This is a genomic window from Qipengyuania citrea (assembly GCF_024171405.1).
Lineage (GTDB): Bacteria > Pseudomonadota > Alphaproteobacteria > Sphingomonadales > Sphingomonadaceae > Qipengyuania > Qipengyuania profunda.
Map to the genome: position 1 here is coordinate 1,237,944 of NZ_JALJZT010000002.1, position 56,381 is coordinate 1,294,324.

Here is a 56,381-nt window from a genome sequence, read left to right on the forward strand (position 1 = left end):
ACACCGGCATGCCGATGGGCGGGATGGCGATGGGCGATATGGACCATGGCCACCACGGGCTCACCTTCGGCCAGAGCATGACCCATTCGACCCAGGGTTTTGGCGATACGCTGGTTTCGGTGAGCTACCGCCTCGCCCACACGACGGGGCTCAAGGCGCATGCGACGCTGGGCGTCTGGGCCCCGACGGGCAAGGTCGACCGCAAGAACGCCGACGGCACTTTCGCGCACTACATGATGCAGTCGGGCAGCGGGACGTGGGACATCGAGCCCGTAGTGACCGTAACCGGCCAATCCGGAATGATCGGTTATGGCGCACAGGCAAGCTATCGCTGGCGCACCAAGGATGCGAACGAAAGCGGCTTTGCCTTCGGCGACAAGGCGCAGGCCAGCGGCTGGGTCAGCTATCTGTTCGATAGCGGCTTCAGCCTGACCAGCCGTCTAACGTGGGAGCACAAGGGGCAGATTCTCGGCCATTACAACGGCCCGCACAACCATCGCACCCCGTCGGACATCCCGGCCAATTACGGCGGCGACACGGTGCTGGCCGGCTTCGGGGCGAATATCGCGCTGCCCGTGGGCGGGCGTCATCGTCCGCAGGTCGGGATGGAAATCGGTGTGCCGCTCTACCAGGACCTCAACGGCATCCAATTGCCCGAGGATTGGCGAGCTTCACTCTCGCTGAGCCAGACCTTCTAAAACGAAAAAGCCCCGCCCGGTCGATCCGGGCGGGGCTTTTCAGCTCGTCGAAACAGGCGCTTACTTGACCAGTTCGACCTGTTCGAAATCGAGTTCGACCGGCGTCGCACGACCGAAGATCGAGACCGAGACCTTGACCTTCTGCTTGTCGAAATCGAGTTCCTCGACAAGGCCGTTGAAGCTGGCGAAGGGGCCGTCGAGCACCTTGACCTGGTCGCCGATTTCGTAATCGACGCTGATTTCCTTCTTCGGTGCCGAACGCGCTTCCTCGACTCCGCCGAAATAGCGCGCCGCTTCCTTTTCGGAGATCGGCTGCGGCTTGTTGTTGTTGCCGAGGAAGCCGGTCACCTTGGGCGTGTTCTTGACCAGGTGATAGACATCGTCGGTCATGTTCAGCTTGGCCAGCACGTAGCCGGGCATGAACTTGCGTTCGATCTGCACCTTCTTGCCGCGCTTGATCTCGGTGACGGTCTCGGTCGGAACCTCGACCTCCTCGACGCCCTCGGACAGGCCAAGGCGTTCGGCCTCGGCGATGATCGCGTCGCGGACCTTGTTCTCGAAGCCGGAATAGGCGTGGATGATGTACCAGCGTGCCATGTGTTCTCGTTACCCTGTCGAAATGCGGATCAGGCGAGCGTCAGCAGCCAGCGCACCACGGCACTGAACAGCGAATCGACGCCGAGGAAGAAAAGCGAGAGAATGACCATCATGATGAACACGAAGATAGCGGTGCGCACCGTTTCCTCGCGCGTCGGCCATACGACCTTGCGCCCTTCGGCCTGCACCTGCCGGAGGAATTCCGCCGGACTGGTCTTCTTCTCGTCTGCCATGCTCACGTCTCTCGCGTAAAAATCGTGCCGCCTTCCGTCACGTCCCTTTCAGGTAGGGTCTTTCGCCGCCCCGGTTCAAGACCGGGAGGGGCTTTTATCGATCCCAATGTCGGAAGACGGCGCTGCATCTAGTCCCGCGCGGCGCAAAAGGCAAGCCGGGGACGCGCCCCATTCTCCCCCTTTGCAAGCGACCGCAGCGCGACTAGCTTGCGCGCTTTCCAATTCCGGGACGCATGAGGGGAATTATCGACATGGCAACAGGCCAGGCGCCGAGTCTGGGCGAGCGGTTGATCCAGCCGGTCACCAACATATCCGATTTCATCTGGGGCGGGACGTGGAACGGCGAGGCGGTAATCCCCTTCCCGCCGCTGGCGATCATCCTGCTGGGGGTTGGCCTGTGGTTCATGGTCGGGCTGCGCTTTTATCCGATCGTCCGGCTGGGCAGCGCAATCAAGGGCCTGTTCGCCGGACGCAAGGGCACCGGCGCAGGCGAGATTTCCCCTTTTGCCGCGCTCTCGACCGCGCTGTCCGGCCAGGTCGGCACCGGTAACCTCGCGGGCGTCGCCACGGCGATCGCGCTGGGCGGGCCGGGCGCGATTTTCTGGATGTGGGTCACTGCCCTGTTCGGCATGGCGCTGGCCTTCGCCGAAGGTTCGCTGGCGATCCGCTACCGCGAGAAGACCAGCGACGGCGTCTATCGCGGCGGCCCGATGAGTTACATCATGATGGGTCTCGGCCCCCGGTTCACCTGGCTCGCGGTGGTCTTCTGCCTCGGCACGCTGTTCAGCGCGCTAGTGACCGGCAATTCGATCCAAGCCAATGCGATGGCCGACGGGATGAACGAATTGTTCGGCCTGCCCGAATGGCTGGGCGGCCTGGTAACGGCGGGACTGGTCTTCATCGTCATCATCGGCGGCATCAAGTCGATCGGCAAGGTCGCCGAAAGCGTGGTCCCCTTCATGGCGGCGACCTATATCGTCATGGCGGTAGTCGCGCTGATCCTCAATTTCAGCGATCTGGGCGAGACCTTCGGCCTGATCTTCAACGGTGCCTTCAACCCGCAGAGCGCGGTTGGCGGGTTTACCGGCGCAGCGATCATCATGGCAATCCGCGCAGGCGTTGCGCGCGGCCTGTTCTCGAACGAGGCGGGTCAGGGTTCGACCCCGATCGCCCACGCGGTGGCGCAGACCAACGATCCCGAACAGCAGGGCCGCATGGCCATGCTCGGCACCTTCATCGACACGGTGGTGATCTGCACCATGACCGCGCTGGTGATCCTGACCGTGCGCGGCGATTTCACCGCAGGCGGCGAAGCGGTGGCGCATGCCTGGCAATCGGACCGGGTCGGCTTCGAGATGACGAGCGGTGCCTTCGCGGCGGCATTCCCGATCGAGATCGCCGCGATCCCGATCGGTACGCTGATCGCCTCGATCGCCTTGATCCTGTTCGTCTTCACCACGCTGCTGACGTGGAGCTATTACGGCGAGCGGGCGATCACCTTCCTCTACGACCGGGTGAAGGGATCGACGCGCGAAGGCGAACGGAAGCTGCACATGGCCTGGCGCGTGCTGTGGTGCGTGGTGATCTTCATCGGTGCCGCGCAACCGAGCGAACTGGTCTGGCGCCTCGGCGACATCTCCAATGCGGCGATGGCCCTGCCCAACCTGTTGGCATTGGCGCTGCTCAGCGGCGTGGTGTTCAAACTGGCGCGCGGCCAGCGCGATGCCGGGCCGACGCACACCGCCAAGACGCCGGAAGAGCCCGAAGAATACTAAGCGGCGCTCTAGCGGCACAGAACAGGGGCCGGGGGTCGACATGACCTCCGGCCCCTTTCCTTATGGCAGATGGGCACCCGGTGACGCCCGGACCGGCGCAGGAGCGACGCGGCTACTTTGCCGGCTCGCCCGACTTGCCGCCGCGGCTCCAGACCAGCGCCAGCAGCGCCAGCGCCGCCAGCGGCATCAGATTGACCCCGAGCGGAAAAGCCAGCGCGCGCGTGGCGTAGGGCGCAAGATAGAGCAGTAAGAGGCCCAGCTTCTCATAGGGGCGAAAGCCGCGCTCGAGACCCTGCACGACCAGCCACAGCGTCGGGAAGATCAGGAAGGGCAGGTCGTAATTGAACAGATAGGGCGATGCGAGCGCGGTCGCCGCCAGGACCGCTGCGCCCGTTGCCCGCACGTCGCCGCCAAAGCGCCGCCATGCGCCAAGCGCGACCGCCACGCCAAGCAGGCCGGACACCGCGCCCGCCGCTACTCCCGCGCCATCGCCCCACAGCAATCGCCCCTGCGAGTAGAATGTCGTCATCCGCAGCAGGAAGTCGGGATTGATCCCTTCCATCAGCAAGCCGCTTGCGCGCCAGCTGGTGGTGTAGGCGGCAGTGGTCTCGCTGCCGAAGACGAGCCACGAGGCCGCGCCCAGCATCAGCGCGGTGACGCCAGCCGCGCAGAAGGCGCGCCATTTGCCGGCAGCGGCAAACCAGAACGGCGCAAGCAGCGCGAGATGGGGTTTGATCACCAGCGCGCCAATGGCTGCCCCGGAGAGGATCGGCCGCCGCGCCAGGTGCTGCGCCGCCAGCACCAGCATCGCCCCGGTCAGCAGGCCGGTCTGCGCATGGCCTGCGGCGATCAGCGCACCCGGGTAGGCGATCACCAGCGGCCACAGCCGCGGGAAGGCACGGATGCTCGCCCAGGCCCACAGGCCCCAGGTGACCGCTACCCACGCGATCCAGGCGAGCGCAAACGGCAGCATGCCGAACGGCGCGGCGATGAAGAGAAAGGGCGGCGGATTGACGAAAGCGAACCAGCCTTCGCTGCCGGTGCCGGTCTGTACCCGCTCCTGCTCGGCAAGGTCGTAGGCCGCCGCGGGCGCGCCTTCGGCGGTCACCTGGCCCGCACCCCAGAAGGCAAGGAAATCCGTCCCGGCGGGGCCCATCGCCTTGAGATAGGAATTGGCCAGCAGCGCCAGGCTGGCGAGCGCCAGCAGCAGCGCATAGCCGCGCACCCGCTCGCGGGTCAGCCAGTCCGCCCGGCGCAGCCAGTCCATCGCCGCTTACCCCTCCATCGCGTCAGTTCGCAGCCGAGGTAGCGCGCCGAGCGAGAGGGAGCCAGTTCGGGCGGGAGCCAATCCCCCGCCCGAACCGTGGTTCAGCTTGCCTTCGATGCGATCCAGCGGTCGATCTTGGCTTCGAGCACCGGCATCGGCAGGCTGCCCGTATCGAGGACTTCGGCGTGGAATTCGCGAATGTCGAAGTTCTCGCCCAGCTGCTCTTCGGCCTTCTCGCGCAGTTCCTGGATCTTGAGCGCGCCGACCTTGTAGGCGAGCGCCTGCGTCGGGATGGCGATGTAACGTTCGACCTCTGCGACCACTTCGGTGCGGGTCATGCCCGAATTGGCGAGCATGAAATCGATCGCCTGCTCGCGGCTCCAGCCCTTGGCGTGGAGGCCCGTATCGACCACCAGCCGCATCGCGCGCAGCTGTTCGTCCTGCAGCGTGCCATAGCGGTTCCACGGATCGTCGAAGAAGCCCATTTCGTAGCCCAGCGTCTCCGAATAGAGCGCCCAGCCTTCGACATAGGCGGTGTTGCCGCCAAAGCGCATGAATGCGGGCAGCGCCTCGTTCTCGCGCGCGAGGCTGATCTGGAAGTGATGCCCCGGCGCACCTTCATGCAGGTAGAGCGTCACATTGCCCGTGGTGAGGCGGCTGGGCAGGTCATAGGCGTTGAAATAGAACGTGCCGGGGCGCGACCCATCGGGCGCACCCGACTGGTAGGAACCGCCCGCCTGGAACTGCTCGATCGAGGGATCGTAGGGCTTGATCTCGAGCGGGGTCTTGGGAACCAGCGAGAAATATTCGCCGATCTTGGCATCGACTTCCTTGCCGATGTCGTAATAGCTCTGCGTCAGTGCCTCGCGGCTTTCCGGCTTGAACTGCTCGTCGGTGCGGACGTAGTCGAAGAACTCGCCGAGCGTGCCGGTGAAGCCGACCTCCTGCTTGATCTCTTCCAGACCCTGCTTGATCCGTGCGACTTCGCTGAGTCCGAGATCGTGGAGGTAGTCGGCGGTAAGCGGCAGCGTGGTCGTGTTCTCGATCATCTGCGCATAGAGCTTGTCCCCGCCCTTCATCTGGCTGAGGCCCACGCTGTCGCGCGCTACCGCCAGATATTCGTCGCGCAGGAAATCGCGCATTGAGGCATCGGCCGCGTAAAGTTCGGCGGTCTTTTCGGCATAGGCCTCGGTCAGCCGGGCCTTGTCCGCGTCGGAGAAGTCTTCGGGGAAGTTCTTCACCGGCTTCATGTACTGCGATTCCTCGATCGGGATCGCCAGCAGCGTGTCGAGCTGCTTGATCACGAGGCCGATGGTGAGCTTGGTCTCGACCACGCCGCTTTCCATGCCTTCGCGGAACTTGCCGATCGCGCGCTCGGAGATCTCGATATAGTCGTCGTGGCGCGAGAGGTTGTCTTCGTAATTCGCCAGCGTCTTGAACTGCGCCGCGGAATCGCCGCTCGCGAAATTGGGATAGAAGGTGTGGAAGCCGGTGAAATGGTTGACCGGGCGCACTTCGGTCAGCGCGCGGATTTCATCGGTCTGCCCGCGCAGCGCCGATCCCTGGTTATATTTGAACACATCGTAGGCGAGCTGGTCGGTGTCGCTCAGCTTGCTGCGATCGATCAGCGCCAGCTTGGCAAGATTGAGCTGCGTGTCGAGGCGGTTGGCATAGAAGGACGAATCGGTCAGGAAATCGCCCAGCCGGTCGGCATTGCGATCGTCGCCGCGGAACAGCCGGCCCAGCGGATTGAGTTCGAGGCTGCGCGCATCGGATTCGGCGAACAAAGCGACCAGCTTGTCGTGCTCGGTCGCTTCGGCGGCGGTTCCGGTCTCGGCATGGTGATCGCGCGCGAAGGCCGGATTGGCGGCCAGCGCGAGCGAAAGAGCGGCACCCGAAGCGAGTGCGTGGCGGACGAGTTTCATGGTAATTCCCCTGCTACCTGTATTACTTTGTTAAAACACGCTTCCGCGCCCGCACGCAAGCGCGCGGTGCGACGAACGCGTGACAGTGTTCGACCAGCGCCATGCGGAGCGGTGCCGCGCGCAGTGCCGGGTTCGATCAGTCGATGATCCGCCCGCGAACCATCACCCAGCCGACATTTTCAAGCGTGGCGGTATCGTCCAGCGGGTTGCCGTCGACCGCGATGAGGTCCGCCGAATAGCCCGGCGCGAGCCGGCCGATCTGGCCTTCCATTCCCAGCACCTTGGCGGCATTGGTCGTCGCGGCGGCAAAGGCATCGCGGTGGCTCATGCCCTGTTCGACCATCAGCGCGAATTCGCCCGCATTGCGGCCATGGCCGAACACGCCCGCATCGGTGCCGAAGGCGATCGGCACACCCCAGCGCAGCGCCTTGCCCATGAACACGCGCGCAGTATCGGCAACGTCGCGGATCTTGGCTTCGACCACCGGCGTATAGACGCCCTGGCCCAGCCGTTCGGTGACCCCCTTGAACGCCATCAGCGTGGGCACCAGCACGGTGCCATTCGCTTTCATCGCGCGTGCGGCGGCTTCATCGAGATAGGTGCCGTGTTCGATCGAATCGATGCCAGCGCGGCTGGCCGCCTCGATTCCGCGGGCGCCATGCGCATGCGCCATGACCTTGAGACCGAGCGAATGCGCGGTATCGGCGATGCTCTTCATCTCGGGATCGGTGAAATGCGCTTCGAGCCCGCGGCCCTGCTGGCTCAGCACGCCGCCCGTGGCGGTGATCTTGATGATATCCGCACCGTTCTGGCTGGCGAGGCGGACCTTCTCGGCGCATTCGACCGCGCCGGTGCAGGTGAACCCGCTGTCGAGCAGTTCGTTGACCTCGGGGCGAAAGCCGCTGACATCGCCGTGCCCGCCCACGATCGCGAGCGAGGGGCCCGCGGCGATGATGCGCGGTCCGTCGATGAAGCCTTCTGCGGTTCCGCGCCGGAGCGAAAACGCGCTGGCGGGGCCGCTGCCCGCTTCGCGTACCGTGGTGAACCCGGCAAGCGCGGTCAGCCGCGCGTTCTTGGCGCCGACGACGACATCCCATTCATCGGGTTCGACCGCGCCCTTCCAGAAATCGCCGCCCGGATCGCCGGTCAGATGGACATGCAGGTCGATCATGCCGGGGGCGATCGTCTTGGTCTTGAGATCGACCGTCTTCGCATCGGCGGGGCCGGGCGCGAAACCATCGGTGATCGAGACGATCCGCCCGTCGGTCACGGTAATGGTGGACGCCCCGCGCGGCGCGCTGTCGGCATCGACGATCACCGCGCCCGCATGGATCACGGTGGTATCGGCCAGGGCGGGTGTAGCGACCAGCGCTCCGGCGAGCGCGAGCAGTGCGGCAGTTCTCATTCTCTATCCCCTTGGTTTCGCAAGGGGATGCCTGCACGGCCCGCGCGTATCAAGCCATATCAGAAAGTATAGCCGATCCCGAGGGCGCCCATCCACTGATCGGCACTGCCGCGGATCGCGGTGAACGGCGTGCGCTTGGAATCGCCCAGCTGGCGCGAATAGCCGCCCAGCGCGATGAGCGCGAGACCGCCATTGGTCAGGTCGCCATCGAGATCGATGCCGGTCAACAGGTTCACGCCGACGCTATTCCAGCCGCCATCGGCCTGGAAGGCAGGCAGCGCGCCGCCCGCCGGGACCGAATAGTAATAGTCGGCATAATCGTCGTCGACATAGGTGCCGCTGACCGACAGCGAAACCGCCGCGCCGCGGCTGACCGGGGTGAAGTAGGTGACGCTCGGATTGACGGTCATGCCGTCATGCGCCCCGGCAACATCCCACAGCGTATCGATGTTGAAGCTGAGGCTGTCGTAGGGGTTGAGCACGCCCGGCAGGCTGACGCCGATCGTGGGGCCGACTTCGAAGGCAGTGTCGAGTTCGCCATAGGACAGCACGACCTCGTCCTCGATCTGCGAGGCCCGGTTGCGGTTCAGCTTGGCCGCCACGCCTGCGGAAATCTTGGCGCCGTCGCTATCGTCATTGACGAAATCGAGCGCTGCGCCGCCGGGACGCGGACTGATGCGGACGCCGCCGATCTTGCCCTGGATGATCGGGATTGCCGACACGACATAATCGTCCGACCCGTCGTAGCTGGGCGAATAAACGGCTCCGGCGCCGATCGAGATCCAGGTGTCGTCGTAAACGACATCTTCGCCGCCCTCGGGCAGTGCCTCGACATTCTGGGCCAGGGCAGGTGTTGCGCAGATGAGCGCAAGCGAACCGGTTGCGGCGAACAGTGACTTCATGATGGATCCCTCGATAAATCTATTTGTCGTCCAACTATCGTCACAATGCCACGTTCCCGTCGCTTGTACCAAACCGTTTGCCGCATGTGCGCTTCACCCCTAAGTCCTGCGTCAATGAGCGGGCGCATGATCGATCTGGCTATCGTCGGCGGCGGGCTGGCTGGCGGGCTGGCCGCGCTGGCGGTTCACCGCGCACATCCGCACATGCGCATCACCCTGTTCGAAGCGAAAGACGCGCTTGGCGGCAACCACCGCTGGAGCTGGTTCACCAGCGATCTCGATGCCGACGGTACCGCGCTGCTTGCTGCGTTTCGCAAGACCGAATGGGATGCGGGCTATACGGTCCGCTTCCCCGGCCATGAACGCCGCCTGTCATCAACCTATCGCTCGCTTGCCAGCCACGATTTCGACGCCGCGCTGCACCGCGAACTGCCGCAGGAGGCGGTCCGCACGCAGGCCAGCGTCACCCGGCTTGCCCCCGATGGCATCACGCTGGAGGATGGCGAGCACGTCCCCGCGCGGGTGGTGGTCGATTGCCGCGACTTCGAACCTTCGCCGCATCTGCGCGGCGGCTGGCAGGTGTTCATGGGTCGCCACCTGCGCACCGCCACGCCGCATGATGTCGCCCGGCCGATCGTGATGGATGCCCGCGTCCGGCAACACGGCGCCTACCGCTTCGTCTACACCCTCCCGCTGGGGGCAGAAGAGCTGTTCGTCGAGGATACTTATTACGCCGATGATCCCGTGCTCGATCGCAATGCGCTGTCGGGCCGGATCGACCGCTATTGCGAAGCCGCGGGCTGGCACGGCGATATCCTCGGCGGCGAAACCGGCGTGCTGCCGGTCATTACCGGGGGCGATTTGTCCGCCTATCGCCGTGATCTCGGCCCGCCCGGCGTGGTGCGCGCGGGCGCGCGCGGTGGCTTCGTCCATCCGCTGACCAGTTACACCCTGCCCTTCGCCGTCGCCAATGCGCTGGTGCTGGCGCGCGAGGCGCGGCTGCCCGGCGAGCAGCTTGCCGCATTGTTCGACAAGCGCGCGCGCGATCACTGGCGCGCGATGCGCTTTTACCGCAGCCTCGGCCGGATGCTGTTCAATGCGGCGCGGCCCGAGGAACGCTATCGCGTATTCGAACGCTTCTATCGCCTGCGCGAACCGCTGGTCGAACGTTTCTATGCCGGACGCACGACCCGCCTCGACAAGCTGCGCATCCTCTCGGGCAAACCGCCCGTATCTGTCTTCGCTGCCATCCGGGCGCTGCTTGGCAAGGGCAGGCCGCTCGTCCATGAAAGATCGCCATGACCCCCGACACCGCCACCCCCTCTTCCATCAACGATCCCGCCGAACCGCGCGAGCCTGCCCTCACCGGCCGCACGGCCTGCGTCATCGGCGCGGGCTTCGGCGGGCTGGCGCTGGCGATCCGGCTGCAATCGGCCGGAATCCGGACCACCGTGGTCGAAGCGCGCGACCAGCCCGGCGGGCGCGCCTACTTCTGGGAACGCGAAGGATTCACCTTCGACGCGGGCCCGACGGTCATCACCGATCCCGACTGCCTCAAGGAATTATGGGCGCTGTCGGGCCACGACATTGCCGAGGATGTCGAGCTGATGCCGGTGACGCCGTTCTACCGGCTGACCTGGCCCGACGGGACGCAGTTCGACTATTCGAACGATGAAGAACAGCTGTTCCGCGAAATCGCGCAGCTCAACCCGTCCGATGTCGCAGGCTACCAGCGCTTCCTCGAATATTCCGCCGCGGTTTACGAAGAGGGCTACGTCAAGCTGGGCCATGTGCCGTTCCTCGACTTCAAATCGATGCTCAAGGCGGCGCCCGCGCTGGCCAAGCAGCAGGCCTGGCGCAGCGTCTATTCGATGGTTTCGAGCTTCGTCGACAATGAAAAGCTGCGCGAGGCGCTGAGCTTCCACACGCTGCTGGTGGGCGGCAACCCGATGAAGACCAGCAGCATCTATGCGCTGATCCACAAGCTCGAAATGGATGGCGGCGTGTGGTGGGCCAAGGGCGGCACCAATCGCCTGATTGCGGGCATGGTGCGCCATTTCGAACGGCTCGGCGGGACCGTGCGGATGCATGATCCGGTGGTCCACATCCACACGCTGGGCAAGCAGGTCAGCGAAGTCGAGACGCACTCGGGCTGGCGCGAGCGCTTCGATGCCGTGGCCAGCAACGCCGATATCATGCACAGCTACAAGGACCTGCTCGCCGGGTCCAAGCGCGGCGCGGATTACGCCCGCAGCCTGTCGCGCAAGAGCTACAGCCCGAGCCTGTTCGTGGTCCATTTCGGGATCGAGGGAAGCTGGCCCGGCATCCCGCACCACATGATCCTGTTCGGACCACGCTATAAGGGCCTGCTCGAGGATATTTACGACCACGGCGTGCTGCCGCAGGACTTCTCGATCTACCTGCACCACCCGACGGTGACCGATCCGACCATGGCGCCCGAGGGGATGAGCACGTTCTACGCGTTGGTCCCGGTCGCGCATATGGGCAAGCTGGCGGTCGACTGGGAGGAAATGGGCCCGCTGCTCGAGAAGCGCATACTCGATGAACTCGAACGGCGGCTGATACCCGATCTCCAGTCGCGGATCGTCACCAAGTTCCATTATGCGCCGCGCGATTTCGCGATGGACCTGAACGCGCATATGGGCAGCGCCTTCAGCCTCGAGCCGGTGCTGACGCAGAGCGCCTATTTCCGCGGGCACAATCGCGACGATGTGCTGGACAATTTCTACCTCGTCGGGGCAGGGACTCATCCCGGCGCCGGGATTCCCGGCGTGGTGGGCAGCGCCAAGGCGACTGCCGGACTGATGCTGGAGGACCTGGCGGAATGAGCCGCAGACTGAACCGTATTGCCGTCTATTGCGGCTCCGCCTCGCCCGACGACCCGCGCTATATCCAGCTGGCCTACGACGTGGGCCGCGGACTGGCCGAACGCGGCATCGGTGTGGTCTATGGCGGCGGACGCCTCGGCCTGATGGGCGCGACCGCGCGCGGCGCGCTGGAAGCCGGCGGCGAAGTGATCGGCGTAATCCCCGATGCGCTGGCCAATAGCGAAGTCGCCAATCACGATTGCACCGAGCTCTACACCGTTGGCGGCATGCACGAGCGCAAGCAGCGGTTCACCGACCTCAGCGACGGCTTCGTCACCATCCCCGGCGGGGTCGGCACGATGGACGAATTATGGGAGGCGATGAGCTGGGCGCAATTGGGCTATCACGACAATCCGGTCGGCCTGCTCAACGCCTTCGGCTTTTACGACGAACTGATCGCCTTCAACAGCAAGATGGCGCAGGTCGGTTTCGTGCGGCCGGTGCATCAGAATATCCTGGTGCACGATACCGCGCTGGCGGGGCTGATCGACAAGATGGCGTCATACGAACCGCATACACCGATCTTCCAGATGAAGGCCGACGACCTCTGAGCAAGCCGCGCACCCTCGTCCAGTCGCGCTATCTGCGTGCCACCCCGGCCCGCGCCGGGGGTGGCCGCGACCGCGCGGTGCTGGTCGACAAATCGCTCGAGTCGATCGAGCAGGGCTCGCACAGCTTCGCCGCAGCCTCGAAGCTGTTCGACCGGGCCACGCGCGAGCGCAGCTGGCTGCTCTATGCCTGGTGCCGCCGCTGCGACGATATTGCCGACAATCAGGACAAGGGCGGCCCACTGGGCGACCAGGGCAATCTGAAAGACGCCGAGGACCGGGTGCAGGCGCTGCGCATCCTCACCAAGCGCGCCTTCGAGGAACAGCCGACCGCCGATGCCGCTTTCGACGCCTTCGGCCTCGTCGCCGACGAATGCGGGCTGACGCTGGCCGAGGCGAACGACGTGATCGCCGGTTTTGCGCTCGACGCCGCGCGTTGGAGCCCGACGACCGAAGCCGACATGCTGCGCTATTGCTATCACGTCGCGGGCGCGGTGGGGATCATGATGGCCCGGATCATGGGTGTGCACCCGGACGATGGCGAAACGCTCGACCGCGCCTGCGACCTCGGCCTCGCTTTCCAGATGGCCAATATCGCGCGCGATATCGTCGAGGATGCCGAAGCCGGTCGCTGTTACCTGCCGCGCACCTGGCTCGATACGATGGGATGGCAGGCGGGCGAACACGCGCTGCCTGAAAACCGTTTCAAGCTCGCCAGCCTGATGCCGCGCCTGATCGCGCTGATGGAAAAGCACGAGGCGGCGGCCAAGCTGGGTGCGAAGCGCCTGCGCTTCCGCCAGCGCTGGGCGGTGCTGGCCGCGGCACGGATCTATGGCTCGATCGGGCGCAAGGTCCTCGATCGCGGGCAGCTGGCCTGGGACACGCGAACCCGGGTGAACGGGCTGGAGAAGGTGTGGCATATGTTCGCCGCCTTCTTCGAGGCGATCTGGAACCGTCCGGCCCAGCCGCAAGAGCCGATCATCTGGTCGCGCCACGATTTCAAGCCGGTGGCCGGCTGGTAGGCGCCCGCGGTTTGAATTCGGTGCAGCCCGCGATGGCTCCGTGAATTCAGCCGACACTCGGGGACGGCAGATCGCTGCGCCAAGCCCTCGCAATGACCCCGGAAATGGGTTAGCGGCAGCGCCATGATCCAAAAGCTCCTTATCGCCAATCGCGGCGAGATTGCCTGCCGCATCATCCGCACCGCGCGCGCCATGGGCGTGGCCACGGTCGCGGTCTATTCGGACGCCGACGCCAGGGCGCTGCATGTGCGGCAAGCCGACGAGGCGGTGCATATCGGTCCCTCGCCTGCGGCCGAAAGCTATCTCGTCGGCGACAAGATCATCGCTGCGGCGAAGCAGACCGGCGCGGACGCGATCCACCCGGGTTACGGCTTCCTGTCCGAAAACGCCGGTTTTGCGCAGGCCGTGATCGACGCGGGGCTGATCTGGGTCGGCCCCAAGCCGTCGAGCATCGAGGCGATGGGGCTCAAGGATGCCGCCAAGACGCTGATGATGGAAGCCGGCGTGCCGGTAACGCCCGGCTATCTCGGCACCGACCAGTCGGCCGAACGGCTGAAGAAGGAAGCCGACGCCATCGGCTATCCCGTGCTAATCAAGGCGGTCGCGGGCGGCGGCGGCAAGGGTATGCGCAAGGTCGACAAGGCCGAAGACTTCGAAGCGGACCTGCAAAGTTGCCGCCGCGAGGCGAAGGCCAGCTTTTCCAACGATGAAGTGCTGCTGGAAAAGTGGATCACCTCCCCGCGCCATATCGAGGTGCAGGTGTTCGGCGACAGCCACGGCAATGTCGTCCACCTGTTCGAACGCGACTGCAGCCTCCAGCGCCGCCACCAGAAGGTGATCGAGGAAGCCCCCGCCCCCGGCATGGACGAGGCGACGCGCCAAGAAATCTGCGCCGCCGCCGTGCGCGCCGCCAAGGCAGTTGATTACGAGGGCGCGGGCACGATCGAATTCATCGCGGATGCAAGCGAAGGCCTGCGCGCCGACCGCATCTTCTTCATGGAGATGAACACCCGCCTGCAGGTCGAACATCCGGTGACCGAGGAAATCACCGGGGTCGATCTGGTCGAGTGGCAGCTGCGCGTCGCGAGCGGCGAGCCGATCCCGCTCAAGCAGGAAGAGCTGCGCATCGACGGCCACGCCATCGAAGCGCGGCTCTATGCCGAGGACCCGGCCAGCGGCTTTCTCCCCTCGACCGGCCCGCTCGACCATTTCGACCTCGGCAGCGCGGGACGGATCGAAACGGGTGTCGCCGAGGGCGATATGATTTCCCCGCATTACGATCCGATGGTGGCCAAGCTGGTGGTGTGGGAAGAGACGCGCGACAGGGCGATCGAGACTCTGGCCGACATTGCCGAGAGCGTCGAAGTGTGGCCGGTCAAGACCAACGCCGCCTTCCTTGCCAACGCCCTGCTCGAGGACGATTTCGGCGAGGCAGAACTCGACACCGGCTTTATCGAACGCAAGCTCGACCGGCTGGTCGGCGACGACGCACCCGATGATGCGATCTGGCAGGCCGCAGCCGACTTCACCCTGCTCGATGCGCTGGAAGAAACCGCTCCGGCAGCGATCGGCTTTCGCCTCAATGCCGCGCCCCGCGTTGCCACCACGCTGTGCTACAAGGGCGAGAGCCGGACGATTGCAGTGACCGGCGAGCGCGATGCCGCGCATGCGACCGGCTTCGTCGAAGACGCGCGCACCGTGGTCTTTGCGGACGGCCAGAGTTTCGAATTCGCGCTCGAAAGCCGCGGCAGCGGGGCCGCTGCAGCTGGCGACGGGGCGATCCTCGCACCCATGCCGGGCAAGGTCATCGCGGTCGATGTGGCCGCGGGCGACACAGTCACCGCTGGCCAGCGCCTGATGGTGCTCGAAGCGATGAAGATGGAACACGCGCTCACCGCGCCGTTCGACGGGACCGTGACCGAACTCGCCGCCACCGAAGGCGGGCAGGTGCAGGTCGAGGCCGTGCTGTGCGTGGTCGAGCCTGCAGAGGAATAGCCGTCATCCCAGCGAAAGCTGGGATCGCTATCGAAGTCGTGCCCGGTGGAAAGCGATCCCAGCTTTCGCTGGGATGACGGTTTGCTTATGGGGTGGGGATGACCTGGGAAGCTGAACTCGAAGAACTGCGCCGGCGCGAAGCGCTGGCCGAGCAGATGGGCGGACCCGACAAGGTCGCCCGCCAGCATGGCCGGGGCAAGATGGATGCCCGCGCACGGCTCGCCGCGCTCTGCGACGACGGAACCTTCCGCGAAATCGGCAAGATCGCGGGCAAGGCCAGCTACGACGAAGGCGGCAATCTCCAATCCGTCCTTCCAGCCCCCTTCTTGTTCGGCAAAGCCCGGATCAACGGCCGCCCGGTGGTTGCCACCGCCGACGATTTCACCATTCGCGGCGGCGCGGCGGATGCGGGGATCAGCCGCAAGATGGTGCAGGCCGAAAAGATGGCGCACGAGCTCAAGCTGCCGATCATCCGCATGATCGACGGCACCGGCGGAGGCGGCAGCGTGAAGACGCTCGAACAGATCGGCGCGACCTATATCCCCGCGGTTCCCGGCTGGGGCGACGTGGTGACCAATCTCGACACGGTGCCGGTGGTCGCGCTTGCTCTCGGACCCACCGCGGGCCTTGGTGCGGCGCGTGTGGTCGCCAGCCATTATTCGGTCATGGTCAAGGGCCTGAGCCAGATCTTTGCCGCGGGCCCCGCGGTGGTTGACGGGCTTGGTGATAGTTACAAGGGTTCGACTGACCACCAGCAGGCCAAGGAAGACCTCGGCGGCAGCGGCATCCATACGCGCAACGGCGTGGTCGACGACGAGGTTGCCAGCGAGGCGGAGGCTTTCGCGCGCGCACGGCATTTCCTGGCGTTCATGCCCGAACATGTCGGCCAGCTTGCCCGCCGGTCCAATTGCACCGATCCGGTCCACCGGCGCGAGGAGGCGCTGCTGGACCTCGTCCCGCGCGATCCCAAGGCGGTCTATTCGATGCGCCGCTGCATGGAGATGGTGTTCGACCAGGGCACCGTGTTCGAAATCGGCCGCATGTGGGGCCGCGCCTGCATCACCGCGCTCGCCCGGCTCGACGGCTGGCCGGTGGCAGTGCTCTCCAGCGACCCGTCCTATCTCGGCGGTTCATGGGATGCGAAATCGAGCGAGAAGGTCGAGCGCTTCGTCAAGCTGGCGGACCAGTTCCGCCTGCCGATCGTCCATCTGGTCGACAATCCCGGTTTCATGATCGGGCGCGAAGCGGAAATGGCAGGTACGATCCGCTACGGGGTGCAGGCGATGAACGCTGTCTACAAGGCCAGCGTCCCGCTCGCCTCGGTCGTCCTACGCCGCGCCTACGGGATTGCGGGCAGCGCCATGTCGAATGCCGAAACCTATCAGTACCGGTTCTGTTGGCCGTCGGGTGACTGGGGCAGCCTGCCGATCGCGGGCGGTCTGGAAGTGGCCTATAAATCCGAGCTCGAAGCCGCCGCCGACCCGGAAGCCGAACTCGCTGCAATTCGGGCGCGGCTCGACCAGGTAACCTCGCCCTTCCGCAGCGCCGAACGCTTCAATGTCGAGGACATCATCGACCCGCGCGACACTCGTCCCTTGCTGTGTGAATATGCCGAGCTTGCGTGGCGCAGGCTGGCCAGCGAAGCCTAGGTTTCCTCGACATCCGGATCGGGCGGCCCGAACAGCGCACCGCGTTCTGAAAAGAGCACCAGCAGCAGGCTGACGGTGGCCGTTACCAGCAGCGCCAACGCCAGCGGACGCGCCGTGCCGTCATAGGCATAGCCGATACCCGCACCCAGCAACGCCCCGGTGGTCATGCGCAGGAAGCTCTGCGCGCTGGAGGCCGCCCCCGCGATATGGGGAAACGGCTGCATCGCGATCGAGCCGAAATTGGCCCCGATAAAACCGAGCAGGCTCATGTTCGCCGCCATCAGCGGGATGAAGGTCCACAGGCTCTCGTTCGGCTGATAGGCGAACCACAATTGCAACCCGGCAACGATGATGAACACGAATAGCGCGGTATGGCTGACGCGGCGTGCGCCAAGCCGTTCGACGATGCGGCTGTTCGACCAGTTCGCCAGCGCCATGCAGCCCGCACACAGCGCGAACAGCAGCGGGAACATGTCGCCCGCCCCGAAAGCCTCGCCGATCAACTGCTGCGAGGAATTGATGAAGCCGAACAACCCGCCGAACACCAGCGCGCTCGCCAGCGTATATCCAACCGTCGACCGCAGCGTGACCGCACTGCGCATGTTACGCGCGATGACGGCAAGATCGATGCGCTGCTTGTCGTCCTCGTGCAGCGTTTCGGGCAGGCGGACATAGACCCAGACGGACATCAGCGACCCGAAGACCGCCATCGTCACGAAGATCCAGCGCCAGTCGCCCAGCAGCAGGAGCACGCCCTGCCCGATGCTGGGCGCCACGGCGGGGACCAGCAGGAAGATGACGAAGATCAGGCTCATCATCCGCGCCATCTTGTCGCCGCCCACGCGGTCGCGGATGATGGCCGGCGGCAGCGCGATGATGCCTGCTGCAAAGAAACCCTGCAGCGCACGCAGCACGATCATGGAGGTGAAATCGGTGACCAGCGCGCAGCCGAGCGACAGCACGATGTAGAAGCCCAGCGCGGTAAACAGCACCGGCCGGCGACCGAAGCGGTCGGCGAAGGCCCCCGGAATCAGCGTCCCGATCCCGGCAGCGAGCAAATAGACACCGACGATGAACTGTCGATCGTTGCCCGGCGCACCCAGCGACAGGGCGAGATCGTCCAATGCCGGGAGGATCGCATCGATGCCGAAGGCATTACATGCCATCAGCAGCGCCATCATCGTGATCAGCTCGCGCTCGCCAATGTGCTTGCCTTTGACAGCGTCGGCTATCGGACGTTCGCCGCCGGCAAGAGGTTCGCTTCGCATCTGCACAAAATGTCAGGTGGCGGACAAGGTTCCGCTTTGCAACCCGTAGGGCTATCTATTCGCGCATGAGCGAAGGCCAGGGCAATCCCGATGACACCGATGGCGAGGCCGACGGCCTTCGCAAGATCATCCATGTCGACATGGATGCCTTTTTCGCCAGCGTCGAGCAGCGCGACAATCCCGAGCTGCGCGGGAAACCCGTTGCCGTGGGGGGATCCAGCGGGCGCGGCGTGGTCGCTGCCGCCAGTTACGAAGCGCGCCGGTTCGGCGTGCGCAGCGCCATGCCCTCGGTCACCGCCAAGCGGCTGTGTCCCGACCTGATCTTCTGCAAGAGCCGCTTCGACGTCTATCGCGAGGTCAGCCAGCAGATCCGCGCGATCTTCCGCCACCATACCGACCTGGTCGAACCGCTCAGCCTCGACGAAGCCTATCTCGACGTCACCGAGGACAAGCTGGGCATCGGCAGCGCAACGCGCATCGCCGAGCTGATCCGCCAGGAAATCCGCGCCAAGACCCGGCTCACCGCAAGCGCTGGGGTGAGCTACAACAAATTCCTCGCCAAGATCGCCAGCGATCAGAACAAACCCGACGGACTCTGCGTGATCCGGCCCGGACAAGGCGCGGCCTTCGTCGCCGAACTGCCGATCCGCCGGTTCCACGGCGTGGGCCCAAAGGGGGCGGAGAAAATGGCCCGGCTGGGGATCGAGACCGGCGGCGATATCGCGGCCAAGGAGATCGAGTGGCTGCGCGCGCATTTCGGGAGCTTTGCCGACTATCTCTATCGCGCCGCGCGCGGGATCGACCTGCGCCCGGTCCGCTCGAGCCGGATCCGCAAGTCGGTCGGCGGCGAGCGGACCTTCAGCCGCGACCTGTCCGCGGGCGCCGAACTGCGCGAGACGATGGAAGACATCATCGATATCGTGTGGGGCTATATCGAGCGTGCCGAGGCCCGCGGCCGTACCGTAACGCTCAAGATGAAATACAGCGATTTCCAGATTTTCAGCCGCGCGAAAACGCTCGACCGGCCGATCGCCAGCAAGGCCGAATTCGCTGCCGTCGGGCGCGCGCTGCTCGAAGAGGTGCTGCCACTGCCCATGCCGATCCGGCTGATGGGGCTGACGCTGTCGAAGCTCGAACGCGGCGGCAGCGACGAGGACAAGCGCCCCGACGCGCAGCTATCGCTGCTCTAGGTCCCGCGCCGACGCCCGCAGGTCAGTTCTTGCGGTTCTGCCACAGCGCGAGCCGCGCCGTGGTGCGCGCGCTGAGCGGTTCGGGCAGCGAATGGATCGGGAAGAACCGCGCTTCCACCACTTCGCGCCCGTCCACCCGCGGCATCGCATCGACCACGCCGGCAAAGATATGCGCGCTGTGCGGGGCGCCCGAGAGTTCTTCCTCGATCACTCCCAGCGGTTTCAGCCCTTCGATGGTGCAGCTGATTTCCTCGCGAATTTCGCGGTGCGCGGCCTGTTCAGGAGTCTCGCGGCGCCCGATCCCGCCGCCGGGCAGGAACCAGCCCGCCGGACCGTAGCTGTGGCGGACGAGCAGGATCTGGCCGCCGAGGTCGTGCGCGATCACGCTCACCCCCGCGCCCGTCCTGCCACTGGCCTTGCGCCAGTGATGGCGTAGCCGGTGGGCCAGACGGAGCGCCAACCGGTGCAGCGGCTTGGGTATCAGGTGAAGCATGTGACCGGCTGTTTAGCTGCGCCCAGCAGGCGCGCAACCGGGAAATCATGTTTGCCCACAAGGGCTTGTTCGAAAATGGCACGCTTCTCTTCGCCGCGGATAACGAACAGCAATGCAGCGCTGGCGAGCAGCGCGGGCATGGTCAGGCTGATCCGGTCGAAGGGCGCCTCGGGCGGCAGCGGATCGGGGGTCAGGCGCACGATGCGGCGCGGGTCGTCGACCCGGGGATCGGTATTGGGAAAGAGCGAGGCGATATGGCCATCGGTGCCCATGCCAAGCCAGGCGAGCGCGAAGGGAGGCACCGCCTCCATTTCGGTCAGCGTGACCACTTCGGCCCCGGCAGGTTCGAACAGATCGCGCAACCGGCCCGTGTTGGACGCGGCATGGTCTTCGGGCACCACGCGGTCGTCGCCCGGCCAGACGACCAGCCGGGTCCAGTCGAGATCGTGCGCCAGCAGCGCTTCGATGATCGGGAACGGGGTCGAACCGCCGGGCACGGTGATCGTCACCGGCCCCGCGCTTGCGCTCAGCGCTTCGCCCAGCCGCGCCGCCAGCCAGTCGGCGATGGCGGCATCATTGCAGTTCTCGACGATGGTCACATTATCCATGCGCCCCTGATACACCAAGGCCGCCCTTCCCCAAGGGGAAAGGCGGCCGGTGTGCCTGTATGAGGCGGATCGCTTACTTGCTGGTCTGGTTGAGGAACCAGATGCGTTCCTCGCATTCGTCGATCCAGTCGTCGACCACACCGCTGGTGGCGTTGTCGCCCGCTTCTTCGGCGGCTTCCTTCACCTCGAGCAGACGCCCATGCAGCGTCTTGTTGTCGTCGCGCAGTTCCTTGACCATCGTGTCGGCCGAGAGCGTGACATCGTCCTGATCCTTGATGCGGGTATTCTTCATCACGCTGCCGATCGAGGTGAGCGTATATTCGTCATTCTTGCGTACGCGCTCGCCAAGATCGTCGACCGTGCCGACCAGCTGGGCAGCCTGTTCGTCGAACAGGACGTGCAGGTCGCGAAAGCGCGGCCCCGCGACATGCCAGTGGAAATTCTTCGTTTTGAAATAGAGTGCTACGGTATCGGCCAGCGCGCCATTGAGCGCGCTTACCAGACCAGCTTTCGAGTTATCGCCGACGTCTGCCATTTGATTTGCCCCTTCATGTTTGTGGAATTCACTACACTAACGCCGAACGTCGATTTGGGTTTCTCGATTATCGGTAGTGGCAGTGATCGATTTATCCGATAATGCCCCTCGCGCTCAGCCCCGTGATCGCGGCAAGGATGAACAAGATCAGCGCCAGAGCGATCCTGATCGCGCGCAGGGGCAGCTTGTCTTCCAGCGCCAATCCGAGCGACCAGCCCACCGCCACCGCGCCGCCGCCGCCCAACGCCCCGCCCAGTCCCGCGAGCGGCCAATAGGCGAAGACCACCGCAAAAGCCGCGACGAGGAAGCGCGAGGCATCGGTCAATTGCCGCGCGAACAGCACGATAGCGATCGCGCCGAGCGAACGGGTCGGTTCCCTCGGCGTTTTCTCGCGATTGGGCCATGCGCATTCGGCCGCCGCGAGCAGCAGGGCGATGGCGACGAACATGGTCGCCGCATCTTCCGACATGGTCCGGGCCAGCCAGGCACCCGCCCATGCCGCAATGCCCGCGGTGACCGCCGAACTTGCCAGCGCCACGACCAGCAATGGGGTGGACGCGCCCAGCACGCCTGCAAGCCGCGCGACAAGCAATTGGTCGCGCGCGCCCGTGGCGGTCAGGAAGCTGGCGACCATGGCAAACAGCAGCGATGTCACGGCGGTCTCGGCTCCCCTTCCTCTACCCGTCAGCTTGCGATAGCACGGGCGCAAGGGAAACATAGAGGGGAGAGCAAGAGTGGAATTGGAACAGGGCATGGCAGCCGTCGTCACCGGCGGGGCATCGGGCTTGGGCAAGGCAAGCGCGCAGGCGCTGGCCGATGCCGGGCTCAAGGTGACGATCTTCGACGTCAATGACGAAGCCGGCGAAGCCCATGCCAAGGCCATCGGCGGCACCTTCGCGCATGTCGACATCACCGACGAACAAGCGGTGGTCGACGGTTTCGCCACGGCACGAAGCGCGCATGGCCAGGAACGCGTGACAGTCCATTGCGCAATGACCAGCCGCCGCGGCAAGACGCTCGGCTGGGACAAGGCAAGCGGCGGCTACAAACGGCTGTCGACCGAGGATTACGCGTTCGGGGCCGAGGGCATCCTCGTCTCGTCCTACCGGGTCGCCAGCCTGTCGGCGCTCGGCATGGCCAATGCCGAACCGCTGAACGAGGATGGCGAGCGCGGCTGCATTACGCTGACCGCCAGCGTCGCCGCGCAGGATGGGCAGATCGGGCAGGTCATCTACGGCAGCTGCAAGGCCGGGGTGAACGGGCTCGTCCTGCCGATGGCGCGCGATCTGATGGATCTGGGCATTCGCGTAAACTCGGTCATGCCCGGCATTTTCGCGACCCCGCTGATGCTCGGCATGAAGGACCGCAACCCGCAGATGTGGGACCAGCTCAACGCCAGCGTCCCCTTCCCCAAGCGGCTCGGGCATCCGGAGGAATTCGCTTCCCTGATCTGCGAGATTGCGCGCAACAGCTACATCAACGCGCACCAGTTCCGGCTCGACGGCGCGATCCGCATGCCGCCCAGATAGTCAGGGCCGCGCGGGGCCTAGATGCACCAGTCCTTCTGCTGACCCTGCGGGGCCTTGCCGTCGAATTTCTCGCGGCCATGGATCATGTCGGCGGCCAGCCGGTGCACCGCCCGGCTGCCCGTGCTCTTGCACCAGAACGGGAATATCCCGTGTGCGATACACGCCAGCCCGGCGACGATCAGCCGTCCCCCGAAGCGCAATGCGCTGATGAGGTGCTCGCCATAGCTCTCGCCGATCGCATGGGGATGGTCGGTGAAGATCGACATCGGGATTGCTCCGCTGGCTAGATGACATGCGCGAACGACAGCGCGAGGATGAAAGCGACGAGTGTCGATCCTACCACCGGCACGAACGAGCGCCAGCCATGCGCGAGGATTCCCGACAGATTGGCCTTGATCGCGGCAGAGGTTACCGCGAGCAGCAGGAAGAAGCTGGCCGCGCTGGCACCCCATTCGCCCGCCGTGGGCGGGAGTGCAACGGTGCTGTTGAGCGTCACCAATGCGACGAACCCCGCGATGAACCATGGGATACCCCGGCGCAGCGAAAGCGCGGGCCCGGTTCCCGCATCGCGCGTCCCGCCGCGCTGCAACAGCAACCCGACCACGATCAGCAGCGGCACCAGCATGGCCACCCGCGACAGCTTGACCACCGTCGCGACTGCCCCCGCCTCGTCCGAAAAGGCAAAACCGCCCCCGATCGCCTGCGCGACATCGTGGATGGCCGCGCCGATCAGGAACCCCGCCTGCCGGTCGTCCAGCCCCAGCGCCCCGGCGAGCGCGGGATAGGCCACCAATGCAAGCGCGCTTGCCAGCGTGGTGCCGAGCACCACGATTGCGAAACCTTCCTGCCCCACGCGCTTGCTGCCGATGATGCTCCATAGCGCCAGCGCCGCGGAGATCCCGCAGATCGCAGTCGCGCCGCCGGCCAGCAGGCCGAACTGCCAGTCGAGCCGGACCAGCCGCGCGGCAAGGATGCCCGTACCGATCACGCACGCCATGATCGCGAGCAGCGCCAGGAACGGTCCCGCCCCGAGGCTGGCGATTTCGGCAAAGGTCACACGCAGGCCAAGCAGGACGATGCCGACCCGCAGCAATGTCTGCGAAGCGAGGTCGAGCCCCGGCAGGAGCCGCGCATCCTCGCCTGCGAAATTCAGCGCGAAGCCCAGCAACAGCCCGATCAGGATCGCGGGCGCGCCGTAATGCTCGCTCAGCCACAGCGCCGCGCAGGCGGCAATTGCGACCAGCAACAGCCCCGGCACCACCGCCAGCCACGAACGCTTCGCTCCGGGCGGCTCAAGCTGGAGCTCGCCGTAGAGATCGGCCATCCAATAGCTGTCGGTCTTGTCGCGCATGGCCCCCATTCGCATGCATCGCCCCCGGCGGCGATACCGCCGGCGCCGCCGATCCCCCGCAATTCGGACCTGGTGAGTGGAGCGGGTGAAGGGAATCGAACCCTCGTCGTCAGCTTGGGAAGCTGCTGCTCTACCATTGAGCTACACCCGCAAGGCATTGGCAATCGCGGAGAAATCGAACTGGCAACCGCGAGGGTCGCCAACTGGCTCGCTCACGCTGCGTGCCATGCGCGGGCCGCTTGCCACGATCCCCGGCATTTGGTCAATACGGGACTGAACGGCGCCCGCGCCCCGCGGGGATGGGGAGCCGCCCGCGCCGCTTCCCACGCGCGGTTAGGAACGCATACGCGCCCGGAGCGCTGTTTCGCCTGAAGGGAAGGCACATGGCAGCACGCGCATATTGGCAGGGGCAGATCAGGCTGGCGCTGGTTTCGATCCCGGTCGAAATCTACTCGGCAACCAAATCGGGGGCGAAGATCCGGTTCAACCAGATCCACGAACCCAGCGGCAAGCGCATCTCCTACGAGAAGGTCGTGCCCGGGATCGGCCCCGTCGACCGTGACGAGATCATCAAGGGCTACGAGGTTTCGAAGGGCAATTACGTCCTGCTCGACGAGGACGAGATCGACGCGGTCAGGATCGAGAGCAAGCGGACGCTGGAACTGGTGCAGTTCGTCGATGCCTGCGAAATCGATCCGCTCTATTTCGAAAAGCCCTATTACGTCGCGCCGCAGGACGAACTTGCCGAGGAAGCGTTCATCGTGCTGCGCGAGGCGCTGCGCAAGGCGAAGAAGGTCGCACTGGGCCAGCTGTCGGTGCGCGGCAGCGAGAAACTGGTCGCGGTGAAGCCCTGCGGCAAGGGACTGCTGCTCGAAACGCTGCGCTATGCCGATGAAGTGCGCGCCGGGCAGGCGTTTTTCGACGATATCGACGATGCCAAGCCGAAGAAGGAACTACTCGAACTCGCGAACACGCTGATCGAGCAGAAGAGCGCGCCTTTCGATGCGAGCGAGTTCGAGGATCGCTATGGCCAGGCGCTGCGCAAGCTGATCGACAAGAAGGCGAAGTCGAAGAGCAAGACCGCGGTGATCGAGGATGTCGACGATCCCGATACCGGTGGCGGCTCCAACGTCATCGACCTGATGGCAGCGCTCAAGAAGTCGGTCGGGGAGGAGAAGCCCAAGAAGACCGCGCGGCGTAAGAAGTCCGCCTAGGCTATGGCTGCGCGCAAGGACCCCCTCGCCGAATACAACGCCAAGCGGGATTTCTCGCTGACCCCCGAACCAGCGGGCGAGCCGCTCGCCAGCGAGACCGGCAACCGCTTCATCGTCCAGAAACATGATGCGACCCGCCTGCACTGGGACTTGCGGCTCGAGGTCGATGGCGTGCTCAAGAGCTGGGCGGTGACCAAGGGGCCCTCCCCCGATCCCGATATCAAGCGGCTGGCGGTGCGAACCGAAGACCACCCTATGTCCTATGCCGATTTCGAAGGCGTGATTCCCAAGGGCGAATATGGCGGCGGGACGGTGATGCTGTGGGACCGCGGGACGTGGCAGCCGATCGAAGGCAAGAGCGCGAGCGACCTCGAGGAAGGGCATTTGCACTTTTGTCTCGAAGGCGAGCGGATGAAGGGCGAATGGCTGCTGATCCGGCTCAAGCAGAAACCCGGCGAGAAACGCGAGAACTGGCTGCTGCGCAAATTGCAGGACGACAATGCCGAAGCGGGCGACGGGCTGGTCCAGCGCGAATTGACCAGCGTACTGACCGGGCGTTCGATGGCCGAAATCGCCAGCGACAAGCAGGGCGAATACCCGCTGGCAGGAAAGAAGGACGATGCCTTCCTCGCGCAGATGCAGAAAGCCTCCGCGCGCAATGCCGGCAAATCCAAGCCCAAACGCCGCAAGGCCGCCCCGCTGCCCGATTACCGCAAGCCGCAGCTCGCGACGCTGGTCGACGACGTGCCCACCGGCAATCGCTGGATGCACGAAATCAAATTCGACGGCTATCGCACGCTGGTGGCGGTCAAGGGCGATACCGTCCGCGTGTTCACCCGCAACGGCAAGGACTGGACCGACAAGTTCGGCCCGCTGGTCGAGGCGATTGCCGCGCTCGACCTGCCCTCGTGCCTGATCGACGGCGAAGTCGTCGCTTACGACGGCAAGGGCAATCCCGATTTCTCCACCCTGCAACAGGTGCTCAAGCGCGGGCACGGATCGCAGGGCAAGCAGGACAAGCTCGCCCTGCATGCCTTCGACCTGCTCGAACTCGATGGCGAGGATTTGACCGGCCTGCCCAATATCGAACGCAAGGAACGGCTCGAAGCGCTGCTCGATTCCGCCGACCCGCCGATCCACGTCGCCGAACACGTGCTGGGCGCGGGCGAACATCTGTACCGCGCGATGTGCGATGCGGGACAGGAAGGGATTATCTCCAAGACCGTCGATGGCAAATATGCCGGGCGCCGCAGCAAGGCCTGGGTGAAGGTCAAATGCACCCGGCGGCAGGAATTCGTGATCATCGGGTGGAAGAAGTCGAGCGCGAAGGGGCGGGCGTTCGCTTCGCTGCTGGTCGCGCAGCATGAGGGTGACGACCTCGTCTACAAGGGCAATGTCGGCACCGGCTTTTCCGCCGACGATCTCGACGAACTCGCGGGCAAGATGAAGCGGCTGGCGCGCAAGACCCCGCCGGCGGAAGTCGACCGGGCCTCTTCGCGCGGGGTCACCTGGGTCACGCCCAAGCTGGTCGCGGAAATCGCCTTTGCAGAGTTTACCGCCGACGGGAATGTCCGACACGGCAGCTATCTGGGTCTGCGCGGCGACAAGGATGCGAGCAGCGTGCAGCCGGAAACGCCTGCCAAACCGGCCGAAACCAGCGATGCGGTCAAGATTTCCAGCCGCGACCGGGTGATCTTTCCCGACAGCGGCCAGACGAAGGGCGCGCTGGCGGACTATTACGAAGCGGTGGCGGCGATCATGCTGCCCTTCGCCGCGCGGCGCCCGATCAGCCTGGTGCGCTGCCCTTCGGGCCGGGCGAAGAAGTGTTTCTTCCAGAAGCATGACAGCGGCAGCTTCGGCGATGCGGTGCACCCCGTGCCGATCCGCGAGAAGGACGGCGGGCACGAGGATTACCTGTTCGTCGACGATGCGCGCGGGCTGCTCCAATGCGTGCAGATGGGGACGATCGAATTTCACGCCTGGTGCGCGCGCTCGGATGCGGTCGAACGGCCCGACCGGATGATCTTCGACCTCGATCCCGACGAGGGGCTGGGGTTCGACGAGGTAAAACAGGCGGCGCGCGACATCCGCGCCCAGCTGGCCGATCTCGGCCTGACCAGCTTTGCCATGCTGACGGGCGGCAAGGGCGTGCATGTGGTGGTGCCACTGACGCCCGGCCATGACTGGGAGGCGCACAAGGATTTCTCGCGCCGGTTCGCCGAGGCGCTGAGCATGGCCGAGCCCGAGCGCTTTACCGCCACGATGAGCAAGGCCAAGCGCAAGGGGCGTATCTTCATCGATTGGCTGCGCAACCAGCGCGGGGCGACTGCCGTGGTGCCCTATTCGGCGCGGGCGCGCTCGGGTGCGCCGGTGGCCATTCCGCTGGCATGGAACGAGCTCAAGGCGATGGAGAACGCACATCCCTATTCGATCGACGATGCCAAGACCCTGCTTGATCGCGCGCAATCGAAATCGCTCCACGGCTGGGGCTTCGCCGACCAGCGCCTGCCCGACCTGTAGGCCGCGCCTCGGCGATTCCATAAATTTGCTCAAATGCGGACACCTTTCGCGCGGAAAGGGTTAATCGGGTAAAGGAGGCGTCCTTGGCCGAGACAATATCCGTAAATGGAACCCAGCACCCGATCCCCGAAGACCCGCGGGTCTCTCTTCTCGATTTCCTGCGCCGCGATGTCGGCCTGACCGGCACCAAGAAGGGCTGCGATCATGGCCAGTGCGGGGCGTGCACGGTGATCGTCAACGGCATCCGCATCAACAGCTGCCTGACGCTTGCCGCGATGCACGACGGCGACAGCGTGACGACCATCGAGGGGCTGGGCACGCCCGACGCGCCCTCGCCCTTGCAGCGCGCATTCCTTGAGCATGATGGCTTCCAGTGCGGCTATTGCACGCCGGGGCAGATCTGTTCGGCCACCGCGATGATCGAGGAGCTGGCGAATGAATGGCCGAGCGATGCGAGCAGCGATCTCAACGCCATCAGACTGAGCGACGAGGAAATCCGCGAACGGATGAGCGGCAATCTGTGTCGCTGCGGCGCCTATGCCAACATCGTTGCCGCGATTCGCGAAGTGGCCGAGGAGGAGATGACATGAGGCCCTTCCAGTACAGCCGCGCGCGGACGCTGGCGGATGCGGCGCAAATGCTCGCCGAACCCGAAACCACCGCAATCGCCGGCGGAACCAATCTGCTCGACCTGATGAAGCTGCAGGTTGAGACCCCCGGGCAACTGGCGGACGTCAACCGGGTGGGCTTTGCGGAGATCGAGGACACCGATGATGGCGGGCTGCGTATCGGCGCGCTGGCTACCAACACGGCGACCGCGGTCCACCCGCGGGTGCGGTCGGACTATCCCGTGCTCGCGCGGGCGATCCTGGCCGGGGCGACGCAGCAATTGCGCAACAAGGCCACCACCGGCGGCAATCTGTGCCAGCGCACGCGCTGCTTCTATTTCATGAATATCGACCAGCCGTGCAACAAGCGCGAACCCGGTAGCGGCTGCGGCGCGATCGACGGGATTGCCAAGCTGCATGCGATCCTCGGCACCAGCGAAGAGTGCATCGCTACCTATCCCGGGGACATGGCGGTGGCGCTGAGCGCGCTCGATGCGACGGTCCATATTGCCCATGGCGATGCCGGGCGGAGCGTCCCGGTGCGCGATTTCCACTGCCTGCCGGGTGATACGCCGTGGATCGAGAATGTCCTCGAACCGGGCGAAGTGATCACGGCGGTTACGCTGCCGCGCCCGGTTGGCGGAACGCAGCTTTACCGCAAGGTGCGCGAACGCTCGTCCTATGCCTTCGCCTTGGTGTCGATCGCCGCAGTGGTCGAAATGGAAGGCGGCAAGATTGCACGCGCCAATCTCGCCTTTGGCGGCCTTGCCCACAAACCGTGGCACGATCCGCGGATTGCCGAAACGCTGGTCGGGCAGGTCCCGTCTGCCGAACTGTTCGATGCCGCGGCCGACGTGCTGCTCGAAGGCGCACGCGGATATGGCGAGAACGACTTCAAGATCCCCCTGGCGCGGCGCACCCTGCATGCGGTGCTGTCGCAAGCGACGGAGGAGGCCGCATGAGCGCGCATCTCAAGCAGGACGAGCCCGATACCGCCAACCGGCTGGATTCGATGAAACAGGGCGTGATCGGGAAACCGCTTAGCCGTGTCGAAGGGCTGGCCAAGGTCACGGGGACCGCCCCCTACGCTGCCGAATACCCGGTGGATGGTTGCGCCGAAGGCGTGCTGGTCACGGCCACCATCACCCGCGGCGAGATCGTCCGGATCGACAAGGACAGCGTGCTGGACCGTCCCGGTGTCATCGCGGTGATCGACGATGAACGGCTGACCACACGCGCCGCCCAGGGCACCGCGAACGAGGCGCCGCAGCAATCGCCGCAGACCGTCTGCTATTGGGGCCAGCCCATTGCGCTGGTGGTAGCGGAGACGTTCGAACAGGCGCGCGACGCGGCGAAGCATCTCGTCGTCGAATATCGCGAGGAGCCGGGCGCGCCGCTGTTCCCCGCCGAGGTCGAGGCGGAGGAACAGGAGGACGAGACCGTCCGGCAAGGCGATCTGGCGCAGGCCATGTCTGCCGCCGCGCATAGCGTCGACGTCACCTACACTACCAAGGGGCATGCTTCCGCGGCGATGGAACCGCATGCCGCCATTGCCGAGTGGGATGGCGAGAAGCTGACCGTCCATGCATCGCTGCAGATGCTGAACTACAATATCACCGAGCTGGCGGATTCGCTGGGCCTCGAGGAAGACAAGGTCAGGCTGGTCTCGCGCTTCGTCGGCGGCGGGTTCGGCTCGAAACTGGGAGTGAGCGAGGAAACCGTCGCCGCATCGCTTGCAGCCATCGAACTCCAGCGCCCGGTGCGCGTCGTCATGTCGCGCCAGCAGGTATTCCAATGCATCATGCGCCGGTCCGAAACGACCCAGCGCCTGCGGCTGGCGGCGGATACGGAAGGCCGGTTGACCGGCTTCGGCCATGAGGCACTGGTCTCGAACCTGCCGGGCGAAACCTTCGCCGAACCCGTGCTGCAATCCTCGCATTTCCTTTATGGCGCCGACAATCGCGAGCTGATGCTCAACGTCGCGCGCATCCACCTTATGACCGCCGGCTCGGTCCGTGCACCGGGCGAAGCGGTCGGGATGCCCGCGCTCGAAGGCGCGATGGACGTGCTCGCCGAGGAGGTGGGTATCGATCCGGTCGAACTGCGGCTGCGCAATATCCCCGAAGACGATCCTGAAGAGGGCCTGCCGTTCTCGTCGCACAAGCTGGCCGAATGCCTCAGGCAGGGCGCCGATGCATTTGGCTGGGACGCGGGTCCGCGCAAGCCGCGCATGACGCGCGAGGGCGAATGGTGGGTTGGGACCGGGATGGCGAGCGCCGCCCGCGTCCACAATGTCGGCGAAGCCAAGGCGCGCGTGACGCTCAAGCCCGATGGCACCGCACTGGTCGAAACCGACATGACCGATATCGGCACCGGGACCTATACGATCCTCGCCCAGATCGCAGGCGAGATGCTCGGTCTCGATACCGCCGACGTGCTGGTCGACCTTGGCGACACACGCCACCCGCGCGGTCCGGGTTCGGGCGGCAGCTGGGGCGCGTCTTCAAGCGGTTCGGCGGTCTATGTGGCGTGCAAGGCGCTGCGCGAGGAACTGGCGTCGCGTGTCGGCGTGGCCGAGACAGAGCTCGATCTCGCCAATGGTCAGGTCGTCGGCGGCCAGACACTGGTGCAATTGCTGGGTGGTGCAGACCTCGCACAGGAAGGCCATTACGAACCCGGCGCTATCGAAGACGACTTTACCGCGGCGGGATTTGGCGCCTTCTTCGCACAGGTGCGGGTCAACCATTATACCGGCGAAACCCGCGTCGATCGCATGCTGGGCGCGTTCGGTTTCGGCCGCGTGCTCAACCGCAAGACCGCGCGTTCGCAATGCCTCGGCGGGATCACCTGGAGCATCGGGGCGGCGCTGACCGAAGCGCTCGAATTCGATCCGCGCGATGGCCATCTGGGGAATTGCGATCTCGCCGAATACCATGTCCCGGTACACCGCGACGTGCCCGATCTCGAGGTCATCATGGTCGAGGAACGCGATCCCGCGGCCAGCCCGATCCAGGCCAAGGGCATTGGCGAGCTGGGCATGTGCGGCGGCGCGGCGGCGATTGCCAATGCGATCTACCACGCCAGCGGCGCACGGCTGTTCGATTATCCGATGACCCCCGACCGCGTGCTGGCGTGCATGCCCGATTGATGCGGGCCGAGTGGACAATTCGGCAGGATATCGACGAGGATCACGCCGCGCTAGTCGCAGCCTGCGAGCCCGGCGTCGGGCTGTGTACCATTGTCGGGATCGAGGGCAGTTTTTCGCGGCGGCTGGGCGCGCAACTCGCGGTGCTTTCCGATGGGACGACCGTAGGCAGCCTGTCCGATGGCTGTCTCGAAGCGCAACTCGCCAGCGATCTGCGCGGGCAAGCGGGCCCGCGCGTCATCCGCTATGGAAGCGGTTCGGCGATGGTGGATTTTCGCCTGCCGTGCGGCGGCGGGCTGGATATCCTGCTCGATCCTGCACCCGACCGCTTCGCATGTCGCGAGATCGTGCGAATGCTCGACAGCCGCCGCCCGGCCATACTCCCGCTGCCATCCCCGTCCCCGCTGGCTGAGCGTCGCTATCACCCGCGTCTCAAGATCGCGGTTATCGGCGAGGGGCCAGAGCTCGACGCCTTTGCTCGGCTTGGGGACGCAATGGGACTGCATGTCGAGCTACATCGCAAAGACGACCTTACGCTCGGCTCGCCCGCGCCGCATGTCACGCTTGATCGCTGGACCGCCGCGCTGCTCCTGTTTCACGATCACGAATGGGAAGCCGCACTGCTCGAACAATTGACCTCGGGGCAGGCATTCTACATCGGCGCGCAGGGCGGCGAGAATGCGCGGATCGAACGCGCGTTGACGCTCGCCGCGCGCGGCGTGGACGAGCAGGCCATCGCGTCCATTCGCAGCCCGATCGGCCTGATCCCCTCGTGCAAGTCGCCCACCACGCTGGCGCTGTCCGCGCTGGCGGAGATCGTTGCCGAATATGAGCGATTGCGTGCCGCCGATTGACCCCGGGGTGGGCTTCATCCTGCTCGCGGCTGGCCGGGGACAGCGGTTCGGCCGCGACAAGCTCACCCAGGACTTCCGCGGCCAGCCGCTATGGTCGTGGGTCGCGCTGGCGGCGGAAGAAGCCGGGTTTGCGCAGCGATACCTTGTCAGCGGCCCGCATTCGGCCATCCCGGCGCGGAGCGGTTGGCATGCGGTGATCAATAACCGTGCCGCCGAGGGCATGGGGACGTCGATTGCAGCGGGCGTGCGTGCTGCACAGCACTGTTCGCGCGTGGTTATTGCGCTGGCCGACATGCCGCTGGTCGAGCCTGCCCATCTGCGCCTGCTGGCCGAATCCGTCGGCCCGGTATTCACCCGCTATGCCAGCGGCGTCGAAGGATCGCCCGCAGGCTTTCCGCGCAGCGTCTTCGACCGCCTCTGCGCCTTGCAGGGCGAGGCTGGTGCGCGGAGCCTGAGTTTGCCGGACGCAACCGCGATCACCCCGGCCAGCGCCACGGCGCTGGCGGACATCGATACGCCCGAAGACCTGCTCGCGCTTTCGTCGCGGCACACTGCCGGGCGCCGCTAACCCCTTCGGCCACCCCCTGTTCCCAGCTTAAACAATGATGGGTTGGGAGGCGGCGATGGGCTCCGCCCGTTAGCGGGGTGAAGCCAATCAAGGGGACCTGTTTTGCATATCGTATCGCTCGCACTCGGCGGCTGCCTGAAAGGCGAGCCGGTCCGGTACGGGATCACCGAAGATACGGGGGGGCACATCACCTACATCCTGGGCGAGATGGAAGCGCTTGCCCGGCGCGGCGATGTGGAAATGGCGGAAATCATTACACGGCGGTTCGACGATCCGCGGCTCGGGGCGATCCATGCCGAGGCCGAGGAATGGCTTGGTCCCAAGCTGGTCATACGGCGCATCGACAGCGGCAACCGGCGCTATCTGGCGAAGGAAGCGCTGAGCGCCGACCGCGCCGCCTTTACCGAGGCGCTGATTGCGGAACTGGGGCAGCGCGAGCGGTTGCCCGACCTCATCCACGCGCATTTCGCCGATGCAGCGGATGTGGCACGCAAGGTCGAAGACGCGCTGGGCATTCCCTTCATCTACACTGCGCATTCTCTCGGCATGGACAAGCGCCGGGCAATGGATACTCCTAGCGCCGCGCTCGAGGCGCGGATCGCGGAAGAGGACCGGGCGATCGCGGGTGCGCGGGCAATCATCGGTTCGTCGCGCGACGAATGCGAACGGCAGCTTGCGGCTTATCCTTCGGCCCGGATCGGCAAGATCCATCGCCTGATCCCGGGGATCGACCACAGCGCCGCGGGCGGGGAAATTTCGTCGGCGATCGAACTCGTTTCCGCGTTTCTGCGCGAACCGATGAAGCCCGTGGTGCTGGCGATCGCCCGCCCCGTCCACAAGAAGAACCTCGTCCGGCTCGTGGAAGCCTTCGGCAAGTCGCCTACGCTGCGCGAACAGTGCAATCTGGTGGTTCTCGCCGGGCTACGCGACGATCTGCAATCGGGCGAAGCGGAACAGCAGGATGTGCTGCGCGGTCTCGTCGATGCCATCGACCGCCATGATCTCTACGGCAAGGTCGCCTATCCCAAGTCGCACACGCGCCAGCAGGTCAAGGAACTCTATACTCTCGCCGCCCGGACGCGCGGCGTATTCGTCAATCCGGCGCTGATGGAGCCCTATGGCCTGACACTGGTCGAGGCAGCCGCGCACGGCGTGCCTGTCGTCGCCACCAAAATCGGCGGCCCGCAGGACATCGTCGGCGAGCTCGAGCATGGCTTGCTGGTCGACCCGGGGAGCGAAAACGAAATCGCCGAGGCGATCGAGCGATTGGTGACCGATCGCCGACTGTGGGAAACCTGCTCGCACAATGGACAGGCCAACAGCCGGGAGGTCAACTGGGATGCCTATGCGGGCGGCTTCATGGCAATCGCCAGGCAGGTCACCGCGCCCGCCACCGCGCTGCGCCCGAGACCTGCCCATTTGCTGGTCAGCGATCTCGACAACACGCTGACCGGGTGCGACCGCGGCGCGCTGCGCATCGGCCAGTTCTTCCAGCGGCAGGCGCAGTTCGGCTTCGTGATCGCCACCGGTCGCTCGATCGTGGAAGCGCGGCGGCTGGTGCGCGACTGGAAGCTGCCCGATCCGCGCGCCTGGATAACTTCGGTCGGCACCGAAATCTATGTCGAACGTGGCGGCGATCTGGTGCTCGACACCGACTATGCCAACGGCATCGGCTATGAATGGCATCCCACTGCCATCGACGAGGCGCTGGGCGATCTGCCGGATTTGATCCCGCAGGCGAGCTACGAGCAACGCCCCTTCAAGCGCAGCTACTTTGCCGGCTCGCCCGGGATGGCGGCGCAGGTCGAGGACCGGCTGCGCAGCCATGGCATTCCGGCGCGCGTGGTGTTCAGCCACGACCGCTTGCTCGATGTCCTGCCCCCCATGGCAGGCAAGGCAGCGGCGATGGGGCATGTTGCCCGCATGTTCGACGTGCCGGTCGAACAGGTCTTTGCGGCCGGCGACAGCGGCAATGACGAGGATATGCTGACCGCCTGCCAGAACGCGATCATGGTCGGCAATCACGCGGCGGAGATCGCCGCCTTGGCGAGGCGCCCCAATGTCTATCTGGCGCGGCGCAGCCACGCAGCCGGCACGCTCGAGGGCATTCTTGCACAGCACCGCGCGCAGCGGCTTCGCGAACGCCGGGATACGAGGATTTCAGCATGAGCATGACCGGACCCATCGGCTATTTCGTCCATCACCAGGGGCGCGGCCATGCCGAGCGCGCGGCGGCGATCGCCAATGAATTGATCGGGTCGCGCGGTGTGAGGCTGTTCTGCGCGCGGGACGACATCTTCCCCGCGCTCGACAAGCGGATCGAAATTCGGAAAATCCCCTCGCTATTCGAACCCACCGGGCAGGAAGCGCCCGCCATGGCCGCGCTCCCGATGCCCGAGACGGTTCACTGCGCCCCGCTCGGCTGGCCGACGATTACCGATGCCTTTGGCGCGATTTCGGGGTGGTTTGCGCAGGCCCGCCCCGCCCTCTTCGTGACCGATGTCTCCGCCGAACTGGGCCAGTTGGCGCGGCTGTGTTCGGTGCCGCATGTCGCGGTGCTCCAGCATGGCGAGCGCGGCGATGCCGGGCATCTCGCGGCCTATGACAGCGCGGTCGGCCTGCTGGCGCCCTATTCGGAACGGATCGAACAGCACGACCGCCCAGCCTATCTGCGCCGCAAGACGCACTATGCCTCGGGCGTGGGGATCGACTGTTCGCCGTTCCCCACCAAGCGCGAGGCGCGGCGCAAGCTCGGACTGGGCGAGGAGGACGAGATCGTGCTGGTCATCGCCGGCGGCGGCGGGGAAGGCACCCCGTCAACGCCGCTGACTCTGGGCGCGCGCGCCGAGCCCGAGGCCCGCTGGATCACCATCGGCAAGGTCCGCAGCGAATGGCACGAAACCCCGCCGGGCAATCTCGACCATCGCGGCTGGGTCGAAAACCCGCGCGACTGGATCGCCGCGGCGGACCGGGTCGTTTCGTCCTGCGGAAATACCACCGTCCATATGGTGCTGGCAGCGGGCAAGCCCTGGGTGGTCATCCCCGAATGGCGCTATTTCGACGAGCAGTTCTGCAAGGCCGAAGTGCTCGATCGCGAAGGGCTCGCAGCGGTATCGCGCCATTGGCCCTCGCACCCCGCCGCATGGGAGCGGCTGTGGACGGCCGCGGCGCTGATCGATGTCGAACAGCAGCGGGCGATCATCGAACCACGCCCGGCCCAGGCCGCAGCGGCCTGGCTCGACAGTCTCGCGACCGAGCTGTGGCAGGGGACGGAAGGCAAGCCCGCGCTGGAGATCGTGGCATGAAGATATCGGTATGCACGCTCGCGCATGGGCGCGAAGACCATCTGCGCAATCTGGTCAGCGGATTGAACCATTCGCGCCGCCCGCCTTGCGAACTGGTGGTCGCGGTCATGCAGGACAACCGCTACGATCTTCCGAGCACAAGCTTCCCGGTCCGGCAGGTATTGCTGGGGAGCCAGGGCATCTGCCTCGCGGAGGCGAGGAACACCGCCGCCGAACATGCGCGCGGCGAATTGCTGATCTTCCTCGATGTCGACTGCATCCCCGCGCCGGGATTGATCGAGGACTATGCCGCCGCCTCTGCCTTCAACGAAGGCGTGCTGATGGGCGAGGTCGGCTATCTCCCGCAGGGCGCGACCGAGCAGGGTATCGACTATGCGCAGTTCGAACAGCTCGCGGTCACGCATCGCGACCGCGCCGGTCCGCCGCGCGGGATGGTCGGGCACTGCGGCGACTACCGCTGCTTCTGGTCGCTCAATTTTGCGCTGCCCGCCGCAACCTTCCGCGACCTCGGCGGGTTCGATCCGCGCTATGTCGGCTATGGCGGCGAGGATACCGATTTCGGTCGCACGATTGCGGCGCATGACGTGCCGCTGTGGTGGGCGCGCGGGGCGAAGGCCTATCACCAATATCACAAGCATCACATGCCGCCGGTGCACCATCTCGACAGCGTGGTCGCCAATGCGCAGGTTTTTGCCGAGAAATGGGGCGAGCCGACGATGCAGCACTGGCTTCGCGCGTTCCGCCTCATGGGGCTGATCGAGCCCGATGGAAACGGCGGCTGGATCAAGCTGCGCGAACCGGGCGAAGCGCATTTCGCACTCACCCGGCAGCAGGAACACCAGCCTTATGCGAGCAGTTCGGTCGTGCTCGAAGAGCTCGAGGCCCAGGCGAGCCGCGGCAAGGAAGCGAGCCGGGCCCCGGCGATGACCTTGGCGTAGCAACGCTCGTAGCCTGCGATCATCGCTTCGATCGAGAGCATGCTGGTCGCCCGTTCGCGGCACGCGGCGCGATCGATCGAACCAAGCCGCCGGATGGCATGCGCCAACGCGCCGACATCGCCGCCTTTGACCAGGATCCCGCAGTCTCCGACGACTTCGGACAGCGCCCCGCGATTGAACCCTGCGACGGGCGTGCCGCAGGAGAGTGCTTCTGCCGCCACCAGGCCGAACGGTTCGTCCCACAAGGGCGTGACCAGCGCGCCCCGGGCCTGCGCGACTTCCTGTCGCAGGTGTTCGGCGGACCGGTGTCCGTGAAATTCGATCCCCCCGTCGAGGAACGGTTCTACCTTGGCGGCGAAATAAGCAGCATCTTCGACCGGCCCGAAAATCTTCAGCCGTGCCCGCGCTTTGCGCGCCGCCTGGATCGCTTCGGCCAGTCCCTTGTCGGGGACGATGCGGCCTACCCATGTCAGATAGTCGCCCGGCTCACCCGCGGGCACCCAGCGGTCAGTATCGATGCCGTTGGGGATCACCTCGAGATCGGGACACCCGCGGTCGGCCCATAGGGATTGCTGATCGCGCGAGGTCACGGTGAAGCCGATATTCGGCTGCGCGCGCGCCGCTTCCACGGCATCGAACATCGTCCCGAAGGGCGGGACATGCTGCGAGGTTACGCAGGGAATTCCCGCTTGCGCGCACCAGGCGATGATCTCGGGAAACAGCGAGTTGTTATGGACCACATCATACCCGCCCCCGCCGATCTTCAGCAGCACGCGCTCGAAGGCGGCACGCTGGTAGGCAGCGAGTTCGCTGGTGCCGCGATAGACGCGCCAGGGCAGCACCTCGTCATAGGGCGCCGCACAGATCGGTACCAGATTCTCGTCATGCGACCCTTCGGCGGCGAAGAGATCGACCTCGTGCCCGGCTGCGCGTAGCCCGCGGCACAGCATGTCGCAATGCGCCTCCATCCCGCCGCCGAAGGGTTCGGCGATGGCATGGCGGATATGGGCGAGGACCGCGATTTTCATGGGCGGATCGGGCTGTTGAAAGACATGACAGGCAAACGCACCATGAGCCGCGCTTCGGCAAAGCTAACATTTATGCAATGTGCTACCGGAACGGCGGACACGGCATTGCATTTTGTCGACAGGAGGACACGATGGCGCTCACCGACGAGCTGGACCGCTATCCCAAGACTGGACGGTTCCTGACCGGGCGCTTGCGGCACGACATGACCGATGCCGAGAAGTCCGAACTCGAAGGTCTGGTCGCGCGGACGCTGACGCTGCAGGACGGCGAGCGGCTGATCGCGCGCGGTGAAGAATGCGATTGCTCCACGCTGTTGATCGACGGCTTCGTCCTGCGCACGCTGGAAAGCGAGGACCGGCGCTATGCGGTGAGCTTTCACGTGCCGGGGGATTTCGTCGACCTGCATTGCTTCGCGCTCAAGCGGCTCGATCACAACATCGATTGCGTGGGTTCGGTGAAACTCGGCCAGGTGCCGCATGCGGCGATCGCGGAGGTGATGGCGAACCGCCCGCATCTGGCGCGCCTGTTCTGGTTCTCGACCCTGCTCGACGCGGCGATGCATCGCGAGTGGATCATGAAGCTCGAACAGCTCACCGCTCCCAAGCGCATTGCGCATATCTTCGCCGAAATCTGGCGCCGGCTCGAAATGGTCGGCATCGGCTATGCCGATGGCTTCGAGACCCCGCTGCGCCAAAGCGACATTGCCGATATGTGCGGTGCGACCTCGATCCACACCAACCGCGCGCTGGCCGACCTCAGGAAGAACGGCCTGGCCGATTTCCAGCGCGGCAAGGTACGGATTGCGGACCGCACAAGGCTGGAGGCCTATGCCGGCTTCAACCCCGATTACCTGTATGGCGACGGCGCCTTGTCGCTGCGCGAATTCGCGTGAGCCACCGCCCCAATCGCTTCGTGTTCGTCGCCGGGCTGCATCGGACCGGAACGAGCCTGCTGGCGCGTATTCTCGGCGCGCATCCGGCGGTCGGCGGCATCGAAGGCGCGCCGGTGCCCGAGAACGAGGGATGCTATCTGCAGGGCGGTATCTCGCATACCGCATGCGATGGACGGCCGGGGCACTATGCGACCGACCCGCGCCAGCATCATACCGAAAGGTCGCGCTGGAATACGCTGGAAACGCAGCGGCGTATGCTGTCGGACTGGTCGCCATGGCTGGACCGGGGCAAGCCCTGGTGGCTCGAGAAATCGCCTGTGAACCTGACCCGGATGCGCTTGTACCAGCAGCTGTTTCCCACCTCGCAATTCATCGTGATCCTGCGCCATCCCGAAATGATGGCGGCAGCGCTGGCGAAATGGGTCGATCACGAACCGGACGCGCTCATCCGCTATGCGCTCGATGCCTATGATCTCGTGGCCGCAGACCTGCCATACCTGCATGCCTCGCTGGTCATTCGCTACGAGGATCTCGTCGCCCGCCCTGATGTTACGCGGCAGGCGCTGTTCGCCTTTCTCGACCTCGCCGATCACGACCCCGGCATCGCACTGCGCGATGGCAATGCCGACTACGCAGCCGCACACCGCGCGACCGGCGACCTCGCGGGGCGCCTCACAAACTGGGGCTATGGCGCCGGCGGAAAGGTCGCGGACTTCACCCCGCATTGCGCGCATCCCCTGCGCCGGGTCCAGGAAGCAACCGCGCGGGTCTTGACCGCGCAAGCGGACGAAAAATGATGCCGGGGCGCAAAAAGAACAGAAAGCTAACATGCGTTAATAGACGGTGTTTGCGCGACTTGCTTTACCGCGCGCGATGAACGGGACCACCGAACTCCTGGGAACGGCAAGCTTCCCCCTGACCGGCAATTTCCTCGCCGGACGCCTGCGTCACAACCTCAGCCTCGACGATCTGCAATATATCGAGGGGCTGGTGGAGAGCGTCGAGGAGCATGACGACGGTGCGCGTCTGCTGTCCCGCGGAATCAAGACCGATCGCAGCACGATCCTGATCGAGGGATACATCTTCCGCACCATCGAGAGCGGCAACAAGCGGTTCATCACCGGGGTCCATGTCCCGGGGGACTTCGTCGACCTGCACGGCTTTGCGCTCAAGCGGCTCGATCACAATATCGACGCCGCGGGCAAGGTGAAGGTGGGTTCGGTCAGCCATGAGACGCTGCGCACGGTGATGCGCGATCGGCCGGGCGTGGCGCGGGCAATGTGGTTTGCCACGCTGCTCGACGCCGCGATCCATCGCAAATGGATCCAGACGCTGGAGCAGCTCGACGCGCCGCGGCGCATTGCGCATCTCTATGCCGAATTGCATACCCGGCTGGAGCTGGTCGGGCGCGGCGTGACGCGCGCGCTGCGGACCCCCTTCACCCAGTTCGACATGGCCGACATGTGCGGGGTGAGCGCGATCCACGCGAACCGCGCCGTGGGCAAGTTGCGCGAGCTGGGTATCGCCGAAATCCGGCGCGGCGATCTGTACACCAACGACTGGGCCGCGCTGAAACGCTATGCGCAGTTCGACCCCGATTACCTTTATGGCGACGGACCGCTGAAGGTGAAGGAAGACTGGGACTAGTCTTTCAGGTCATCCGGGCAGTGAACGTCGGACAATGCCTCAGCATCGCCCCAGCGCACATCCTGGCGCGGGATCACCGACAGCTCGCCATTGGTTTCGAGCACTACCCAATTGGCATCGGCGTTGGCAGTGATGCCGTTCTGCCGAAGCGCGGACCTGATCTCTTCCTCCGAAATCCGCGTACGCTCCATCGCGTCGCGCAGATAGTCGCCCTTGTGCGTCAGCAGCGTCGGCTCGGCCTTGACGACGGCGGCGGCGGTCTCGCTTTGCTGGACCATCCGCGTGGTCAGATACTGGCAGGCTGCCAGCACGATGATCGCGGTCACCGCATCGAGCGTCGCGACATTGCGCAGCAGGATCCCGCTCGCAGCCAGGCTGCCGACCGCGACGTTGATGATCCAGTCGAAATTGTTGAGCTCGCTGGTCGTGCGCTTGCCGACCAGGCGCACCATGATGATGATCAGGACGTAGAAGAGAAAGGCATTGCCGGCGATTTCGAGCATCCGGGGCCAGCCGGACCAGAGATTGAGCGCATCAGCCACTCGTGCTCACCTCATAGTCGATCGGCCTGAACGATCCGCCGTTGGAATCGTAGGCCGAACAGGCGGTAAGGCCGATGATCAAATCCATCTCCGCCCGCATCACGATCGTATCGCCCGGCTCGCTCAGCGGCGGCTTGACCGTCAGCACACCGCTGTCGCCATCGACCGGGACATTCATGAACAGGTTGAATGCGGTCGGGATATCGTCCGGCCCGATACCATAGGGCTCCAGCGCCTCGGCCAGATTGCCGAAACAGCCCCGGTGGAGCGGCTTGTCGGGATAGAAATGCTTGAAAGTGTCTTCCGAACACGGGGTCAGCAGGAAATCATGCCGTTTGACCGTATCCGACGTGATCGACAGCATCGGGTTCGACCGGTTCGACCACAGGCGGTGCCCCCGGCCCAGCCGGATCGTCTCTTCATAATCGAAGGTGCGGCCGTTGGAAATGACTTCGCGGACATCGTGCGCGTTATAGGCCAGCAGGTCGGACACCTGGCTGCCTTCGGGATCGCAGACGGTGAGCTGCGCGCCTTTCGGCAGTTCGAACGCCACGCCGCTGCGCGGTTCTATGCGGTTCATTGCTTCTCCATTCGGGGATCGCGGAACGGGCAGGTCCAGTCGTCATCGACGGCCCGTCCGCTATATTGACGCGCTTCGCTGCTCTCGCCGTGGCGGGCGAGCATCGGGTTGATATCGCCTGCCAGAGTGCGGTCGCGCTCGAGGATTGCCTCGCGCATGCGTTCATATCGCCCGTCCTCGCGCAGCGCTTCGAACTGGTTGTGCAGGTTGAAGACCATCGTCGGATAGGCAAAGCGCCGCGCCGGGCGCGAGGCATGCGGGTGCAGGCCGACGACGAAATAGGCTTCGCCGCCAAAGCTGAGCGAGAAATGCGGATCGGTCGGATCGGGGCTGACGCTGGGGTCGTAGCTCTGGCCGAGCCATTTGTCCTTTTCGGCAAAGGACTGGAGCCGTTCCCACAACAGGCTTTCATATTCGCTCTCGTCGAGCGAGCCGGGTTGCTCGAACACCACCGCCATGCTGCGCAGGCCCTCGGGATCGTTGCGATACCGCTCGGCCCATTCGATCAGCCGGTCGTGGATCCGCAGATCGTCCCAGCCGCTGCGCATGTCGTGCGCGACGAGCACGTCGAGCAGGTCGCGCGCCTGGGCCGATTTTGCACCGACGCAGGGGAACGCCGTATCGGCGATATGCGCGCGGAACTGTGCTTCGATATCGCGGGCGACGCTATCGTCGACCGCCAGAACGCCGGGTTTCATTGCGACGACACTCCTTCGGGCACGAATTGAAGGCTGGTGTCCTTCGTGCGGCCCATCGACCAATTGGCTTGCAGGCGAACCTTGGGATTGGGGGCGCACCAGATCTCGCCCGACCCGTCGAGCGCGGTGACCCAGATCAGATTGTGTTCGACCCCATAGTCGATCACGGCAAAGGCCAGCCCCGCACCCTTGTCGGTCACCAGCACCGGAAGCGGTGGATTGAGTTGCGTGAACACCGGAAACCTCGCGTTTAAGCCCAACAGAAGGCCGCAGGGCCCGCGCGCCGCGCCAGCCCCACGTATGCAACCACGCGCCCGATCGGACGCGCGTATCACTACCGGCCCAACGCATTTGCGCGCTCGTTGATCCGAGACTGACATGCGTTAGCTTGCACCCGGAACGGGTAGGCACGCGTATCGCGAAGCCGTCCGGCACGACGTTTGGCTTTCCCCGGCCGCCGCGCTAGGCCGCGCGCAAACCGATATCGAAGGACGGGTTTCATCACGCCATGATCAGCGACGACAGGATTATTCTCGGGCTGCTCGCCCTGGTGCTCGGCTTTGTATTCGCCACGCGCGACCGACCCGGCTGGCAGCGCTTCTACGTCTTCGTGCCGATCATCCTGGTCTGCTATCTCGTCCCCAGCCTGATGACGACTTTCGGGCTGATCGATGTGTCCGAAAGCAATCTGTGGCCGGTGGCGAAGGATTATTTCCTGCCTGCCGCGCTGTTCCTGATGACACTGTCGATCGACATCAAGGGGATCCTCGGCCTCGGCAGCAAGGCGATCGTCATGTTCCTGACCGCGACCGTCGGCATCGTCCTCGGCGGGCCGCTGGCGCTGTGGATCGTGGCGCAGTTCGAACCTTCGATTATCGGTGCGGGCGACACCGCCGCATGGCGCGGGCTGGCGACGCTGGCGGGCAGCTGGATCGGCGGCGGCGCCAACCAGACCGCGATGCTCGAGGTCTATGGCTACCCGCTCGAAGGCTTTGCCGCGCTGCTGGCGGTCGACATCATCGTCGCCGAGATCTGGATGGTGTTCCTGCTCTATGGCGCGGGCGCGCACGAGCGCGTCGACAAATGGCTGGGCGCGGACAGTTCGTCGATTGCCCGGCTGCGCGACACGATGGCCGATTACACCGCGAGCATCGAACGCGTCGCCAAGGCGAACGACTACGTTCTGCTGTTCGGCGTGACCTTCGCCATCGTCGGGCTCGCGCATCTGCTCGGCGGCTGGCTGGGCGGCTGGTTCGCCGCGATGCAGGGCGAGGACGCCACGCTGGCGAGCGAATTCTTCTGGGTCGTGGTCATCGCTACCACCGCGGGGTTGGCCGCCAGCTTCACCCGCGCCCGCGAGCTCGAAGGTATCGGCGCGAGCAAGTTCGGCGTCCTGTTCATCTTCCTGCTGGTGGCGGTGATCGGCACACGGATGGACGTGACCAAGATTGCCGATGCGCCCGCTTTCATGGCGATCGGTTTCATCTGGATGCTGTTCCACGTCGTCCTGCTGCTGGGCGTGGCCAAGCTCATCAAGGCGCCGTTCTTCTTCGTCGCGGTGGGCAGCAAGGCGAATATCGGCGGTGCCGCGTCGGCGCCGGTGGTGGCGGCGGCATTCCATCCCGCGCTGGCCCCGGTCGGCGTGCTGCTGGCCGTGCTGGGCTATGCGCTGGGGACCTATGGCGCGATCCTGTGCGCGCAGATGATGGCGGCGGTCGGCTAGCCGCGCGCGGCAAAGGTTTCACCCGATACCGGTTGCTTTCGGACCTTGCGCGCGTATGGGCCGTTGCAAAGAAAAGAGAGGAACTTTCATGCGTCAGCTTGACCATTTCATCGTCGGCGGAGCGAGCGCTCCCGCGGCCCGCACCCACAAGATCTGGAACCCCTCGACGGGCGAAGTCCAGGCCGAGGTTCCGCTGGGCGACGCCGCCTTGCTCGACCGCGCGGTCGCCGCCGCCAAGAAGGTCCAGCCCGAATGGGCGGCGACCAACCCGCAGCGCCGCGCGCGGGTGATGTTCGAATTCAAACGGCTGGTCGAAGCCAACAAGCAGGAACTGGCCGAACTGCTTGCCAGCGAGCACGGCAAGGTGGTCGACGATGCGCATGGCGACGTGCAGCGCGGGCTCGAAGTCATCGAATATGCCTGCGGCATCCCGCAGGCGCTGAAGGGCGAATATTCGCAGGGCGCGGGCCCCGGCATCGATGTCTATTCGATGCGCCAGCCGCTGGGCATCGGCGCGGGCATCACCCCCTTCAACTTCCCCGCCATGATCCCGATGTGGATGTTCGGCATGGCGATCGCGGCGGGCAACGCCTTCATCCTCAAGCCGTCCGAACGCGATCCCAGCGTGCCGATCCGCCTTGCCGAACTGTTCGTCGAAGCGGGCGCGCCCGAGGGACTGCTGCAGGTCGTCCATGGCGACAAGGAAATGGTTGATGCCATCCTCGACCATGAAGACATCGCCGCGGTCAGCTTCGTCGGGTCGAGCGACATCGCGCATTATGTCTACAAGCGCGGCGTCGCTGCGGGTAAGCGCGTCCAGGCGATGGGCGGCGCGAAGAACCACGGCATCGTTATGCCCGATGCCGATCTCGACCAGGTGGTGGGCGATCTCGCCGGGGCCGCCTTCGGTTCCGCGGGGGAACGCTGCATGGCGCTGCCGGTGGTCGTGCCCGTGGGCGAGGACACCGCCGAGAGGCTGCGCGAAAAGCTGATCCCCGCGATCAATGCGCTGCGCATCGGCGTTTCGACCGATCCCGACGCGCATTACGGCCCCGTCGTCACGCCCGAGCACAAGGCGCGGATCGAACAGTGGATCGACACCGCCGAACAGGAAGGCGCCGAAGTCGTGATCGACGGCCGCGGGTTCACGCTGCAGGGGCACGAGAAGGGCTTCTTCGTCGGCCCGACGCTGCTCGACCGCGTAACCACCGACATGGAAAGCTACCGCGAGGAAATCTTCGGACCCGTCCTGCAAATCGTGCGTGCCGACGATTTCGAGCATGCACTGCGGCTGCCGAGCGAGCACCAGTATGGCAATGGCGTCGCCATCTTCACGCGCAACGGCCATGCGGCGCGCGAATTCGCGCACCGGGTGAATGTCGGCATGGTCGGGATCAACGTTCCGATTCCCGTCCCCGTCAGCTATCACAGCTTTGGCGGATGGAAACGTTCGGGCTTCGGCGACACCGACCAGTATGGCCAGGAAGGCCTGAAGTTCTGGACCAAGGCCAAGAAGGTCACCCAGCGCTGGCCCGATGGCGGCGGCGACGGATCGAACGCCTTCGTCATCCCTACTATGGGGTAAGCGCCGCGCCAGGCGAACTTGGGAGAGAAACGATGAACCGCATACTGTTCCCCGCCGCCTTGCCGCTCGCGGTACTGCTCGCGGCCTGTTCGGGCGGCGCGGACGAGGCGGCCGCGCCCGACCCTGCCGAAACGATGATGCCGGTCGAACCCGATGGCGGGATCGGCGACGGCGCCGGACCTCCCGGACGCGTCGTTGCAGAAACCATCCCCGCCGCTTTCCGCGGCGTGTGGGACTATGTCGAGGGAAGCTGCGATCCGGCTTCCGACATGCGGGTCGAGATCGGGCCGAAGACCATGCAGTTCTACGAATCGCATGGCGATGTGACCGGGGTCGAAGTCGGCAGCCCGCAGGACATCGTCGTTTCGCTGGCGATGGAAGGCGAAGGCGAAACATGGGACATGGCGCGCAAGTTCACCCTGACGGACGGTGGACGCACGCTGACGTCCGCGCCTGTCGGGGAAGAGCAATTCGAACCGATGCCGCTCAAGAAATGCGAATAGGAGTGTTGCCATGCGTACCCTGATCTTCACCGCACTTGCCCTGCCCCTGGCCGCCTGCACCGGCTATTCCGAACCCGCACCCGCACCGCCCGCCCCGCCTCGCGACGCCATGTTCGGGGCCTGCGACGCAGCCCCGGCGCAGGCGCATGTCGGCCGTGAAGCGACCGAGGAAGCAGGCGCCGCGATTCTGGCGGAAAGCGGCGCCGAAGTGCTGCGCTGGGGCCCGCCCAATTCGGCATGGACGATGGATTACCGCACCAACCGGGTAAACGTGCGCTATGACGAAGCACGGCTGATCACCGAGATCACCTGCGGATGACGCGCCGCCGCGCCTTCACCGGCTCCCCGTTCGAAGCGCGGTTCGGCTTCGCCCGCGCGGTGCGTGACGGCAATCGCATCCTCGTCGCCGGGACCGGACCGATCGAAGATGACGGCAGTTCCACCCCGGGCGGCGCCGCGGCCGAGGCCGAACGCTGTTTCGTGCTCATCCTGCGCGCGATCGAGGAACTGGGCGGAAGCGCGAAGGATGTTGTGCGCACGCGGATGCTGCTGACCGATCCGGCCGATCAGGAAGCGGTCGGCGAAGTCCACGCGCGGTTCTTCGGCGAGGCCCCGCCCACCGCAACGATGGCAGGTGTGGCATGGCTCTGCCGACCGGAATGGAAAGTCGAAATCGAGGCCGAAGCAATCATCGAAGGCTGACCGCAGCAGCCCTTTTCACGCCCCCTCACCACCGCTAGGTCACCCGCCATGACAGGACAATTCCAGCTTACCGAAGAGCAGCTCGCGATACAGGAAGTGGCGCAGCGCTTCACTGCCGACAACATCACTCCGCATGCCGGCGAATGGGACCAGACGTCGCATTTCCCGGTCGATGTGATCAAGCAGAGCGCGGAGCTCGGCTTCGGCGCAATCTATGTGTCCGAGGAAGCCGGCGGTATCGGCCTGGGGCGTCTCGAAGCGGCGCTGATCATGGAGGCCATGGCCTATGGCTGCCCTGCGACCAGCTCGTTCATCTCGATCCACAACATGGCCGCCTGGATGATCGACCGTTTCGGGGGCGAGGAACTGAAAGGCCGCTACCTGCCCGAGCTCGTCACCATGGACACGATCGCCAGCTATGCACTGACCGAACCTGGCAGCGGATCCGACGCAGCGGGGCTCAAGACCAGCGCCAGGCTCGATGGCGATCACTACGTGCTCAACGGCACCAAGCAGTTCATCTCGGGTGCGGGCTTCAACGACGTCTATGTCACCATGGTTCGCACGGGCGAGCACAAGACCAAGGGCATCACCTGCCTGGTGATCGACAAGGACACCCCCGGCGTGTCCTTCGGCAAGCCGGAGAAGAAGCTCGGCTGGAATGCCAGCCCGACCGCGCAGCTGATCTTCGAGGATGCACGGGTGCCCGTCGCCAACCGCGTCGGCCCCGAAGGCGACGGCTTCCGCTATGCCATGATGGGGCTCGACGGCGGCCGCCTGAACATCGGCGCCTGCTCGCTCGGCGGGGCGCAGCGCTGTCTCGACGAGGCGGTGAAGTACACCAAGGAACGCCAGCAGTTCGGCCAGGCGATCGCCGATTTCCAGAACACGCAGTTCATGCTCGCCGACATGGCGACCGAATTGGAAGCGGCGCGCGCGCTGCTCTATCTCGCGGCCGCGAAGGTCACCGACAACGCGCCCGACAAGAGCAAGTTCTCCGCCATGGCCAAGCGGCTGGCGACCGATAGCGGCAGCAATGTCGTCAACAATGCGCTGCAATTGTTCGGCGGCTATGGCTATCTGAAAGAATACCCCATCGAACGCTTCTGGCGCGATCTGCGCGTCCATTCGATCCTCGAAGGCACCAACCAGGTCATGCGCATGATCGTGGGCCGGGAGATGCTGCGCCAATGACCGAAACCGTCGACATTCACACCCACACCCATGGCCGCACCGGCCATCTCTCGCTCAACCGCCCCAAGGCGCTGCATGCGCTGACGCTCGACATGTGCCATGCGATGAGCGCGGCGCTCGCCGATTGGGCGGGCGACGACGGCGTCGAGGCCGTCATCCTCGACCATGCCGAGGGGCGCGGCTTCTGCGCGGGGGGCGACATCAATCTGCTGCGCCATTCCGCGCTCAACGATGGCGGGAAAAGCGGCCGCGAGTTCTTCCACGACGAATACCGGCTCAACCACCAGATGTTCGAATACGGCAAGCCGATCGTGGCCTTCATGGACGGCATCACCATGGGCGGCGGCGTCGGTATCGCGCTGCCGTGCAAATATCGCGTCGCGACCGAGAACACGCGCTTTGCCATGCCCGAAAGCGGCATCGGCCTGTTCCCCGATGTGGGCGGCGGCTGGCACCTGTCGCGGCTGGGCGGGCGCTTGGGCCAGTTCCTCGCGCTGACCGGTGCGCGGCTCGACGGTGCGGAATGCGTCTGGGCGGGTATCGCCACGCATTACCTGCCGGCTGAGAAACTCGCCGAAGCCAAGGCGCGGATTATCGAGCATCCCGACCGGATCGGCGGGATCCTGTCCGAACTTTCCACCACCGCGCCGCCCGCACGGCTGGAAGAGAATGCCGCGCTGATCAAGAAGCACTTTGCCTCGGATCGCTATGAGGACATCCTCGCCAGCCTCGAGGCAGACGACAGCGAATGGGCGGCGAAGGAACTCGCCACGCTGCGCGGCAAGAGCCCGCAGACCTGCAAGGTCGCGCTGCGCCAGCTGAGCGAGAGCGAACAGCTCGGCAGCTTCGCCGACAACATGCGCATGGAATATCGCATCGCCAGCCGCGTGCTGACCCGGCCCGATTTCGCCGAGGGCGTGCGCGCGGTGATCGTCGACAAGACGAACGACCCGAAGTGGAACCCCGCAACCCCCGAGGACGTAAGCGAAGAACTGATCGACAGCATCTTCGCCCCGCTTCCCGAGGGCGAGGAATGGACGCCGCTCGAACGGTGATATTCGTCGCCCCTGCGCAGGCAGGGGCCCATACGCCGTTGCGGTTCCGCGCGGCCGACAAGTCATCTAGGCTCCTGCCTTCGCAGGAGAGACGTGGAGAGAACATTGGCTTACGAAACCATCACCGTCGAACAGCGGGACGCGGTCACGCTGATCACGCTCAACCGTCCCAAGGCGCTCAATGCGCTCAACAGCACGATCCTGAAGGAATTGACCGAGGCCTTCGCCGCCTATGAAGCGGACAAGAGCCAGCTTTGTGCAGTCCTGACCGGTTCGGGCGACAAGGCTTTCGCCGCGGGCGCGGACATCAAGGAAATGAGCGAGAAGGCCGCGGCCGATTTCTACCTCGAGGATTTCTTCAGCCCCTGGACCAGCGAGATCGTCAAGAAGACGCGCAAGCCGTGGATCGCGGCGGTCAATGGCTTCGCGCTGGGTGGCGGCTGCGAGCTCGCCATGATGGCCGATTTCATCATCGCGAGCGAAAACGCCAAGTTCGGCCAGCCCGAGATCAAGCTGGGCGTTGCGCCGGGCATGGGCGGATCGCAGCGCCTGACCAGGGCGGTCGGCAAGTCGAAGGCGATGGAGATGTGCCTCACCGGCCGGATGATGGACGCCGCGGAAGCCGAGCGCAGCAATCTGGTCGCGCGCGTCGTGCCGCATGACACGCTGCTCGACGAAGCGCTGAAGACCGCCGCGCAGATCGCCAGCATGCCGCCGATGGCGGCGATCGCAAACAAGGAAATGGTCAATGCGGCCTTCGAAACCAGCCTCGACCAGGGCCTGATCATCGAACGCCGTATCTTCCAGATCCTCGCTGCGAGCGAGGACAAGGCCGAAGGCATGGCCGCCTTTGTCGAGAAGCGCGAAGGCAAGTGGAAGGGGCGGTAAGCCACTGGTGCGAAAGCACCGCTTTCCTACGCCCCCGCGAAACTGTTAAGCCCGTTTCCGGCGGGGCGGTTGCCACCTGGACCGGGGGGGGCGTCATATTGGCAAAGCTGTCGCCTTCGCCCCAAAAATCTACCAGAATTCAGCATCTTGCGATGTTGGATTGGGGCGACACACTGTCGCCTTTGTCGCCCGAATGTCGCCAGGGGACAGCAATTTGCGAGAGGATAGATCATGAAAATCGCCTTTATCGGCCTCGGCAATATGGGTGGCGGGATGGCCGCCAACCTCGTCAAGGCGGGGCATGCCGTGAACGCCTTCGACCTTTCGGAAGGAGCACTCGCGACAGCTAAGGACAACGGCTGCACGCCCTTCACCGACGCTTCCGAGGCCGTACAAGGCGTCGATGCGGTGGTTTCAATGCTGCCCAATGGCGGGATCGTGAAGTCGGTTTACGAAAGCAGCGTGATCGGCAAGGCGCCCGCAGGCGCGGTGCTGCTCGACTGCTCGACCATCGATGTCGCCACCGCGAAGGAGGTCATCGCCAAGGCCGAAGCCGCCGGTTACGACATGGTCGATGCGCCGGTTTCGGGCGGCATCGCTGCGGCGAATGGCGGCACGCTGACCTTCATGGTCGGCGGCACCGAAACGGCGTTCAAGCGCGCCGAAGAGGTGCTCAACGCGATGGGCAAGGCGGTGATCCACGCGGGCGATGCAGGCGCGGGCCAGACCGCCAAGATCTGCAACAACATGCTGCTCGCCATCTCGATGATCGGCACCGCCGAGGCAATGAAGATGGCCGAGAAGCTCGGGCTCGATCCGCAGAAATTCTACGAGATCAGTTCGCAGTCCTCGGGCTATTGCTGGTCGCTCAATGCCTACACCCCCCTGCCCGGCGTCGGCGTCGAAAGCCCGGCGGACAAGGACTACCAGGGCGGCTTCGCCACCGGACTGATGCTCAAGGATCTCAAGCTGGCGATGGAAGCGGCCGAGACCGCCGATGCCTCGACCCCGTTGGGTCGCCACGCGAAGGAGCTTTACGAGCAATTCGCCGAGGATAATGCCGGGCTCGATTTCAGCGCGATCATCAAGACGCTCTGATCTCTTCCAGCACCCGCGCGAGCCATTCGCGCGGGGCATTGCGGCGGCCGATATCGGCAACGAATTCCTGCCCGCGCGCAACGCTCTTGAGCCGACCGCCGCGCAGCCAGCGGTCGGCGCGGTCGTGATAGCTCAGCCCGCCGCGCTTCAACCACGCCGGGCGCGACCATAGCGATGGTGGGCCTTCGGGCGCCGTCAGCCGCAGCGCATTGCTCGCCCGCCGGGCTTCCACGCCGGGCCCCGCATAGATCACGTCGTTGCGCGCATGAAGCGCCAGCGCATGCGGATGGCCGCGCGCGACCAGATAGTCGGGTGCACCCTGCGCAAGATGGGTGATTTCGGCCACTTCGAGATAGCCGAATATCCGGTGGTGGAGATCGCCGCGATCCTCGCGGAACAGGCCGAAGAACAGGAACACATCCCCCGGCCCCACACCCCGGTTCGCCAGATGGGTCTGCGCCGCGCCGCACTGGCCGAACAGGCAGGTCCCATCGGCGAGGAACATCGGGTCGTGGTGGCACAATGTCTTTGCATCGACACGCCCGCGGCTGGCCCGCGCTGCCAATTCGCCCAGCCCGAGATCGCCATAGCTGGTGCGCGAGGCGGTGCCCGCAGGGATCGGCAAGCTGACCGGTCGCCCGCCCACGATTGGCGACGGTCCGCCGCCCGAAGCGCTGTCGAACCCCTTGCGGGAGAAGATAATTCGCACGCCATCCCCGTGCCTTAAGCGCGCGGCAGTGACAACCGCGCCGTTCGGCCCTATTTGCGCGCCCATGACACACGACAACAATGGCAAGGTCACCGCGCTGATCATGGCGGGCAAGCGTTCGGGCGTGCTCGATCCACTCGCCGAGCGCGCCAATGTGGCCCAGAAATGCGTCGTTCCCGTCGGCGGCATGCCGATGGTCGAGCGCGTGGTGATGAATGTCGCCGCGAGCCCGCGCATCGGCGAAATCCGCGTGGTGGCGCATGAGGTTGACGAGATCGCCGCCATTCCCTCGATCGCCAAGCTCCAGGCCGAAGGCCGGCTGGTGTTCAAACCGGGCGCGTTCAATCTCGTCGACAGCGTCTTTGCCGGGGCCGAGGGTGCGGACTATCCGATCCTCATCACCACTGCCGACAACTGCCTGTGGCTGCCCGAGGACTTTACCGAATTCGCCGACAAGGCAATCGCCAGCGGTGCGGGCGCTGCGGCTGCGCTGGCGCACAAGGAAGACGTGCAGGCCGCAGACCCCGAAGGGCAGAAGAAGTTCTACGAATTTTCCGATGGCGGCTATTCGAATTGCAATGCCTATTGGATCGGCACCCCGCAGGCGCTCGCGGCGGCCGAGATCATGCGCGGCGGCGGGCAGTTCGTGAAGTTCCCGAAGCGCATCGCCAAGGCTTTCGGCGTGATCAATCTGATCCGCTTCTTCCTCGGCTGGGGCACCAAGGAAAAGCTCTTCGCGCAGGTTTCGCGCCGGTTCGGCTTCGCCATGGTGCCGATCGAAATGAGCCACGGGCACTGCGCCATCGATGTCGACAACGAGCGGACGTTCCAGGTCACCGAAAAGCTGCTGACCAAGCGGCTCGCCACTATCTGACGCTGTCGGCCGGACGATGCATCGCCTGCTCCGCAATATCGGTTGGTTGCTGACCGGGCGCGGCCTCAACGCCGTTTTGAGCATCATCTACCTGGCGCTCGCCACGCGGACGCTGGGGCTCGACCATTTCGGCTATTTCGCGATCATCCTCGCGCTGGGACAGACGGTCACCGGGCTGGCCAATTTCCAGACCTGGCAATTCGTCGTGCGCTGGGGCGCGGACGAGGACGGGCCCGCCGATGCGACCGGCTTCGCGATTGCGCTCGACCTGCTGTCGGTTGCACTGGGCCTCGTGCTGGCAGCCGCGCTGGTGGGGAGCGCACCGCTCTGGCTGCCGCTGCCCGACGAGCTGTTACCGGTGGCCTTCGGCTATTGCGTGATCTCGCTGCTCGCGATCCGCACCACCCCCACCGGCCTGCTGCGGCTGCGCTTCGCCTATGCACGCACCACCGCGGCCGAAGCGGTGCAGCCGGTGGTGCGCGCGGCGGGCGCGGCAGCTGCCGCAATCGCCATGCCGACCGTGACCGGCTTTATCCTCGCCTGGGCCGCCGCAGAAATCGCGGTGGCCGTATCCTTGTGGATCGCGGCCGGCCGGCTCGAGCGGATCAACTTCTCGCGCATCAGCCTGCGTCATATTCCGCGCGCGCATCCGGGTGCCTGGCGCTTCGTCTGGTCGACCAATATGTCGGGCAGCCTCAATGTCGGCGCCAAGCAGGTGCTGATCCTGCTGGTCGGCGCAATCGGCGGCGAAACCGCAGCAGGCGGGTACCGCGTTGCCAGCCAGCTGGGACAAGCGCTCGTCAGCCTCGCGCAGACGGTCTCCAAGGCGATCTATCCCGAACTGGTCCATGCCCGGGAAACGGCGCATGACATGGCCCGGCGGATGGCCAATATCGCGCTGATCGCCGGGGTGCTGGCGGTGCTGGTAACGCTGTTCTTCGGCCGCACCGCGCTGGTCCTGATCGCGGGGCCCGAATTCCGCGTGTTCTGGACCATGGTGATCCTTGCCATCGCCGGCGCGATCGAACTCGTCGGGGCCAGTCTCGAATCGCTGCTGGTCAGCGCGGGCCGGGCAGGCACCGCCTTCCTGATCCGCGCAATTCCCACGATCATCGGCCTGGCGCTGCTCGAAGTGGCGATGGGCTGGAACGGGCTGAAGGGCGCTGCCTTCACCGTCATGGGCGCATCCGCGCTGTCGGTGCTCGGCTTCTGGGTCGCGATCATCTCGCTGGCGCAGATCACGATCACCGTGAAGCCCGCACCCGAGCTGCCGCCCAAGGGTTAGCGAATTCCGAGCGCTTCCGCTTCGGCGCGCAGCCTTGCGGCGGCGGAGGGATTGGCCGCGACCGCATCGCTCAGCGCCTTGCGCGCGCGATCAGGCTGACCCAGCGTGGTGCGCGACCGCATCAGCATCACCCACCCGTCGAGGTTCGACGGATCGGCGACCAGCTTCTGTTCGAGGCTGGCGACCATGCCTTCGGCCATCTGGCGCTGCTCGCCCGGGGGCATTTGCGAAGCGGCGGCGAGCTGTGCCGCGTTCGGCCCGGGAATCGCGCCGGTCGCGGTCAGCCCCGCGCCTGTCGCTGCGGGGACTGACCGCGCAGCCTGCGCGCGTTCGAGCCGCGGAGCGACCTCGAGCTTGTTGATCGTCGCCACCTGCTCGATCGTCCGCGCCAGATCGGCTTCCCACGGCGCGCCCGGCGGCGTGTCTTCGAGCAGGGCGAGCCACGCGGCAATCGCGCCTTCGTGGTCGCCATCGAGATCGCGCTTCACGGCAAGGAAATAGCGCGCCCGCGGATCTGCCGGATCGAGCGCGATTGCGCGGCGGAAAGCGGCGAGCGCTTCGGGCGGCAGCGGATCGCGCTTGCTGTCCATCACCAGCGCTTCACCGTATGCCGACCACAGTACTGCAGTGTCGGGTTCGAGCGCAGTGGCTTCGCGGTAGGCCGTGGCCGCCGCGCCGAATTCACCGCGTCCATAGCGGGTGAAACCCAATTCCTGCCATGCCGCGGCATCGCCGGGTTCTTCGGCAACGCGCGCCTCGAGCGCTTCGAGCGCTTCGAGCGGTGTGGCCGCAGGCGATTCGTCCGTATCGGCATCAGCCCCGTCGAGCGCGCGGTAGCCAACCGCTGCGAGGATGGCTGCCAGCGCCAGGCCGAACAGCAGCACACCCCCTGTCACGCGGTTGCCGGTCTTTTTCTCGCCCATCACGTCCCCCTTGCCCGCTGGCTATCGCGGCTGGGCCCGACAAGCAATTGCCACCGCTTGAGTTTTGCCTATGATGCCGCCTCATAACAAAATACGGGTTCGCAAGCCTCCGGGGGGGATTGCGGTTTGGGCGATAGAGTTCGTGTAGCGATTGTAGGCTCCGGCCCCGCCGGGCTGAGCGCGGCTGCGCATGCGGCAGAACGCGGCATGAGCCATGTGCTGCTCGAAAAGACCGACCATCTTTCCGATACCATCTACAAATACCAGAAGGGCAAGCACGTCATGGCGACGCCCAGCAATCTGGTGCTGCGCAGCGATCTGGATTTCGATGCCGGCAAGCGCGAGGTGATCCTCGACACCTGGGACCGGCAGGTGGCGGACCGCCAGGTCACAGTGCGCACCAATGCCGATGTCACCGGCATTTCGGGACAGGCGGGCGCGTTCACGCTGGCCTTGCAGGACGGTTCGACGGTCGAGGCCGAAGCGGTGGTGCTGGCGATCGGGACGCAGGGCAATCCCAATTTGCTCCGGCTGCCGGGCGGCGACCTGCCGCACGTCCAGTACCAGCTTGATGATCCCACAGAATATGTCGACGAGCACATCACCGTGATCGGATCGGGCGATGCGGGGATCGAGAACGCGCTCGGCCTCGCCGCCGACGAGGCGCAGGGCAATGTCGTCACGATCCTCAACCGCCGCGCCGATTTCGCACGCGCCAAGGGCGCCAACGTCAAGCTGCTCGAAGAGGGCGAGGCCGACGGGCGCATCTCGGTACGCCGCGAAACCAGTCCGCTGGAGGTCCGCGCGGGCGAAATCATCCTCGAAACGCGCGACGGACAGGAAACCATACGCTGCGACCGGATCATTGCGCGCACCGGCTCGCAGCCACCGCGCGCCTTCGTCGAAGGATGCGGCGTCGAGTTTGCGAGCGAGGACCGCACTGCCTTTCCCAAGCTGACCCCCAGCTTCGAGACCACGCAGCCGGGCATCCATGTGATCGGCGCGCTGGCGGGCTATCCGCTGATCAAGCACTGTATGAACCAGGGCTATGACGTCATCGAATTCCTTGATGGCAACACCGATCTCAAACCGGCCGACGAACCGATCCTGGCCGAGAAATTCGCCGCGCTGCCGGGCGGCCGCTCGGTCGACGACTGGCTCGAGGCGTTCCGCTCACAGGTCGTCATCCTGCAGGAGCTGAGCCCGCTGCAGATGCGCGAGCTGATGCTCAACAGCCGGGTCCATGCCTATGACCGCGGCGAAGTGATCTTCACCCGCAACGAGCCGGGTTCGTCGATGTTCGCGATTGCCGAGGGATCGGTGCTGGTCGAGGTCAATCCCGAGGACAGTTCGGTCACCGTGCCGATCGAAACCGGCTCGATCTTTGGCGAGGTCGGGCTGATTTCGGGCCGCAAGCGCGGGTC

At 65.4% G+C, this 56,381-nt stretch carries 55 protein-coding genes and 1 tRNA gene (2 of these 56 cut by a window edge); 35 read left to right on the forward strand and 21 right to left on the reverse strand.

Annotation, left to right across the window (positions count from 1 at the left end; genetic code table 11):
- On the forward strand, positions 1–698 hold the 3' portion of the coding sequence (locus J2S32_RS07010) for a transporter (RefSeq protein ID WP_253519234.1). It extends 415 nt beyond the left edge of the window; only the last 698 of its 1,113 coding nucleotides appear in the window; the start codon falls outside the window, past its left edge; it ends in the stop codon at positions 696–698.
- A gap of 60 nt (positions 699–758) precedes the next feature.
- Here J2S32_RS07010 and nusG read toward each other — a convergent pair whose 3' ends face one another.
- Positions 759–1,295: a transcription termination/antitermination protein NusG gene (gene nusG, locus J2S32_RS07015; protein WP_253519255.1), complete on the reverse strand. Its 537-nt coding sequence runs from the start codon at positions 1,293–1,295 to the stop codon at positions 759–761.
- Positions 1,296–1,324: 29 nt separating this feature from the next.
- Positions 1,325–1,528 carry a preprotein translocase subunit SecE gene (gene secE / locus J2S32_RS07020; RefSeq protein WP_253523008.1) on the reverse strand — a complete coding sequence of 68 codons (204 nt, stop codon included), beginning with the start codon at positions 1,526–1,528 and terminating at the stop codon, positions 1,325–1,327.
- 251 nt (positions 1,529–1,779) lie between these two features.
- On the opposite strand from secE, the gene J2S32_RS07025 reads away from it, so the two are divergent.
- Entirely contained in the window at positions 1,780–3,303 is a 1,524-nt protein-coding gene (locus tag J2S32_RS07025) for an alanine/glycine:cation symporter family protein (protein ID WP_253519259.1), read from the forward strand.
- A gap of 112 nt (positions 3,304–3,415) precedes the next feature.
- Here the strand turns inward: J2S32_RS07025 and J2S32_RS07030 are convergent, their stop codons facing one another.
- The 4 genes from J2S32_RS07030 to J2S32_RS07045 all read right to left on the reverse strand — a co-directional run bounded on the left by J2S32_RS07030 (position 3,416) and on the right by J2S32_RS07045 (position 8,802).
- Positions 3,416–4,570, reverse strand: a complete 1,155-nt coding sequence (locus J2S32_RS07030) for a glycosyltransferase family 87 protein (RefSeq protein WP_253519262.1) — start codon at positions 4,568–4,570, stop codon at positions 3,416–3,418.
- A gap of 101 nt (positions 4,571–4,671) precedes the next feature.
- A complete protein-coding gene (locus tag J2S32_RS07035) occupies positions 4,672–6,495 on the reverse strand; it encodes a DUF885 domain-containing protein (RefSeq protein ID WP_253519265.1) in 1,824 nt (607 codons plus the stop codon).
- 136 nt (positions 6,496–6,631) lie between these two features.
- The gene (locus J2S32_RS07040) at positions 6,632–7,900 is read right to left on the reverse strand and encodes a metal-dependent hydrolase family protein (protein WP_253519268.1); all 1,269 of its coding nucleotides are present in this window, start codon (positions 7,898–7,900) and stop codon (positions 6,632–6,634) included.
- Between the two features lie 59 nt (positions 7,901–7,959).
- The gene (locus tag J2S32_RS07045; protein WP_253519272.1) at positions 7,960–8,802 is read right to left on the reverse strand and encodes a MipA/OmpV family protein; all 843 of its coding nucleotides are present in this window, start codon (positions 8,800–8,802) and stop codon (positions 7,960–7,962) included.
- Positions 8,803–8,928: 126 nt separating this feature from the next.
- Here J2S32_RS07045 and crtY point away from each other — a divergent pair, with 126 nt between their 5' ends.
- The 6 genes from crtY to J2S32_RS07075 all read left to right on the forward strand — a co-directional run bounded on the left by crtY (position 8,929) and on the right by J2S32_RS07075 (position 16,904).
- Positions 8,929–10,104, forward strand: coding sequence for a lycopene beta-cyclase CrtY (crtY, locus tag J2S32_RS07050; RefSeq protein ID WP_253519290.1), 1,176 nt, complete (start codon positions 8,929–8,931; stop codon positions 10,102–10,104).
- Complete coding sequence (locus J2S32_RS07055; RefSeq protein ID WP_253519293.1) at positions 10,101–11,651, forward strand: phytoene desaturase; 1,551 nt, start codon at positions 10,101–10,103, stop codon at positions 11,649–11,651. Before crtY ends, J2S32_RS07055 begins: the two co-directional genes overlap by 4 nt.
- A gap of 8 nt (positions 11,652–11,659) precedes the next feature.
- The gene (locus J2S32_RS07060; RefSeq protein WP_253523010.1) at positions 11,660–12,241 is read left to right on the forward strand and encodes a TIGR00730 family Rossman fold protein; all 582 of its coding nucleotides are present in this window, start codon (positions 11,660–11,662) and stop codon (positions 12,239–12,241) included.
- A 77-nt stretch (positions 12,242–12,318) separates the two neighbouring features.
- A complete protein-coding gene (locus J2S32_RS07065; protein ID WP_253519296.1) occupies positions 12,319–13,260 on the forward strand; it encodes a phytoene/squalene synthase family protein in 942 nt (313 codons plus the stop codon).
- Between the two features lie 123 nt (positions 13,261–13,383).
- The gene (locus J2S32_RS07070) at positions 13,384–15,255 is read left to right on the forward strand and encodes an acetyl/propionyl/methylcrotonyl-CoA carboxylase subunit alpha (protein WP_253519300.1); all 1,872 of its coding nucleotides are present in this window, start codon (positions 13,384–13,386) and stop codon (positions 15,253–15,255) included.
- A 98-nt stretch (positions 15,256–15,353) separates the two neighbouring features.
- A complete protein-coding gene (locus J2S32_RS07075; RefSeq protein WP_253519303.1) occupies positions 15,354–16,904 on the forward strand; it encodes an acyl-CoA carboxylase subunit beta in 1,551 nt (516 codons plus the stop codon).
- Here J2S32_RS07075 and J2S32_RS07080 read toward each other — a convergent pair.
- Positions 16,901–18,172: a multidrug effflux MFS transporter gene (locus J2S32_RS07080; RefSeq protein ID WP_253519306.1), complete on the reverse strand. Its 1,272-nt coding sequence runs from the start codon at positions 18,170–18,172 to the stop codon at positions 16,901–16,903. The two genes, J2S32_RS07075 and J2S32_RS07080, sit on opposite strands and share 4 nt — an antisense overlap.
- Positions 18,173–18,237: 65 nt before the next feature.
- Here J2S32_RS07080 and dinB point away from each other — a divergent pair, with 65 nt between their 5' ends.
- Positions 18,238–19,362: a DNA polymerase IV gene (gene dinB / locus J2S32_RS07085; RefSeq protein WP_253519325.1), complete on the forward strand. Its 1,125-nt coding sequence runs from the start codon at positions 18,238–18,240 to the stop codon at positions 19,360–19,362.
- Positions 19,363–19,384: 22 nt separating this feature from the next.
- Here the strand turns inward: dinB and J2S32_RS07090 are convergent, their stop codons facing one another.
- The 4 genes from J2S32_RS07090 to J2S32_RS07105 form a co-directional block, all read right to left on the reverse strand.
- Positions 19,385–19,855, reverse strand: coding sequence for an NUDIX domain-containing protein (locus tag J2S32_RS07090; RefSeq protein WP_253519329.1), 471 nt, complete (start codon positions 19,853–19,855; stop codon positions 19,385–19,387).
- Positions 19,843–20,463, reverse strand: a complete 621-nt coding sequence (locus J2S32_RS07095) for a 6-phosphogluconolactonase (protein WP_253519332.1) — start codon at positions 20,461–20,463, stop codon at positions 19,843–19,845. The genes J2S32_RS07090 and J2S32_RS07095 overlap by 13 nt, the downstream gene beginning before the upstream one ends.
- Before the next feature lie 73 nt (positions 20,464–20,536).
- Positions 20,537–20,998, reverse strand: coding sequence for a Dps family protein (locus J2S32_RS07100; protein WP_253519336.1), 462 nt, complete (start codon positions 20,996–20,998; stop codon positions 20,537–20,539).
- A 91-nt stretch (positions 20,999–21,089) separates the two neighbouring features.
- Positions 21,090–21,653 (reverse strand): hypothetical protein, encoded by a 564-nt coding sequence (locus J2S32_RS07105; RefSeq protein WP_253519340.1) that lies wholly within the window; start codon positions 21,651–21,653, stop codon positions 21,090–21,092.
- Positions 21,654–21,732: 79 nt separating this feature from the next.
- Between J2S32_RS07105 and J2S32_RS07110 the strand changes: the two genes are divergently transcribed.
- Positions 21,733–22,527, forward strand: a complete 795-nt coding sequence (locus tag J2S32_RS07110) for an SDR family oxidoreductase (protein ID WP_253519343.1) — start codon at positions 21,733–21,735, stop codon at positions 22,525–22,527.
- Positions 22,528–22,544: 17 nt separating this feature from the next.
- Here the strand turns inward: J2S32_RS07110 and J2S32_RS07115 are convergent, their stop codons facing one another.
- From J2S32_RS07115 to J2S32_RS07125, 3 genes are all read right to left on the reverse strand, one after another.
- Positions 22,545–22,793, reverse strand: a complete 249-nt coding sequence (locus J2S32_RS07115; protein WP_253519346.1) for a DUF6356 family protein — start codon at positions 22,791–22,793, stop codon at positions 22,545–22,547.
- Between the two features lie 17 nt (positions 22,794–22,810).
- Positions 22,811–23,878 (reverse strand): YeiH family protein, encoded by a 1,068-nt coding sequence (locus J2S32_RS07120; protein ID WP_253519350.1) that lies wholly within the window; start codon positions 23,876–23,878, stop codon positions 22,811–22,813.
- Positions 23,879–23,955: 77 nt separating this feature from the next.
- A tRNA-Gly gene (locus J2S32_RS07125) sits at positions 23,956–24,029 on the reverse strand.
- A gap of 232 nt (positions 24,030–24,261) precedes the next feature.
- Here J2S32_RS07125 and J2S32_RS07130 point away from each other — a divergent pair.
- The 10 genes from J2S32_RS07130 to J2S32_RS07175 all read left to right on the forward strand — a co-directional run bounded on the left by J2S32_RS07130 (position 24,262) and on the right by J2S32_RS07175 (position 37,030).
- Complete coding sequence (locus tag J2S32_RS07130; protein WP_253519353.1) at positions 24,262–25,092, forward strand: Ku protein; 831 nt, start codon at positions 24,262–24,264, stop codon at positions 25,090–25,092.
- Between the two features lie 3 nt (positions 25,093–25,095).
- Positions 25,096–27,612, forward strand: a complete 2,517-nt coding sequence (gene ligD / locus J2S32_RS07135) for a DNA ligase D (protein WP_253519356.1) — start codon at positions 25,096–25,098, stop codon at positions 27,610–27,612.
- An 83-nt stretch (positions 27,613–27,695) separates the two neighbouring features.
- On the forward strand, positions 27,696–28,202 hold the full coding sequence (locus J2S32_RS07140) for a 2Fe-2S iron-sulfur cluster-binding protein (protein WP_253519360.1): 507 nt from the start codon (positions 27,696–27,698) through the stop codon (positions 28,200–28,202).
- Complete coding sequence (locus J2S32_RS07145; RefSeq protein WP_253519363.1) at positions 28,199–29,182, forward strand: FAD binding domain-containing protein; 984 nt, start codon at positions 28,199–28,201, stop codon at positions 29,180–29,182. The genes J2S32_RS07140 and J2S32_RS07145 overlap by 4 nt, the downstream gene beginning before the upstream one ends.
- Positions 29,179–31,368: a xanthine dehydrogenase family protein molybdopterin-binding subunit gene (locus J2S32_RS07150; protein ID WP_253519366.1), complete on the forward strand. Its 2,190-nt coding sequence runs from the start codon at positions 29,179–29,181 to the stop codon at positions 31,366–31,368. The genes J2S32_RS07145 and J2S32_RS07150 overlap by 4 nt, the downstream gene beginning before the upstream one ends.
- On the forward strand, positions 31,368–32,219 hold the full coding sequence (locus J2S32_RS07155) for an XdhC family protein (protein WP_253519369.1): 852 nt from the start codon (positions 31,368–31,370) through the stop codon (positions 32,217–32,219). The genes J2S32_RS07150 and J2S32_RS07155 overlap by 1 nt, the downstream gene beginning before the upstream one ends.
- Positions 32,206–32,787: a nucleotidyltransferase family protein gene (locus tag J2S32_RS07160; RefSeq protein WP_253519372.1), complete on the forward strand. Its 582-nt coding sequence runs from the start codon at positions 32,206–32,208 to the stop codon at positions 32,785–32,787. The genes J2S32_RS07155 and J2S32_RS07160 overlap by 14 nt, the downstream gene beginning before the upstream one ends.
- A gap of 102 nt (positions 32,788–32,889) precedes the next feature.
- Complete coding sequence (locus J2S32_RS07165; RefSeq protein ID WP_253519375.1) at positions 32,890–34,956, forward strand: HAD-IIB family hydrolase; 2,067 nt, start codon at positions 32,890–32,892, stop codon at positions 34,954–34,956.
- A gap of 2 nt (positions 34,957–34,958) precedes the next feature.
- Positions 34,959–36,092 (forward strand): hypothetical protein, encoded by a 1,134-nt coding sequence (locus J2S32_RS07170; protein ID WP_253519393.1) that lies wholly within the window; start codon positions 34,959–34,961, stop codon positions 36,090–36,092.
- Positions 36,089–37,030: a glycosyltransferase family 2 protein gene (locus J2S32_RS07175; RefSeq protein WP_253519396.1), complete on the forward strand. Its 942-nt coding sequence runs from the start codon at positions 36,089–36,091 to the stop codon at positions 37,028–37,030. The genes J2S32_RS07170 and J2S32_RS07175 overlap by 4 nt, the downstream gene beginning before the upstream one ends.
- On the opposite strand, the gene J2S32_RS07180 is transcribed toward J2S32_RS07175, so the two are convergent.
- Complete coding sequence (locus J2S32_RS07180; protein WP_253519414.1) at positions 36,937–38,058, reverse strand: glycosyltransferase family 4 protein; 1,122 nt, start codon at positions 38,056–38,058, stop codon at positions 36,937–36,939. The genes J2S32_RS07175 and J2S32_RS07180 overlap by 94 nt on opposite strands.
- Positions 38,059–38,189: 131 nt before the next feature.
- On the opposite strand from J2S32_RS07180, the gene J2S32_RS07185 reads away from it, so the two are divergent.
- The 3 genes from J2S32_RS07185 (at position 38,190) to J2S32_RS07195 (ending at position 40,598) form a co-directional block, all read left to right on the forward strand.
- Positions 38,190–38,951 (forward strand): Crp/Fnr family transcriptional regulator, encoded by a 762-nt coding sequence (locus J2S32_RS07185; protein ID WP_253519417.1) that lies wholly within the window; start codon positions 38,190–38,192, stop codon positions 38,949–38,951.
- Positions 38,948–39,748 carry a sulfotransferase family protein gene (locus J2S32_RS07190; RefSeq protein WP_253519420.1) on the forward strand — a complete coding sequence of 267 codons (801 nt, stop codon included), beginning with the start codon at positions 38,948–38,950 and terminating at the stop codon, positions 39,746–39,748. Before J2S32_RS07185 ends, J2S32_RS07190 begins: the two co-directional genes overlap by 4 nt.
- Before the next feature lie 76 nt (positions 39,749–39,824).
- Positions 39,825–40,598: a Crp/Fnr family transcriptional regulator gene (locus J2S32_RS07195; RefSeq protein ID WP_253519424.1), complete on the forward strand. Its 774-nt coding sequence runs from the start codon at positions 39,825–39,827 to the stop codon at positions 40,596–40,598.
- On the opposite strand, the gene J2S32_RS07200 is transcribed toward J2S32_RS07195, so the two are convergent.
- Genes J2S32_RS07200 through J2S32_RS07215 form a run of 4 tightly spaced genes read right to left on the reverse strand, consistent with a single transcriptional unit; the run spans position 40,595 to position 42,654 of the window.
- On the reverse strand, positions 40,595–41,140 hold the full coding sequence (locus tag J2S32_RS07200; RefSeq protein ID WP_253519428.1) for a DUF421 domain-containing protein: 546 nt from the start codon (positions 41,138–41,140) through the stop codon (positions 40,595–40,597). The two genes, J2S32_RS07195 and J2S32_RS07200, sit on opposite strands and share 4 nt — an antisense overlap.
- Positions 41,133–41,720 carry a DUF1989 domain-containing protein gene (locus tag J2S32_RS07205; protein ID WP_253519432.1) on the reverse strand — a complete coding sequence of 196 codons (588 nt, stop codon included), beginning with the start codon at positions 41,718–41,720 and terminating at the stop codon, positions 41,133–41,135. Before J2S32_RS07205 ends, J2S32_RS07200 begins: the two co-directional genes overlap by 8 nt.
- Positions 41,717–42,418 (reverse strand): guanitoxin biosynthesis heme-dependent pre-guanitoxin N-hydroxylase GntA, encoded by a 702-nt coding sequence (gene gntA / locus J2S32_RS07210; RefSeq protein WP_253519435.1) that lies wholly within the window; start codon positions 42,416–42,418, stop codon positions 41,717–41,719. The genes J2S32_RS07205 and gntA overlap by 4 nt, the downstream gene beginning before the upstream one ends.
- Positions 42,415–42,654, reverse strand: a complete 240-nt coding sequence (locus J2S32_RS07215) for a hypothetical protein (protein ID WP_253519439.1) — start codon at positions 42,652–42,654, stop codon at positions 42,415–42,417. The genes gntA and J2S32_RS07215 overlap by 4 nt, the downstream gene beginning before the upstream one ends.
- Before the next feature lie 272 nt (positions 42,655–42,926).
- Between J2S32_RS07215 and J2S32_RS07220 the strand changes: the two genes are divergently transcribed.
- The 9 genes from J2S32_RS07220 (at position 42,927) to mmsB (ending at position 51,166) form a co-directional block, all read left to right on the forward strand.
- Positions 42,927–44,141, forward strand: coding sequence for a DUF819 family protein (locus tag J2S32_RS07220; protein WP_253519442.1), 1,215 nt, complete (start codon positions 42,927–42,929; stop codon positions 44,139–44,141).
- Positions 44,142–44,229: 88 nt separating this feature from the next.
- Positions 44,230–45,726 carry a CoA-acylating methylmalonate-semialdehyde dehydrogenase gene (locus J2S32_RS07225; RefSeq protein WP_253519457.1) on the forward strand — a complete coding sequence of 499 codons (1,497 nt, stop codon included), beginning with the start codon at positions 44,230–44,232 and terminating at the stop codon, positions 45,724–45,726.
- 32 nt (positions 45,727–45,758) lie between these two features.
- Positions 45,759–46,229: a hypothetical protein gene (locus J2S32_RS07230; RefSeq protein WP_253519460.1), complete on the forward strand. Its 471-nt coding sequence runs from the start codon at positions 45,759–45,761 to the stop codon at positions 46,227–46,229.
- 10 nt (positions 46,230–46,239) lie between these two features.
- The gene (locus tag J2S32_RS07235; protein ID WP_253519464.1) at positions 46,240–46,548 is read left to right on the forward strand and encodes an I78 family peptidase inhibitor; all 309 of its coding nucleotides are present in this window, start codon (positions 46,240–46,242) and stop codon (positions 46,546–46,548) included.
- Complete coding sequence (locus J2S32_RS07240) at positions 46,545–46,931, forward strand: RidA family protein (RefSeq protein WP_253519468.1); 387 nt, start codon at positions 46,545–46,547, stop codon at positions 46,929–46,931. Before J2S32_RS07235 ends, J2S32_RS07240 begins: the two co-directional genes overlap by 4 nt.
- Positions 46,932–46,979: 48 nt before the next feature.
- Positions 46,980–48,125 (forward strand): acyl-CoA dehydrogenase family protein, encoded by a 1,146-nt coding sequence (locus J2S32_RS07245; protein ID WP_253519489.1) that lies wholly within the window; start codon positions 46,980–46,982, stop codon positions 48,123–48,125.
- Positions 48,122–49,180, forward strand: a complete 1,059-nt coding sequence (locus J2S32_RS07250; RefSeq protein WP_253519492.1) for an enoyl-CoA hydratase/isomerase family protein — start codon at positions 48,122–48,124, stop codon at positions 49,178–49,180. Before J2S32_RS07245 ends, J2S32_RS07250 begins: the two co-directional genes overlap by 4 nt.
- A gap of 105 nt (positions 49,181–49,285) precedes the next feature.
- Entirely contained in the window at positions 49,286–50,068 is a 783-nt protein-coding gene (locus tag J2S32_RS07255) for an enoyl-CoA hydratase-related protein (RefSeq protein WP_050600938.1), read from the forward strand.
- Between the two features lie 231 nt (positions 50,069–50,299).
- The gene (mmsB, locus tag J2S32_RS07260) at positions 50,300–51,166 is read left to right on the forward strand and encodes a 3-hydroxyisobutyrate dehydrogenase (protein WP_253519510.1); all 867 of its coding nucleotides are present in this window, start codon (positions 50,300–50,302) and stop codon (positions 51,164–51,166) included.
- Here the strand turns inward: mmsB and J2S32_RS07265 are convergent.
- Entirely contained in the window at positions 51,153–51,875 is a 723-nt protein-coding gene (locus J2S32_RS07265) for a hypothetical protein (RefSeq protein WP_253519514.1), read from the reverse strand. The two genes, mmsB and J2S32_RS07265, sit on opposite strands and share 14 nt — an antisense overlap.
- A 64-nt stretch (positions 51,876–51,939) precedes the next feature.
- Here J2S32_RS07265 and J2S32_RS07270 point away from each other — a divergent pair, with 64 nt between their 5' ends.
- Both J2S32_RS07270 and J2S32_RS07275 read left to right on the forward strand, forming a co-directional pair.
- Positions 51,940–52,749 (forward strand): NTP transferase domain-containing protein, encoded by an 810-nt coding sequence (locus J2S32_RS07270; RefSeq protein WP_253519517.1) that lies wholly within the window; start codon positions 51,940–51,942, stop codon positions 52,747–52,749.
- A gap of 16 nt (positions 52,750–52,765) precedes the next feature.
- Positions 52,766–54,034, forward strand: coding sequence for a lipopolysaccharide biosynthesis protein (locus J2S32_RS07275; protein ID WP_253519521.1), 1,269 nt, complete (start codon positions 52,766–52,768; stop codon positions 54,032–54,034).
- Here J2S32_RS07275 and J2S32_RS07280 read toward each other — a convergent pair.
- Complete coding sequence (locus tag J2S32_RS07280) at positions 54,031–54,957, reverse strand: tetratricopeptide repeat protein (RefSeq protein WP_253519524.1); 927 nt, start codon at positions 54,955–54,957, stop codon at positions 54,031–54,033. The two genes, J2S32_RS07275 and J2S32_RS07280, sit on opposite strands and share 4 nt — an antisense overlap.
- A 126-nt stretch (positions 54,958–55,083) precedes the next feature.
- On the opposite strand from J2S32_RS07280, the gene J2S32_RS07285 reads away from it, so the two are divergent.
- Positions 55,084–56,381 carry the 5' portion of a cyclic nucleotide-binding domain-containing protein gene (locus J2S32_RS07285; RefSeq protein ID WP_253519527.1) on the forward strand. Its footprint extends 1,153 nt past the window's final position, so 1,298 of the gene's 2,451 nt are visible here — the first part of the coding sequence; it begins with the start codon at positions 55,084–55,086; its stop codon lies beyond the right edge, outside the window.

Bases quoted from the DNA above. Each gene is read 5' to 3' on its own strand.
- J2S32_RS07245 (WP_253519489.1), top strand. From the start codon at position 46,980: ATGACAGGACAATTCCAGCTTACCGAAGAGCAGCTCGCGATACAGGAA.
- J2S32_RS07280 (WP_253519524.1), bottom strand. From the start codon at position 54,957: ATGGGCGAGAAAAAGACCGGCAACCGCGTGACAGGGGGTGTGCTGCTG.
- J2S32_RS07180 (WP_253519414.1), bottom strand. From the start codon at position 38,058: ATGAAAATCGCGGTCCTCGCCCATATCCGCCATGCCATCGCCGAACCC.
- J2S32_RS07230 (WP_253519460.1), top strand. From the start codon at position 45,759: ATGAACCGCATACTGTTCCCCGCCGCCTTGCCGCTCGCGGTACTGCTC.
- J2S32_RS07100 (WP_253519336.1), bottom strand. From the start codon at position 20,998: ATGGCAGACGTCGGCGATAACTCGAAAGCTGGTCTGGTAAGCGCGCTC.
- J2S32_RS07155 (WP_253519369.1), top strand. From the start codon at position 31,368: ATGCGGGCCGAGTGGACAATTCGGCAGGATATCGACGAGGATCACGCC.
- J2S32_RS07185 (WP_253519417.1), top strand. From the start codon at position 38,190: ATGGCGCTCACCGACGAGCTGGACCGCTATCCCAAGACTGGACGGTTC.
- J2S32_RS07045 (WP_253519272.1), bottom strand. From the start codon at position 8,802: ATGAAGTCACTGTTCGCCGCAACCGGTTCGCTTGCGCTCATCTGCGCA.
- J2S32_RS07070 (WP_253519300.1), top strand. From the start codon at position 13,384: ATGATCCAAAAGCTCCTTATCGCCAATCGCGGCGAGATTGCCTGCCGC.
- J2S32_RS07075 (WP_253519303.1), top strand. From the start codon at position 15,354: ATGACCTGGGAAGCTGAACTCGAAGAACTGCGCCGGCGCGAAGCGCTG.
- J2S32_RS07030 (WP_253519262.1), bottom strand. From the start codon at position 4,570: ATGGACTGGCTGCGCCGGGCGGACTGGCTGACCCGCGAGCGGGTGCGC.
- J2S32_RS07145 (WP_253519363.1), top strand. From the start codon at position 28,199: ATGAGGCCCTTCCAGTACAGCCGCGCGCGGACGCTGGCGGATGCGGCG.
- J2S32_RS07250 (WP_253519492.1), top strand. From the start codon at position 48,122: ATGACCGAAACCGTCGACATTCACACCCACACCCATGGCCGCACCGGC.
- crtY (WP_253519290.1), top strand. From the start codon at position 8,929: ATGATCGATCTGGCTATCGTCGGCGGCGGGCTGGCTGGCGGGCTGGCC.
- gntA (WP_253519435.1), bottom strand. From the start codon at position 42,418: ATGAAACCCGGCGTTCTGGCGGTCGACGATAGCGTCGCCCGCGATATC.
- J2S32_RS07150 (WP_253519366.1), top strand. From the start codon at position 29,179: ATGAGCGCGCATCTCAAGCAGGACGAGCCCGATACCGCCAACCGGCTG.
- J2S32_RS07040 (WP_253519268.1), bottom strand. From the start codon at position 7,900: ATGAGAACTGCCGCACTGCTCGCGCTCGCCGGAGCGCTGGTCGCTACA.
- ligD (WP_253519356.1), top strand. From the start codon at position 25,096: ATGGCTGCGCGCAAGGACCCCCTCGCCGAATACAACGCCAAGCGGGAT.
- J2S32_RS07095 (WP_253519332.1), bottom strand. From the start codon at position 20,463: ATGGATAATGTGACCATCGTCGAGAACTGCAATGATGCCGCCATCGCC.
- J2S32_RS07175 (WP_253519396.1), top strand. From the start codon at position 36,089: ATGAAGATATCGGTATGCACGCTCGCGCATGGGCGCGAAGACCATCTG.
- J2S32_RS07275 (WP_253519521.1), top strand. From the start codon at position 52,766: ATGCATCGCCTGCTCCGCAATATCGGTTGGTTGCTGACCGGGCGCGGC.
- J2S32_RS07130 (WP_253519353.1), top strand. From the start codon at position 24,262: ATGGCAGCACGCGCATATTGGCAGGGGCAGATCAGGCTGGCGCTGGTT.
- J2S32_RS07115 (WP_253519346.1), bottom strand. From the start codon at position 22,793: ATGTCGATCTTCACCGACCATCCCCATGCGATCGGCGAGAGCTATGGC.
- J2S32_RS07225 (WP_253519457.1), top strand. From the start codon at position 44,230: ATGCGTCAGCTTGACCATTTCATCGTCGGCGGAGCGAGCGCTCCCGCG.
- J2S32_RS07235 (WP_253519464.1), top strand. From the start codon at position 46,240: ATGCGTACCCTGATCTTCACCGCACTTGCCCTGCCCCTGGCCGCCTGC.
- J2S32_RS07270 (WP_253519517.1), top strand. From the start codon at position 51,940: ATGACACACGACAACAATGGCAAGGTCACCGCGCTGATCATGGCGGGC.
- J2S32_RS07240 (WP_253519468.1), top strand. From the start codon at position 46,545: ATGACGCGCCGCCGCGCCTTCACCGGCTCCCCGTTCGAAGCGCGGTTC.
- nusG (WP_253519255.1), bottom strand. From the start codon at position 1,295: ATGGCACGCTGGTACATCATCCACGCCTATTCCGGCTTCGAGAACAAG.
- J2S32_RS07080 (WP_253519306.1), bottom strand. From the start codon at position 18,172: ATGCGAAGCGAACCTCTTGCCGGCGGCGAACGTCCGATAGCCGACGCT.
- J2S32_RS07090 (WP_253519329.1), bottom strand. From the start codon at position 19,855: ATGCTTCACCTGATACCCAAGCCGCTGCACCGGTTGGCGCTCCGTCTG.
- J2S32_RS07220 (WP_253519442.1), top strand. From the start codon at position 42,927: ATGATCAGCGACGACAGGATTATTCTCGGGCTGCTCGCCCTGGTGCTC.
- dinB (WP_253519325.1), top strand. From the start codon at position 18,238: ATGAGCGAAGGCCAGGGCAATCCCGATGACACCGATGGCGAGGCCGAC.
- J2S32_RS07170 (WP_253519393.1), top strand. From the start codon at position 34,959: ATGACCGGACCCATCGGCTATTTCGTCCATCACCAGGGGCGCGGCCAT.
- J2S32_RS07195 (WP_253519424.1), top strand. From the start codon at position 39,825: ATGAACGGGACCACCGAACTCCTGGGAACGGCAAGCTTCCCCCTGACC.
- mmsB (WP_253519510.1), top strand. From the start codon at position 50,300: ATGAAAATCGCCTTTATCGGCCTCGGCAATATGGGTGGCGGGATGGCC.
- J2S32_RS07035 (WP_253519265.1), bottom strand. From the start codon at position 6,495: ATGAAACTCGTCCGCCACGCACTCGCTTCGGGTGCCGCTCTTTCGCTC.
- secE (WP_253523008.1), bottom strand. From the start codon at position 1,528: ATGGCAGACGAGAAGAAGACCAGTCCGGCGGAATTCCTCCGGCAGGTG.
- J2S32_RS07055 (WP_253519293.1), top strand. From the start codon at position 10,101: ATGACCCCCGACACCGCCACCCCCTCTTCCATCAACGATCCCGCCGAA.
- J2S32_RS07025 (WP_253519259.1), top strand. From the start codon at position 1,780: ATGGCAACAGGCCAGGCGCCGAGTCTGGGCGAGCGGTTGATCCAGCCG.
- J2S32_RS07120 (WP_253519350.1), bottom strand. From the start codon at position 23,878: ATGCGCGACAAGACCGACAGCTATTGGATGGCCGATCTCTACGGCGAG.
- J2S32_RS07205 (WP_253519432.1), bottom strand. From the start codon at position 41,720: ATGAACCGCATAGAACCGCGCAGCGGCGTGGCGTTCGAACTGCCGAAA.